Source organism: Luteimonas sp. A277, from assembly GCF_054052045.1.
In genome coordinates this window covers 399,058-456,728 of the sequence record NZ_JBSVRG010000001.1, presented here as the reverse complement: position 1 = coordinate 456,728, position 57,671 = coordinate 399,058, and the positions used below count along the sequence as shown (strand labels likewise).

Annotated in this window: 36 protein-coding genes (2 of these 36 only partly in view); 15 read left to right on the top strand and 21 right to left on the bottom strand. The window is 66.7% G+C overall.

Going from position 1 to position 57,671, the window contains the following annotated elements:
• The 4 genes from ACW7G2_RS01975 to ACW7G2_RS01960 all read right to left on the bottom strand — a co-directional run.
• Positions 1-2,225, bottom strand: partial view of a DEAD/DEAH box helicase family protein gene (locus ACW7G2_RS01975; protein ID WP_456972170.1) — the 5' portion only. It extends 1,264 nt beyond the left edge of the window; 2,225 of the gene's 3,489 nt are visible here — the first part of the coding sequence; the start codon lies at positions 2,223-2,225; the stop codon falls past the left edge of the window.
• A gap of 57 nt (positions 2,226-2,282) precedes the next feature.
• On the bottom strand, positions 2,283-3,404 hold the full coding sequence (locus ACW7G2_RS01970) for a Fic family protein (protein WP_456972168.1): 1,122 nt from the start codon (positions 3,402-3,404) through the stop codon (positions 2,283-2,285).
• Positions 3,405-3,812: 408 nt separating this feature from the next.
• Positions 3,813-4,958: a restriction endonuclease subunit S gene (locus ACW7G2_RS01965; RefSeq protein WP_456972166.1), complete on the bottom strand. Its 1,146-nt coding sequence runs from the start codon at positions 4,956-4,958 to the stop codon at positions 3,813-3,815.
• On the bottom strand, positions 4,955-6,436 hold the full coding sequence (locus ACW7G2_RS01960) for a type I restriction-modification system subunit M (RefSeq protein ID WP_456972164.1): 1,482 nt from the start codon (positions 6,434-6,436) through the stop codon (positions 4,955-4,957). The genes ACW7G2_RS01965 and ACW7G2_RS01960 overlap by 4 nt, the downstream gene beginning before the upstream one ends.
• 174 nt (positions 6,437-6,610) lie before the next feature.
• On the opposite strand from ACW7G2_RS01960, the gene ACW7G2_RS01955 reads away from it, so the two are divergent.
• Positions 6,611-6,763, top strand: a complete 153-nt coding sequence (locus ACW7G2_RS01955) for a hypothetical protein (protein WP_456972162.1) — start codon at positions 6,611-6,613, stop codon at positions 6,761-6,763.
• Between the two features lie 268 nt (positions 6,764-7,031).
• On the opposite strand, the gene ACW7G2_RS01950 is transcribed toward ACW7G2_RS01955, so the two are convergent.
• The 3 genes from ACW7G2_RS01950 to ACW7G2_RS01940 form a co-directional block, all read right to left on the bottom strand.
• Positions 7,032-7,529, bottom strand: a complete 498-nt coding sequence (locus ACW7G2_RS01950; RefSeq protein WP_456972160.1) for a hypothetical protein — start codon at positions 7,527-7,529, stop codon at positions 7,032-7,034.
• A gap of 77 nt (positions 7,530-7,606) precedes the next feature.
• Entirely contained in the window at positions 7,607-16,222 is an 8,616-nt protein-coding gene (locus tag ACW7G2_RS01945; RefSeq protein ID WP_456972158.1) for a GH36-type glycosyl hydrolase domain-containing protein, read from the bottom strand.
• Positions 16,219-20,112: a GH36-type glycosyl hydrolase domain-containing protein gene (locus ACW7G2_RS01940; RefSeq protein WP_456972156.1), complete on the bottom strand. Its 3,894-nt coding sequence runs from the start codon at positions 20,110-20,112 to the stop codon at positions 16,219-16,221. The genes ACW7G2_RS01945 and ACW7G2_RS01940 overlap by 4 nt, the downstream gene beginning before the upstream one ends.
• Positions 20,113-20,217: 105 nt before the next feature.
• Between ACW7G2_RS01940 and ACW7G2_RS01935 the strand changes: the two genes are divergently transcribed.
• Genes ACW7G2_RS01935 through gnd form a run of 3 tightly spaced genes read left to right on the top strand, consistent with a single transcriptional unit; the run spans position 20,218 to position 24,062 of the window.
• The gene (locus tag ACW7G2_RS01935; protein ID WP_456972154.1) at positions 20,218-21,621 is read left to right on the top strand and encodes a glucoamylase family protein; all 1,404 of its coding nucleotides are present in this window, start codon (positions 20,218-20,220) and stop codon (positions 21,619-21,621) included.
• Positions 21,621-23,123, top strand: a complete 1,503-nt coding sequence (locus tag ACW7G2_RS01930) for a mercuric reductase (protein ID WP_456972152.1) — start codon at positions 21,621-21,623, stop codon at positions 23,121-23,123. Before ACW7G2_RS01935 ends, ACW7G2_RS01930 begins: the two co-directional genes overlap by 1 nt.
• Positions 23,124-23,156: 33 nt before the next feature.
• The gene (gene gnd, locus ACW7G2_RS01925; RefSeq protein ID WP_456972150.1) at positions 23,157-24,062 is read left to right on the top strand and encodes a phosphogluconate dehydrogenase (NAD(+)-dependent, decarboxylating); all 906 of its coding nucleotides are present in this window, start codon (positions 23,157-23,159) and stop codon (positions 24,060-24,062) included.
• A gap of 12 nt (positions 24,063-24,074) precedes the next feature.
• Here the strand turns inward: gnd and tkt are convergent, their stop codons facing one another.
• The 6 genes from tkt to zwf all read right to left on the bottom strand — a co-directional run bounded on the left by tkt (position 24,075) and on the right by zwf (position 32,792).
• Positions 24,075-26,147, bottom strand: a complete 2,073-nt coding sequence (gene tkt, locus ACW7G2_RS01920) for a transketolase (protein WP_456972148.1) — start codon at positions 26,145-26,147, stop codon at positions 24,075-24,077.
• A gap of 103 nt (positions 26,148-26,250) precedes the next feature.
• Entirely contained in the window at positions 26,251-27,900 is a 1,650-nt protein-coding gene (pgm, locus tag ACW7G2_RS01915) for a phosphoglucomutase (alpha-D-glucose-1,6-bisphosphate-dependent) (protein WP_456972146.1), read from the bottom strand.
• Positions 27,900-29,570 carry a glucose-6-phosphate isomerase gene (pgi, locus tag ACW7G2_RS01910; RefSeq protein ID WP_456972144.1) on the bottom strand — a complete coding sequence of 557 codons (1,671 nt, stop codon included), beginning with the start codon at positions 29,568-29,570 and terminating at the stop codon, positions 27,900-27,902. The genes pgm and pgi overlap by 1 nt, the downstream gene beginning before the upstream one ends.
• Before the next feature lie 11 nt (positions 29,571-29,581).
• Positions 29,582-30,667: a transaldolase gene (tal, locus tag ACW7G2_RS01905; RefSeq protein ID WP_456972142.1), complete on the bottom strand. Its 1,086-nt coding sequence runs from the start codon at positions 30,665-30,667 to the stop codon at positions 29,582-29,584.
• Positions 30,664-31,410 carry an HAD family hydrolase gene (locus tag ACW7G2_RS01900; protein WP_456972140.1) on the bottom strand — a complete coding sequence of 249 codons (747 nt, stop codon included), beginning with the start codon at positions 31,408-31,410 and terminating at the stop codon, positions 30,664-30,666. Before ACW7G2_RS01900 ends, tal begins: the two co-directional genes overlap by 4 nt.
• Positions 31,404-32,792: a glucose-6-phosphate dehydrogenase gene (gene zwf, locus ACW7G2_RS01895; RefSeq protein WP_456972138.1), complete on the bottom strand. Its 1,389-nt coding sequence runs from the start codon at positions 32,790-32,792 to the stop codon at positions 31,404-31,406. Before zwf ends, ACW7G2_RS01900 begins: the two co-directional genes overlap by 7 nt.
• 260 nt (positions 32,793-33,052) lie before the next feature.
• Between zwf and ACW7G2_RS01890 the strand changes: the two genes are divergently transcribed.
• On the top strand, positions 33,053-34,837 hold the full coding sequence (locus tag ACW7G2_RS01890) for a copper resistance system multicopper oxidase (protein WP_456972136.1): 1,785 nt from the start codon (positions 33,053-33,055) through the stop codon (positions 34,835-34,837).
• A 5-nt stretch (positions 34,838-34,842) separates the two neighbouring features.
• Complete coding sequence (locus ACW7G2_RS01885) at positions 34,843-35,940, top strand: copper resistance protein B (RefSeq protein ID WP_456972134.1); 1,098 nt, start codon at positions 34,843-34,845, stop codon at positions 35,938-35,940.
• A gap of 343 nt (positions 35,941-36,283) precedes the next feature.
• Here ACW7G2_RS01885 and ACW7G2_RS01880 read toward each other — a convergent pair whose 3' ends face one another.
• The 5 genes from ACW7G2_RS01880 to ACW7G2_RS01860 all read right to left on the bottom strand — a co-directional run bounded on the left by ACW7G2_RS01880 (position 36,284) and on the right by ACW7G2_RS01860 (position 43,402).
• Positions 36,284-37,576 (bottom strand): replication-associated recombination protein A, encoded by a 1,293-nt coding sequence (locus ACW7G2_RS01880; RefSeq protein WP_456972225.1) that lies wholly within the window; start codon positions 37,574-37,576, stop codon positions 36,284-36,286.
• Positions 37,577-37,723: 147 nt separating this feature from the next.
• A complete protein-coding gene (locus ACW7G2_RS01875; RefSeq protein WP_456972132.1) occupies positions 37,724-39,016 on the bottom strand; it encodes a Yip1 family protein in 1,293 nt (430 codons plus the stop codon).
• 136 nt (positions 39,017-39,152) lie between these two features.
• On the bottom strand, positions 39,153-39,779 hold the full coding sequence (gene lolA / locus ACW7G2_RS01870; protein WP_456972130.1) for an outer membrane lipoprotein chaperone LolA: 627 nt from the start codon (positions 39,777-39,779) through the stop codon (positions 39,153-39,155).
• Between the two features lie 108 nt (positions 39,780-39,887).
• Positions 39,888-42,239 (bottom strand): DNA translocase FtsK, encoded by a 2,352-nt coding sequence (locus tag ACW7G2_RS01865; RefSeq protein ID WP_456972128.1) that lies wholly within the window; start codon positions 42,237-42,239, stop codon positions 39,888-39,890.
• Positions 42,240-42,337: 98 nt separating this feature from the next.
• On the bottom strand, positions 42,338-43,402 hold the full coding sequence (locus tag ACW7G2_RS01860) for an alanine dehydrogenase (RefSeq protein WP_456972126.1): 1,065 nt from the start codon (positions 43,400-43,402) through the stop codon (positions 42,338-42,340).
• A gap of 163 nt (positions 43,403-43,565) precedes the next feature.
• Between ACW7G2_RS01860 and trxB the strand changes: the two genes are divergently transcribed.
• The 4 genes from trxB to infA all read left to right on the top strand — a co-directional run bounded on the left by trxB (position 43,566) and on the right by infA (position 47,001).
• On the top strand, positions 43,566-44,519 hold the full coding sequence (gene trxB / locus ACW7G2_RS01855; RefSeq protein WP_456972124.1) for a thioredoxin-disulfide reductase: 954 nt from the start codon (positions 43,566-43,568) through the stop codon (positions 44,517-44,519).
• Between the two features lie 137 nt (positions 44,520-44,656).
• Positions 44,657-45,775 (top strand): GNAT family N-acetyltransferase, encoded by a 1,119-nt coding sequence (locus ACW7G2_RS01850; RefSeq protein ID WP_456972122.1) that lies wholly within the window; start codon positions 44,657-44,659, stop codon positions 45,773-45,775.
• 164 nt (positions 45,776-45,939) lie between these two features.
• On the top strand, positions 45,940-46,692 hold the full coding sequence (gene aat, locus ACW7G2_RS01845) for a leucyl/phenylalanyl-tRNA--protein transferase (RefSeq protein WP_456972120.1): 753 nt from the start codon (positions 45,940-45,942) through the stop codon (positions 46,690-46,692).
• 90 nt (positions 46,693-46,782) lie between these two features.
• A complete protein-coding gene (gene infA, locus ACW7G2_RS01840; RefSeq protein ID WP_095209467.1) occupies positions 46,783-47,001 on the top strand; it encodes a translation initiation factor IF-1 in 219 nt (72 codons plus the stop codon).
• A gap of 112 nt (positions 47,002-47,113) precedes the next feature.
• Here infA and clpA read toward each other — a convergent pair whose 3' ends face one another.
• Entirely contained in the window at positions 47,114-49,396 is a 2,283-nt protein-coding gene (gene clpA / locus ACW7G2_RS01835) for an ATP-dependent Clp protease ATP-binding subunit ClpA (RefSeq protein ID WP_456972118.1), read from the bottom strand.
• 78 nt (positions 49,397-49,474) lie between these two features.
• The gene (clpS, locus tag ACW7G2_RS01830) at positions 49,475-49,795 is read right to left on the bottom strand and encodes an ATP-dependent Clp protease adapter ClpS (RefSeq protein WP_456972116.1); all 321 of its coding nucleotides are present in this window, start codon (positions 49,793-49,795) and stop codon (positions 49,475-49,477) included.
• 96 nt (positions 49,796-49,891) lie between these two features.
• Here clpS and ACW7G2_RS01825 point away from each other — a divergent pair, with 96 nt between their 5' ends.
• The 5 genes from ACW7G2_RS01825 to ACW7G2_RS01805 all read left to right on the top strand — a co-directional run bounded on the left by ACW7G2_RS01825 (position 49,892) and on the right by ACW7G2_RS01805 (position 55,039).
• Positions 49,892-50,380, top strand: coding sequence for an NUDIX hydrolase (locus ACW7G2_RS01825; RefSeq protein ID WP_456972224.1), 489 nt, complete (start codon positions 49,892-49,894; stop codon positions 50,378-50,380).
• Positions 50,381-50,468: 88 nt separating this feature from the next.
• Complete coding sequence (gene mnmA / locus ACW7G2_RS01820) at positions 50,469-51,632, top strand: tRNA 2-thiouridine(34) synthase MnmA (RefSeq protein WP_456972114.1); 1,164 nt, start codon at positions 50,469-50,471, stop codon at positions 51,630-51,632.
• Complete coding sequence (gene hflD / locus ACW7G2_RS01815) at positions 51,632-52,231, top strand: high frequency lysogenization protein HflD (RefSeq protein WP_456972222.1); 600 nt, start codon at positions 51,632-51,634, stop codon at positions 52,229-52,231. The genes mnmA and hflD overlap by 1 nt, the downstream gene beginning before the upstream one ends.
• 112 nt (positions 52,232-52,343) lie before the next feature.
• Positions 52,344-53,573 (top strand): amidohydrolase, encoded by a 1,230-nt coding sequence (locus tag ACW7G2_RS01810; protein ID WP_456972112.1) that lies wholly within the window; start codon positions 52,344-52,346, stop codon positions 53,571-53,573.
• On the top strand, positions 53,573-55,039 hold the full coding sequence (locus tag ACW7G2_RS01805) for an MFS transporter (protein ID WP_456972110.1): 1,467 nt from the start codon (positions 53,573-53,575) through the stop codon (positions 55,037-55,039). Before ACW7G2_RS01810 ends, ACW7G2_RS01805 begins: the two co-directional genes overlap by 1 nt.
• A 320-nt stretch (positions 55,040-55,359) precedes the next feature.
• On the opposite strand, the gene acnB is transcribed toward ACW7G2_RS01805, so the two are convergent.
• Positions 55,360-57,671: the 3' portion of a bifunctional aconitate hydratase 2/2-methylisocitrate dehydratase gene (gene acnB, locus ACW7G2_RS01800; protein ID WP_456972108.1), read on the bottom strand. It continues 286 nt past the right edge of the window; 2,312 of the gene's 2,598 nt are visible here — the last part of the coding sequence; its start codon lies beyond the right edge, outside the window — the gene reads right to left on this strand; the stop codon is at positions 55,360-55,362.

Sequence of the window (57,671 nt, the reverse complement as noted above, 5' to 3'; positions counted from 1 at the left end):
GGGCACAGGCGCGTGCCCCGCCCAATCATCTGCAGGAACTTCACCTTCGATCGCACCGCCTTGAAAAACACCAGGTTGACGACTTCGGGCACGTCGATGCCGGTGTCCAGCATGTCCACCGAGATTGCGATCTGCGGCAGCTTGGCTGCGATGCTGAAATCGTCGATCAGGCTCTGCGCGTAGTTCACCGCATGGGTGATGACCCGCGCGAATGTTCCCCTGTAATGCGGGTAGTGATGATCGAAGCGCCGGGCGATGAACTGCGCATGCTGCTGGTTGACCGCGAAGATGATGGTCTTGCCCAGCTTGTCGCCGCCGTCCACCTTCAGCCCATGCTCCATCAGGTGCTGCAGCATCAGGTCGACGGTGTGCTCGTTGAACAGCCGCTTGTTGACCTCGGACGCGTGGATCTCGTCGGGCGGCTCACCGCCCTCGTCGTGTTCGTCCCAGTCCAGCGCCTCCCAGTGCTCCTTTTCCTCTTCGCTCAGTTCGTCGTAGCGGATGCCCTCGCGAATGAACCTGACCGGCACCGACTGCGCACGCGGCGGAACCAGGTAGCCATCCGCCACCGCCTCTTCCAGGCCGTAAGCATCGGTGGGCACGCCGGTTTCCAGCCCAAACAGGTGGTAGGTGTCACGGTCCACCTCGTCGCGCGGGGTCGCGGTCAGGCCGACCAGGTAACTGTCGAAGTAGCGGAAGATGGCACCGTACTTCTGGTAAACGCTGCGGTGGGCCTCGTCGATAATGATGAGGTCGAAGTGGCCGACGCCGTATTTGCGGCGGTCGCCCTCCATCTCTTCGATCAGGCCCATCATCGTCGGGTAGGTGCACACGTATACCCTGCCCTGCCCCTTCCTGTCGGTCACAAGATTGACCGGGCCGGCATCCGGCAGGTGCGCCTTGAAGGCATTTGTGGCCTGCCTCACCAGCGCCACGCGATCGGCGAGAAACAGCACGCGCTTGACCCGATTGGCGCGCATCAGAACGTCAACCAGTGCGATCGAAACGCGGGTCTTGCCGGTGCCGGTAGCCATGGTCAGCAGACCGGCCCGCCGGCCCTGCGCCAGCGACTCGGTCATCGCGCGGATGGCGCGCACCTGGTACGGGCGTCCGGCGATGGCCGGGTCAACCTTCAGGCTGCGCGGGTCGGTCTCCAGCTCGCGGCGCTGGATGGCGAGTTCCAGTTCTTCCCTGGTGTAGAAACCCTGCACCTCGCGCGGCGCCGCCCGACAGTCGTCCCACAGCCAGGTGTGGTGTCCGTTGCTGTAGAAGATCAGTGGCCGCTGGCCTTTCATTTGCTCCAGGCAGTCTGCATACAGCTTGGCCTGCTGCCGGCCCACGTCCGGGTCCTTCAGGCTGCGCTTGGCTTCCACTACCGCCAGCGGCTGGCCGTCCGCGCCCCACAGCACGTAATCGACTAAACCATCGCCCTTCTGGTTGGGCATGCCGGTGACCGGCAGTTCCGCCGTGGCGTTCTTGCCCAGCTCCCATCCAGCCTCGCGCAGCAGTACGTCGATCAGGAAGCGGCGGGTGTCGGCCTCGTGGTAGTCGTGGTCGTCCGGCACCGCGATGTTGGCAGCCTTGGCCCTGGCCAGTTCGGCGCGCAGCGCGGCAAGTTCAGCGTTGACCTGCGCCAGCGCGGATTCGCGCTCGGCCAGCGTCGCGGCAGCTGCGGCGATGCTGGCCGAGCGCGCCTCGATCTGCGCATGCTGGGCCTCGATCTGATGCCGGAACTGCGCTTCCTGCTTTTTCAGCTCGTCGCGGGTGAAGGTCACCGCCTCGTCGGCACGCACCAGGTGCGGCACGCGCTTATCGATCCAGTCGGCGACGATGCTCTTCGGATCGCTGGCACGGGTGTAGGTGCGCGCCAGCCAGAACAGCACATGGAACAGCTCGCGCACCAGCCGCAGGGCGTCGCCACTGCCGACGCGCTGGTTGCCATGCACCGCCTGGTTGCCGACCTTCTGGATCAGCCGCGCCTTCTGGTGAATGTGCGGCGGCAGCAGCTGCTCGAACTCCGGCTGCGTCAGCAGCACGTTGAGGCTGCGGTCGTACGGCATCCGCAGGTCGCGGTCGTTCTCGTACAGCCAGTGCACCGCCTGTTCCAACGCATGGCGGGTGCGCATGCCGCAGGCGCGCGGATCGGAACGAACCAGCTGCTCCGCGCCCCTGGCCGGCTCGTACAGCGGCTTGAACTCGGCCCGCAGAAACTCGAAGTTGCTCATTGCGATCCCCCGGCAGCTCCGACCATACCCCGACTTATAAAGAGCCGGCGGGGCGCGTCACACACGGACGAGCTCCATCAACGGCTCAAATCGGTACATGGCCGAGCGTCGTCCGGCCGGCTGGCGGACCACCTGCAGCAGTCCCTCCTGCAACAGCACACGGCTGAAGCGGGCGGCGGTTTGCGACGGAATGCCGGCGCTGCGCGTGAAACGGCTGTTGCTGAACACCGGGTGGGTGAACAGGTAGTCCAGTGCCGCCACCGCGTACTTGGATGCCAGCAACTCGGCAAAGCGGGGCTTCATTTCCTCGTACAACTGGCCAATGGCCTGCGCCGCCTCCAGATTGGCGATGGCCTGCTGCTCGACCGCCGCCAGGAAGAATGCGCACCAGCCCTCCCAGTCGTGATCTGACGACACCGCACGCAAACGGCCCAGGTACTCGTCCTTGTGATCCTCGAAATAGCGGCTGATGTAGAAATGCGGCGCGCCGATCACCCCGCCCTGCCACAGCATCAGCGTGATCAGCATGCGTCCGACGCGGCCATTGCCGTCCTCGAACGGGTGCAACGCCTCGAACTCGGCATGGACCAGCGCAGTGCGCAGCAACACCGGCACCGCTTCATCGTTGACCAACCGGAACAACGCCTCCATGCCACCGGGCAGGTGCTCCGGCGCGATCGGCACGAAGCTCACCCTGCGGCTGCCGCGCTCGCCGATGTAGTTCTGCTCGTGCTTGTAGACACCGGGCGATTTGGTGGCCCCACGGCCGAAGGACAGCAACTGGCGGTGGATGCTTTTCACCAGTGACTCCGACAGCGGCTGTCCCTGCTCCATCCGCAACTGGGCGGTATTGAGCGCACGCCGATACAGCGCCGTCTCGATGGCATCGGATCGGAACTCCTGCGCGGCACGCTCATCGTCCTCCTCGAACTCGACCTCGAGCTGGAGGATCTCGTCGAGCGTGCTGATGGTGCCCTCCATCCGCGAGGACACCACCGCTTCCTGGCCTCGCAAGGGCGCCAGGAACAGCTCACTGTTGTGCATGCCACGCAGCATCTGGTCATAGCGCGCCAACGCCGCCGTGGCCCCCAGCAGGCCCGGCATCAGGCGCCCGTAGTCCAGCGCGCCCGGCGGAAACTGCCCGGAGTGATAGGAGACGGCTTGACTAGTGTCGATCATGGTCACGGCAATTGTTGTTAACGAAAAAGGAAATTTTGATCGCAAAAGAGCTTGCTCATCACCCGTTACCGACAATCTATGTTGTCGTTAACGGCAACGCACTTTGCAATGAACAACCCGATTTGTGCACAACAGATAACCAACAACCCCACTTGACGTCAACGATAGTCTAAATATTGACGACAAGCCACCAGCCTACCTGTGACGCACACGCGCGCTTCAACCGACGTTTGTACCGGCGTTTCTACCGACATCCGAACGCTGGCAAGTGAGAGTGAGTCCAACGAATCCCGGGAACGATGTGCAGCGGTTGGCCGCCTTCCATGCGCCCAGCCGCTCGGCGATGTCCGCGACCAGCGCCGTCATGCGGTGGGTGAGCTGGAAAGGCGGCTGGTAGGCGGGCATGGGTCAGAGGGTGCCGGTGAAGGCGCGGTGCTGGAGGCTAGCGAAGAGGCTCTCCAACCGACTCGCCTGCTCCTTCAATCGTTGCGCTTGCCCTTCAATCTTTTGAATGGCTTCGGAAAATTTGGCCTGCAGCCCGCTCGGAGGCACTGGAATCTCTACCCCACTGACCAAATCAATGTTCAGGTTTTTGACCGTTGCGCCGGGCGCCCGCCGGGCGAACTCGGTGTAGATCGAGGGCGATGACAGCGCGCTATGCAGGTAATCCTGGCTGGTGCGTGAGTCCTTCGGTGATAGGACAAGCCATCCGTCATGGATACAACCCGAAGTCCGGAGGATGTAAGGGCGACCAAAGCTCATTGAATTAGTCAGCAGGAAGTCTCCGGGGTGCACCCGTCGCGAACGACTTACCCCTTCTTTTCTAATCTTCTTGCGCGTGCTGTCGATGTACTTCGAACCTTCAACGGTGTCGCCGATCATGATCCAGTTGATCCCGTCTGGAGAGTCCGTGATGTACGCATCGATGGGCCTTGGCGACCCGCCTCTTGCGATCTCGAAGAGACTTGCAAGCGATTCCTTGGGCCAATCCTTTGGATTTGAAACCGGATCGCCAAACATGTCGAGGAACACGGACTGCAACAGCTGGTCGAGTTTTGCGATGGCTTCGCGGCGCTTGGCGCGCAGCGCGTCGGCCTTGTCCAGGATCGCCGCGATGCGCTGCTGCTCTTTTAGTGGAGGTAGCGGGATCGAGATCGCTCGTAGCTCCTTGACTGACAGGTGCTTGACCGTAACGAACGGGGTTCGCGCCTCGATTGCCTTCAGCGCATTCGGTAGAAAGCGAATCAGGTACTCCAGACTCAATCGATCGTCAGACGATTCAACGCGACAGACTCGCTGGTTGAGTAATGCCTTGCCGCCTTGCCAGACCCCAAGATTGAACTCGCCATCCATGCCGATAAGGGCGTCGCCATCATTTACAACGAAGTCTTCTCGATATGGTCCCGGATAGAACGTCGAGGACCGCCCGGCTGTCACGTCCCGGATTCGAACAAGAGGAAGTCCATCGCCGGTATTGTTGAACTGCTCGGACTTGAAGGCGAAACCGCTAACGATTGAGGCGATTTCGTCAAGGGCGACGATCTCTACGCTCACTTAAACATTCCCTCCAGTTCGTCCATCCCCCGCATGATCTCCGCCTCCAGCTCTTTCAGCTCGGCGAGAATCTGCAGCGGCGGGTCGTATTCGACCGCCTCGTACACCACTTCCTTGTAGCGGTTGATAGACAGGTCGTAGCCGTTGCCGGCGATCTCGCCCTTCGGCACCAGGAAGCTCTGCTCGGTGCGCGCACGGTCGGCTTCGGCATCGCGGTTACGCCAGCGCGCCAGGATGTCCGGCAGGTTGTTTCTCTCGTGCTTGCTTGCATCCAGCGGATTGCGCTTGTCGTCCAGCGAATAGCCGTCGGCCTGCATGTCATAGAACCAGACGTTGTCGGTGCCGCCCGAGTCGGTCCTGGTGAACAGCAGGATGGCTGTGGATACGCCGGCATAGGGCCGGAACACGCCCGAGGGCATGGAGACGATGCCGTCGAGCTTCTGATCTTCCACCAGCATCCGCCGCAGGGTTTTATGTGCCCGGGATGAGCCAAACAGCACGCCGTCGGGCACGATCACCGCGGCGCGCCCGCCGGGCTTGAGCAGGCGCAGGAACAGGGCCAGGAACAGCAGCTCGGTCTTCTTGGTCTTGACGATCTGCTGCAGGTCCTTGGCGGTGCTCTCGTAGTCCAGCGAGCCGGCGAACGGCGGGTTGGCCAGTATCAGGCTGAACTGCCCGGCCACGCCGGCGTGGCCTTCGCTCAGGCTGTCGCGGTTCTCGATGGCCGGGTTCTCCACCCCGTGCAGCAGCATGTTCATCGAGCCGACCCGCAGCATGGTGCTGTCGAAGTCGAAGCCGTGGAAGGTGTCGTGGTTGAAGCGCCGCGCGGCTTCTGGCGTGGCGTAGATCTCCTGGCCGTGGTGCTCGCCGAGGTATTCGCTGGCGGCGACCAGGAAGCCGGCGGTGCCGCAGGCCGGATCGCAGATGGTGTCGGTCGGCCTGGGCGCCATCATCTCCACCATCAGCTTGATGATGTGCCGTGGGGTGCGGAACTGCCCGTTCTGTCCGGCCGAGGCGATCTTGCCGAGCATGTACTCGTACAGATCGCCCTTGGTGTCGCGGTCGTCCATGGGGATGGCGTCGAGCATGTCCACCACCCGGGCCAGCAGCGCCGGGGTGGGGATGGTGAAGCGCGCATCCTTCATGTGGGTGGCGTAGGTGGAATCCTCCGCCCCGCCCAGGTTCTTGATGAAGGGGAAGACCTCGTCGGCTACCAATGCATACATCGCCGCCGGGTCGCCCAGCGACTTGAATTTCGACCAGCGCAGCTTCTGCTGCCCGCTGTTGAAGATGGGGGCCTCGACCGGCTGCTTGATGCGGTTGGCCTTCTTCTCCTTGACCGTCTGCAGCTCGTCCAGCCGCTTGATGAAGAGCAGGTAGGTCATCTGCTCGATGACCTCCATGGGGTTGGAGATGCCGCCGCTCCAGAACGCGTTCCAGATCTGGTCGACCTGGGTCTTGATGCTGCCTGTAATCATGGTGCTCCCCTGCCCTCGTCCATTGCAGTCTTCCGGCACCAAGCGGCGCCGAGCCACTCCCGGTTCTCCGGGTGCAGGCTAGCGTTGGACTTGCGGGCAAGCTGGTTGTCGATGAATCGCTCTACATTGTCGTGGACTTCCCGCGTCGCGTCACGGTCGACCTGCCAGCGGTCGGTGTCCATCGGCTCAAGGAACCACGACACGACCGTCGACGGGCAAGTGCTGGATGAGGCGCCCGAATATTTCGAGAAGATGAGCGAGATCGAGGCGCGCCGCACTGGCTCAAACCCGGGAATTGGAATTTCCGGCGTGAAGATGATGCCTTGACTGAGCTCGGCGCGGCATACCCGTCAAACATATATCCGATCCATAAGAAGCGGAAATAGCAGTGGTCGATGACGGTCGCCTGATCACCGGCCAAAACCCTACTCAACGACGGCGGTGGCCAAGGCGATCGTGCGCGGCCCGCGCAGCGGTGAGAGTCTTACCCCCGATAACTTTCCCTGTCTTCCGCAAATTCCCAGTCCAGATTAGAGAGGCCCCGCAAGCGGGGCCTCATGGTTGCTGCTGATCGGCGGGTCTGCCGACGCCGCGATCAGCGGCCGTCGCCGTCCGCATCGCCCGGCAGCGCCCGTTCGACGCGATGCCATGCCGCGCGTGTGGCGTGCTTGGCGTCGTTCCACTCCAGGCGCGAGTTGCCCCTGGCCTGCTCATAGTCGGTACGCAGGTTGTTTTCGGCCTGCTCGAAGCTCTGGTCGGCATAGCGTGAACGGGCTTCGTAGCCGGTGCGGTAAGCAGGCTGGTAGTCCTCGTATCCGTACTGCTTGTTGGCGTACGGCTCCTTGGAATAGTTCTCACGCCAGTACGCGTCTTCGACCGTCGGATTCATCGCCTCACCCGCAGCCTTGCCACCCAGGCCGCCGGCCACCACGCCTACAGCGGCGCCTACCGCCGTGCCTACGGGCCCTGCTACGGAACCGACGGCCGCGCCAGCGACACCGCCGGCCGCCGCGCCTACGCCGGTACCGACCGGGTGCGCACCGGGGGTGCCGGTGATCGGGTCACGGTTGGCATCGTGCTTGTCATTGCTCATGTCGCTCTCCATTGATGATCGGCCGATTGCCGATTACCAACATGCACCCCGTGGCGTGAGGCGGGCGTGGCGGCCCGTTACTCCGGCTGCGGCAGCCACAGTTCCACAGCATGCTGCGCATGGTCGTCGCACAGCGGAACGGCCAGTCCGGGCTGCTCCATGCCGTCGACCAGCAATCGCGGCGGCATGCCTTTCCCGGCTTCCTGGCGCACGTGGATGAGGTAAACCGTGTCGCGGTAGCAATAGCGCACGCGGTAGCCGGGCCAGTCGGGCGGGATGCAGGGCGACAGCCGCAGGGTGTCGCCCTCGAGCCGCAGGCCCAGCAAGGATTCGACGACCAGCCGGTACATCCAGCCGGCCGAGCCGGTGTACCAGGTCCAGCCACCGCGGCCGACGTGCGGTTCGACCGCGTACACGTCGGCGGCGACCACGTAGGGTTCCACCTTGTAGGTCGCGATGCGTTCTGCGGTGTCGCCGTGGTGGATGGGGTTGATCATGCGGAACAGTTCCCACGCGCGCGCATGGTCGCCGAGCTCGGCGAAGGCCATGGTCGCCCACACCGCCGCGTGGGTGTACTGGCCGCCGTTCTCGCGCACGCCGGGCACGTAGCCGCGGATGTAGCCGGGGTCCTGCCCGGTCTTGTCGAATGGCGGGTCGAGCAGTTGCACCAGGCCTGCATCGCGCCGCACCAGGCGCTGGTCCAGCGATTCCATTGCCTGCCTTGCGCGCACCGGATCGGCAGCGCCCGACAGCACCGACCAGCTCTGCGAGATCGAGTCGATCGTGCACTCATCGCTCTGCGTCGAGCCCAGCGGCATTCCGTTGTCGAACCACGCGCGCCGGTACCACGCGCCATCCCAGGCATGGTCTTCCAGTGCCTGGCGCAGCTGCGTTGCGCGTTCGAGGCAGCGTTTGGCGAACAGCAGGTCGCCGCGGTCGCGCGCCAGTTTGTTGAAGCGGTTGAGCACCTCGTACAGGAAGAACCCCAGCCACACGCTCTCGCCACGACCGCCCTCCCCCACCCGGTTCATGCCGTCGTTCCAGTCGCCGGTGCCGATCAGCGGCAGGCCACGCTCTCCGAACAGGTCGAGCGCACGTTGCAGGCCGCGCACGCAGTGCTGGTACAGCGTTTCACGCAGACCTGAGCGCGAAGGCAGGTCGTAGTAGGACTCCTCATCCGGGTAGACAGGTCGACCTTCAACATAGGTCACGCGTTCGTTGAGTACGTCGCGGTCGCCGGTAGCTTCGACATAGCGGCAGGTGGCCAGCGGCAACCACAGATAGTCATCCGAACACCGCGTGCGCACGCCGCGATCCAGCGGCGGGTGCCACCAGTGCTGCACGTCGCCCTCCATGAATTGGTGCTCGGCGCACAGCAACAGGTGGTCGCGTGCGAGCTTCGGCTCGGCGTGCAGCATCGCCATGATGTCCTGCAGCTGGTCGCGGAAGCCGAACGCGCCGCCGGATTGGTAGTAGCCGCTGCGCGCGAAGTAACGGCAGCCGATGGTCTGGTAGAGCAACCAGCCGTTGGTGAGCAGGTCAACGGCCGGCTCGGGTGTTTCCACCTGTACCGCGCCAAGCGTGCGCAGCCAGCCGACACGCACCTCGTCGAGCGCGTCCCAGGCAGCATCGCGTCCCTGCGTCTCCTGCAGCGTCGCCAGCGCCTCGGCGCGCGTACGCCCCGCGCCGAGGCGGAATATCACGTCGCGCGACTGCCCGGGCGCCAGGTCCAGCGGCACCTGGATCGCGGCGCAGGGATCAAGTCCGGCACCAAGTCGCCCGGACAAGCGTTCGCGCGTCATCGCCGCCGGCGAGCGCAGACTGCCGTTGCGGCCAATGAACTCGTTGCGATCGCCGGTGACGCTGCGGCGCTCCTCCTCGCCGTGCCATCCCCCGGTTGCGATATCGGCGGCGAAAAAGGCGGCTCGGCGGCTGAATTCGGTGTTGTACGCATTGCGCGCCAGCACCGCATCGTGTTCCGTGACGGACTCGGTGACCACGTGCATCTGGGTGCGCGCGTGCAGATCGCCGAGGATCCATTCCACGTAGCCGGTGGCACTGAGCCGCCGCGTGCGCTCGCCGGTGTTGCGCACGCGCAGCACGCTGAACTTGACGGCCGCGTCGCTCGCCACGTAGACCCAGAGTTCGCTGGCGACGTCGTCCTGCTCGTGTTCGTAGACGCTGTAGCCGAAGCCATGCCGCACCCGGTACGCACCCTCGCCGCGTGATGGCAGCGGCGTCGGCGACCAGAACTGCCCGGTCTGCTCGTCGCGCAGGTAGAACGCTTCACCGTTGCTGTCTCCCACCGGATCGTTATGCCACGGCGTGAGGCGGAACTCGTGCGCGTTCTCGGCCCACGTGTAGCCGGTGCCGGATTCGCTCACCACGCAGCCAAACTGCGGGTTGGCGAGCACGTTCGACCACGGCGCAGGCGTGTTGCCGCCCGGCTGCAGGTCGATCACGTATTCGCGACCGTCGGCCGAGAAGGCGCCGATGCCGTTGCCTTCGCGCAGCGGCCCGGTACCCGGGTCAAAGGGCCACGGGTCGAGAGCCGTGTCCCCGCCGCGGCCGGTAATGGCGTGCTCGTCGGCCGTGGGCATAGGCATCAGGTCGTACTGGGTGAGCTGTGGCTGCAGTGGTGGCATCACCACCTCCTGCGGCGGCCGATGCGCAACCTGTTCGGCCAGCGTGCCGTGCGCGTCGCTCACGATCACCCGTGCCACCGATTGCAGCAGGATGCGATCCTCCTGCGGCAGCTGGTGTGCGGATCGGGCGAAAATACCGCCGGGGCGGTCGATCACGTTGGCTTCCACGCCGGCCGATATCAGACCCATGATCTGGTCGTGCAATTGCTGGCGATAGCCGCCCTGCTCGCCGTTCCAGATCACCAGGTCGACGGTCAGGCCCTTGAGCCGCCAGTACGCGTAGGCCTGCACCATCTGCCGCACCAGTTCGATGTTTTTCGCGTCATCGATCTGCACCAGCACGATCGGGTGGTCACCGGAGATCGCCTGCCCCCACAGCCCCGACTGGCCGCGGCGGTTCTGCAGCAGCACGGCCGGCTCTGCGCGCAGCGCCGGGTTCGCGTGCAGCACCAGCCCGGCCAGGCGTTCGTACAGCTGCGCGTCGGCCTGCGAGGCGTTGATCTGGCGCCGCACCACCTGGCTATGGGTCCAGGCCAGGTCGAACACGCGGTCGGCCAGCCTGCGGTCCCGGTATTTGTCTACCAGCACCCGACAATCATCGCGCGCGGCCGCGACGCCGGTAACCATGTCGATGGTCGCCGTCTGGTCCGGCGCCAGGGTGATCCGGGAGCGGATCGCGACAACCGGATCGAGCACCGAACCCTGGCTGTTGGACAATGGCGCCGGCTCGAGCACGGCGCGCGGTGCGCGCGCGTCGTGGCCGCGGCCGATGAAGCGTGACCGGTCGGTCTCGTAGGAAATTTCCACGATATCCGCGCCGTGCACCGCGACCAGATGGAACATCCACGGCGGCACTTCATCGTGCGCTCGCGGGCGTCGTGTGCACAGGATCGCCTGCCGTTCCGGCACCAGTTCGGTCTGCACGAACAGATTGCTGAAGGCCGGATGCAATTCGTCCGAGATCGCCGACGCCAGCACCACCTCGGCGTAGGTGGTGACTTCGATCGTGCGCGCCATGCGTGACTGGTTGGTCACGTGCAGCCGGCGTAGTTCGATGTCGTCCTCTGGCGACACGGCGATCTCCAGGTGGGTTTCAAACCCCTGTTTCCGGCCGCGGAACTCGGCCTTGGCGTCGGAGAAGATCGCCTCGTATCCGGACACCTCCACGGCCGTGGGCTGGTACGAAGCCGACCAGAACTCGCTGCTGTCCACGTCGCGCAGGTAGCACCAGCTCCCCCAGTGATCACGCGTGCCATCTTCGCGCCAGCGCGTCACCGCCATGTCGTGCAGGCGGCTGTAGCCGCCGCCGGCGCTGGTCAACATCACGTGGTAGCGGCCGTTGGACAGCATCTGGATCGCCGGCTGCGGCAAGGAGGCGTTGCGGAAGATGCGCAGGCGGGTTTCGGCGGGGTCGGACATCACCGACGCGCCGGCGACCTCGGTCGTGTGCGGATGGAAGGTACCGGTGCGCGGGATGCGCTCCTGCAGCAGCAGCAGCGTGGCCCTGAACTCGGGGTCGGCCACGAACCGGCGTTGCATCGGCTGGTCGTGGAGCAGGTAGTCAAGCGCCAGCAGCCCCATGCCCTGGTGGTGGGCCATGAACGAGCGCACCAGCGCGTGAGGCTGTCCGCGCGGCAATCGCGTCGGTGTGTAGTCGATCGCCTCGTACATGCCGTAGCGTCCTGCGAAGCCGGCGGCGGCCATCTGCTGCAGGTTCCGGCACGCCTCCCCGGGCGCGACCATCAACGCCATCATGCTGGCATAGGGCGCGATCACCAGATCCTGCGCCAACCCGCGTCGCAGGCCGAGTCCCGGCACGCCGAAGGCGTGGTACTGGTAATTCATGCGCGCGTCGACGGCGTTGTAGCCGGATTCGGAAATGCCCCAGGGCACGTCGCGCTGGCGCCCGTACTCGATCTGCCTGGCCACGCTCGCCTGAGCGGTCTGGTCAAGCAGCGAGCCCTCGTAGCTGGGCATCACCAGCTGCGGCATGAGGTACTCGAACATCGAGCCGCTCCACGACAGCAGCGCCGGGTCGCCACCGATGTCGGTCAGCAACCGGCTCAGCGCGAACCACGCGTCCTGCGGCAGCTGGCCCTGGGCAATGCCGATGAAGCTGGCCAGGCGGGCCTCGGACGCCAGCAGGTCGTAGAAGCCGGGGTCGCTGCGGTGTTCGTCGACGTTGTAACCGATGGTAAGCAGATGGCGGCTGCGGTCGTAGAGAAAATCGAGTTCGTTCTGCGCGCACTGGCCGGCGAGGTGGGCCAGGCGCTCGAACTCCGCGATGCGGGCTCTTGCGGTGGCCTGCACCTGCCCGTCCGGCGAGGTGCGCGAAAGTTCGCGCAAGGTCGGGATCGCCGACGTCGACAGCGTCGATGGCAACCATGCCAGTGCGGCGCTCGCGGCACGGCACTGCGCCAACAGTTTCCGTCCCCAGCACGACGCCTCCGTCGACACATCCGCATCGGAGCCCGCGCCGGCCGGTGGGTCGTGACCGGCCAGTGGTTCCGCCAGTGCCGTGAGTTCGGCAAGCGCAAGCACGGCTTCGCCGCAGGTGGCCGGCGGTACGGCGAGCAGCGCCTCGATCTTCCCGCGCAAGGCCTCGGGTACGCCGACGCCGGACTCTTCCAATACCCCTGCGGCATCGCCCAAGCCCTGCCAGGTAGCGGGCGCCAGTACCGCCGAATCGGGCTGTGCCAGCAGTCCCTGGCGCAGGGTGAGCAGATGTCCGGCGAGGTTGCCGCTGTCGACGGTAGACACGTACAGCGGCGGCAGCGGGCGCAGCGTTTCGGTGTCGTACCAGTTGTAGTAATGGCCGCGATGCCGCGGTAGCAGTTCCAGTGTCGCAAGGGTATTGCCGACGCGTTCGGCCATGGCACCGGCCTGCTGGTAGCCGAAGTCGTACGCGGACAGGTTGGCGAGCAGCGACAGGCCGATGTTGGTCGGGGACGTGCGCCGCGCAACCAGCAGCGTGCGATGCTCCTGGATGTTGTCGGGCGGCAGCCAATGGTCGGCGGCGGTCACGAAATCCTCGAAGTACGCCCACGTGCGCCGCGACAACCGGCCGAGGAACCTGCCCTGCTCCACCGACAGCCCGTGCGCCGCGCGCACGCGCGGCCGCCCGGTCCACCAGCTCAGCCAGGGTGACAGCAGCCACAGCCCGAGCAGCGGCGCGGCAACGGGCAGCGCCATCGGCTGCAGGCGGAAGAGCGCGGCCGCCACCCCCAGCGCGAACGCGGGCGCGAACCACATCGAACGCAATGACGCCGCCAGCCCGTCGCCGAGGGTCTTCTCGACTTCGCTGGAGGGACTCCATTGCAGCATGTGCCGGCGCGACACCAGCATCCGCCACAGTGTCCGCACGATGGCGTCGAGGCTGTAGAACGCCTCGTACGGCAGCAACGCCGCGCCCAGGATGATCCTCGCAAAATCGTGCCCCGCCGCCTGCATGCGATGCAGCAGGTGCGCGCGCAGCGGCAGTTCCTCCGGCTTGTCGAGCAGCGCGGTCAGTGCTGCCAGCAGCGGTGCGAGCAGCAGCGTCGACAGCACCCACAGCGTCCAGCGCAGCGGGTGAGGCGCAAGCATCCAGCCAAGCACGAACAGCGACACCGTCGCCACGGGCACGAGGCTGCGGCGCAGGTTGTCGAGCAGCTTGCCGCGCGAGAGCATCGACAGCGGGTTGCGTTCGCGGCGGCCTTCGCCGCCCGGCACCCACGGCAGCAGCCACGGCAACAATTGCCAGTCGCCGCGGATCCAGCGGTGCCGGCGCTTGACGTCAAGTGCGTAGCGCGACGGATAGTCCTCGTACAGCTGCACGTCGCTGATCAGTCCGGCACGGGCGTAGCAGCCTTCGAGCAGGTCGTGGCTGAGGACCCGGTTGTCGGGCAAGCGCGCGTCCAGCGCCTGCTCGAACGCCGCCACGTCATAGATGCCCTTGCCGACGAACGAACCCACGCCGAACAGGTCCTGGTACACGTCCGAAACGGTACGCGTGTACGGGTCGATTCCTGGCTCGCTGCCATAAAGGCGCACGTACCACGAACGGCGTTCACCATCCATGCGGGTGCCGACGCGCGGCTGCAGGATGCCGTAACCCCTTTCCACCACGCGCCGCTGCGGATCCAGCCGGGCCCGATTGAGCGGATGCGCAAGCGTGCCGACCAGTTCGCGCGCGGCGTCACGCGGCAGGTGGGTGTCGGTGTCGAGCGTGATCACGTAACGCACGCCGCGCAGCACGCCCGGCTCGCCGGCGATCATCGAGAACGCGCTGGCATCGCCTCCGTGCAACAGCGAATTGAGCGCGGCAAGCTTGCCGCGCTTGCGTTCGTGGCCCATCCATCTGTGTTCACGCGGGTTCCAGGTGCGCGGCCTGTGGAGGATGAAGAAGATATCGTCGCCGCCGCCGGCGTGGCGCCGGTTGAGCGCCTCAGTGTCGTTGCGCGCCGTCGCCAGCGCTTCAGCATCCTGCGGCAGTACCTGCTCGTCGGCGTCGAGGAAGTCCGTCAACAGGGCGAAGTGCAGGTTGCGGTCGCGGTTGGCGAGGAACCTCACCTCCAGGGCATCCATCAGCGGGCGCACCGTCGACGCGTCCCCGATCATGGTCGGCACCACTACCAGCGTGCGCACCTCGTTCGGGATACCCGCGGAGAAATCCAGTCGCGGCAGCGCCCGCGGCAACACCAGCAGCGTCGCGAACCAGTTGACCAGAACCACACCGAGCTCGCTGAAGGCAACTATGCACAGCACGCCCACCAGCCACAGCACATTGCGCGCGCCAAGGATCGCCTGCGCGTCCTGCACCAGCCCGAAGGTGAACAGCGCGATGATGCCGATGATCGGCAACAGATAGACCGGCAGCGGCACGTGTCGGGTTCCGCGGCGCAGCGAAGCCAACGGTCTGTCCCGCAGCGACAGCCTCCGTTCCAGCTGCGTGCGTCCGGCATCGATCAGGTAGTAACCCACGTGTGCGCTGCAGTCGCCGGTGCCCGCTTGTCCAGCGCCTGCGCGCGCCAGTTCGAGCACGGCTGATGCCACTTCGGTTTCGGGCAGTTTGCCGCGCCGGGCGATGTACTCGACCACGTGGCGGTAGCGGTCCCGGGTGGCGAAGTCCATCCGCCTGTAGGTGCCGTCGGGGTCGTCGCGCAACGTGGCCTCGACCATGCTCATTGATTCGACGAACTCGCGCCAGTCGGTCATCGCCAGCAGACGCAGGCTGCCGATGCTGTTGCTGATGGAAACCTGGTTGGCGGCCTGCTGCTGACTCTCGGCCCGCACCAGTTGCGCGATGCTCTGCTCGTGATCGGCCAGCCACTGTTCGATCCAGGTCAGCGGCAGGCCCAGCGCTGCGCCTTGCCCCTGCAGGCGGCGCACAATCTCGGCGACGAACGCACTGCTCGGCGGCGGTTGGGAACGCGCCATGTCGGCGATTACCAGCATCACGCTCTTGGGATCGGACTCTGCCACCGCCGAGAAGCGGTCGGCCCACGAGTCGGCAAGGTCGCGATCCATGCGGCCGGCGATCACCTGCACGCTGACCCGGCGCAAGTTCTCGATCAGCGCCAGCCGCAGCATGATCGGGATCGCCCATAACTCGCCGAGCGTGAGCGACGTGACTGACTGGTAGGCGACGATGAAGCGGTCCAGGCTCTCGACGTCGACGCGACCATCGCCGTGCGAAATCGCGTTGAGGGCGATGTCGTAGACCCGCGGGAGCTGATCGGACGGGCCACCTTGCAGCCGCGGCAGTTCGCGGCTGTAACCCTTGGGCAGGTGGCGTCGGGCGATGCGGACCTGTTCCTCGACCAGGTACAGGTTGTCGAGCAGCCAGTCGCCGGCAGGGGTCAGCCTGCGCTTGGCGTGCGCGGCCTCGCCGAGCAGCTTGCTGGCGCGTTCGATCACAGTCTCGTTGGCGCTCAGCCGCGCCAGCAGCAGGTCGCCGCCGCGGTGTCCGCTCAGCCGGTGCGCCTGTGCCAGCACGCGGCCGTGCTGCTCCATCTGTTCAGCACTGAACAGCTGCGCGCGCAGGGGTTGCTCGTGCGCCGCGATCAACGGCCGAACTCGATGGTCACGCGGTGCGATTGGCCGTCGTCGCGCAGCGGGATCAGGCAGGGATCAACGTCCAGGATCCCGCCGTCGAGTTCGCAGCGTGCGATGCCGCGGCATGCACCGTTCGGGTTGGCGACCTCGATCAGATAGCGGCTGCCGCCGTGGCGGTACTCGATCGAGAAGCCCGGCCACTCGCGTGGAATGCAGGGATCCAGGCGCAGATGCGCGCCCTGCAGGTGGAAGCCCAGGACCGCTTCCAGCCCCGCCCGGTACAGCCAGGCGCCGGAGCCGGTGTACCAGGTCCAGCCGCCGCGGCCGACGTGCGGCTCGACCGAGTACACGTCGGCAACCGCGACATAGGGCTCGACTTTGTAGCGGTCCACGCCTGCGGGCGTGGATGCATGGTGGACGGGATTGATCAGCGAGAACAGCTCGAATGCGCGGTCGCCGTCGCCCATCTTCGCGAAGGCGAAGATCGACCACAGCGCGCCGTGCGTGTACTGGCCGCCGTTCTCGCGCAGGCCCGGTGGATAGGCCTTGATGTAACCCGGGTCGTGGTCGGTGTGTCGGAACGGCGGGGTGAACAGCAGCGCGACCTTCTCGTCGCGCAGGATCAGCTGGCGGTCGACCTGCTCCATCGCCGACTTCGCATGCGTCGGATCGCCGCCACCGGCGATCACGCTCCACGACTGAGCAATGGTGTCGATGCGGCACTCGTCGCTTTCGTGCGAGCCGAGCGGCGTACCGTCGTCGTAGTAGCCGCGGCGATACCACTGGCCGTCCCAGCCGCCGGCATCCAGACCCTTGCGCACGGTGGCCGCGACATCTTCCCAGCGCGCTGCGCGCTCGTGCTCGCCGCGCGCCTTCGCGTATGGCGCGAACGCATCGATGGTGGCGCACAGGAACCAGCCCAGCCAGGAACTCTCGCCCCTGCCCTCCTCGCCGACACGGTTCATGCCGTCGTTCCAGTCGCCGGTGCCGAACAGCGGCAGGTCGTGCGTGCCCAGCGTGAGGCTCACGTCGATGGCGCGTGCGCAGTGTTCGTACAGACTGGCATCGCTGTCCGCGGTCGTGGGCCGGTAGTAGGCCTCGTCCTGCCCGGGCTCGAGCTGCGGGCCCTCGATGAAGGACTGGCGCGTATCGAGCACGTCGGTGTCGCCGGTGGCATCCATGTAGTGACAGGCGACGAACGGCAGCCACAGGCGGTCGTCGGTCATGCGCGTGCGAATGCCCTCGCCGCTCGGCGGCAGCCACCAGTGCTGCACGTCGCCCTGCTCGAACTGGCGGCCCGCGGCGCGCAGCAGCTGCGCGCGGGCTTCCCCGGGGCGCGCGATGCAGGTGGCCATCACGTCCTGCAGCTGGTCGCGGAAGCCGTAGGCGCCGCTGGCCTGGTAATACGCCGTGCGCGCCCAGACCCGGCAGCACAGCGCCTGGTAGAGCAGCCAGCGGTTGAGCAGCAGGTCCATCGCCCGGTCGGGCGTGTGCACCTGCACGGTGCCGAGGATGTCGTCCCACTGCGCGACGGCTGCCTGCAGGACGGCGTCGAGGTCCGCATCGCGGTAGCGGCGCACCAGCTCGCGCGCGGCGCCGGCGTCGGTCGCGTCGCCGAGCAGGAGCACGATCTCCTCTTCGCCGTCCACTGACAGTTCGAAGCGGGTTTGCAGCGCGCCGCAGGGATCCAGCCCGGCACCGGTGCGTCCGGACAGCGCTTCGCCCCCCTGGAGTGCCGCCGGCGCGGCCAGATCGCCCCGCCGGCCGAGGAATTCGAGGCGATCGCCGCTGTGCGCCTGCTGGCGGCCACGCAGGTCCATGAACGCCACGCGTTCGCCAAACTCCGCGCGCCAGGCGTTGCCGGCGAACAGCGCGCCGGTGTCCCTGTCCAGAGAGGTGGCGACGAACGGCGCCGGCTGCGAGCCGTTCGGCCCCAGCGCCCACTGCACGAAGGCGGTCACCGACAGCCTGCGCGTGCGCCCCGAGCGGTTGCGCAGCCGCAGGCGCGAGATCTTCAGGCCGTCGTCGACCGGCACGTACTGCAGCAGGTCGAGCTCGATGCCATGTTCGGCGTGCTCGAAGCGGCTGTAGCCGTGGCCGTGGCGCGCGACGTACTCGCCGTCGTCGCCGCAGCGGGGCAGCGCCGTGGCGGTGAACAGCCGGCCATCCTCGTCGTCACGCACGTAGAGCACTTCCTGCGGCGGATCGGAGACCGGATCGTTTGTCCACGGCGTGATCGGGTTGCGCTGGCTGTTGCGCGACCACGCGTAGCCACCGCCGGCCTCGGTGGCGGTGAAGCCGAAGTCCGGATTGGCGACGACGTTAAGCCATGGCATCGGCGGCAGCGCGCCGTTGCGGACGATGGTGACGTACTCGCGCCCGTCTTCGGCGAAGCCGCCGTGGCCGTTGAAGAACTCCAGGGACGCCTCGATGCCGCCGCCCGATTCGCGCGACGGCGACGCGGCGGCCGCAGTCGGCTGGCGGGCGGCATCGGGCGGCAGGTCTGTCCCTGTCGCGGCCGGCAGCGCATCGACCTGTGCCGCGAGGCCACCGTCGTGCTGGTCGAGGGCAATCGCGGCCGCCGTCGCCAGCCCGGCCTGCAGTGCGTCTGGCGCCTCGTCGGCGCGGAGTACAAACAGGTTCTGCCTGCCGCCCGGCGGCGGATTCCGCCTCGCGTGCCCCATGAAGCGATCCTGCAGCGCGTCGTACGCCGCCGCCGACCCGGCGACGGCCACAAGGTCGGCCTCGAGACCGTACGCGCGCCAATACGCCTCGGCGCGCAGGACGTCATCCGCGAGCGCCAGCCCGGTCTCGTCGGTGATGTGCAGCAGCACGATCGGGCGATCGCCGGAAATCCCGCCGGCCCAGAGCGTGGGCGCGCCGCCCTCCCCCTTCCCCAGCGCCGCGGGCGCGGTGCGCAGCGTCGGATCCGGGTACAGCAGCGCGGCCGCGAGACGCTGGAAGCGCCGCGCCTGCGCCGCATCCAGGCCCAGGCGCGACAGCAGCGCGTGCGCACGCTTCGACGCCTCCCCGGACGCCTGCGCGAAGGCATCCGCGCCGCGGAGCCGATCGACCAGCGCGAGCGCCTCGCCGCGGCCAGCGGCCGCCACCGTCCACAGCTGCAGCGTGGCGGTTTCCCCGGGCGCGATGCGCACCCGGCGCCGCAGGCTGAACACCGGATCAAGCACGGTGCCGACCGTGCCCGAAAGCGTCTCTGATTCGAGCGCCGCCGGGGCGTGCGCGTCGCGGCCGCGGCCGATGAAGCGCGCACGGTCGGTCTCCCACTGCGGTTCGCCGCCGTCGTCGCCTTCGACCTGCAGCCACTGCGCGGCGCAGATCGACGGATCGCCTGGCGTGCGCACGCGACGCGTGGCAAGCAGCACGAGACGGTCGGCCAACCACTCGGTGCGCACGAACATCTTCGAAAACGCGGGGTGCGCGGCATCGCCCTGCTGCGGCGCAAGCACCAGTTCGGCGTGGCTGGTCAGTTCGATGATGCGCTCGCGGTCGCCGCTGTTGCGCAGGCGGACGCACCGGACCTCCGCATCGGCATTGCCGGCGACGACGACCTCGGTGGTGGTTTCGATGTCGCCGTCACGGCGGCGGATGCCCGCGCGGCCATCGGTGAATTCCAGCGCGTAGGTATCGGGCACGGCCGCGGTGGGCTGCAGCCCGGCCGACCAGGACGCGCCGCTGTCGACGTCACGCAGGTAGAGCCAGCAGCCGTGGTTGTCGCCGGTCGGATCGGCGCGCCATCGGGTGATCGCGCAGTTTCCGAGATGGCTGTAGCCGGAGCCGGCGGCGGTCAGCATCACGGTGTAGCGCCCGTTCGACAGCAGCTGCAGTCGGGGCGCCTGAAGGAGGAGGCCGGGCGGCGTGCTTCCGGATGCGTGGTCTTGCATGGAACGAGGACTCCGGAAGGTGTCTGCCCCTTATTGCACGTTGGCGGTCACGGCGGGGTCAACGTCATGACCTGCTAACACCGCGGACCCTAGACTGCAGCCAACGTGCCAAAGACGATACAAAACAGCATCGCCGAGGCCGCTGTGGACGACACCGCGGCCACGGTCGGCGACCGCGTGCGCGGCCCGACGCCGCCCCCGTCCAAAGCCGGCGAACCCTTGCTGGACCGCTACCAGCGCACCGCCTTCGGCTACTTCCTGCGGCACCGCAATCCGGTCAACGGTCTGTACGCCGACACCTCCCGCGAATGGTCGCCGGTCAGCATCGCGGTCGTCGGGTTCGCGCTGTCCACCTACCCGGTCGCGGTCGAACGCGGCTGGATCGGGCGGGCCGAAGCGGTCGAACATTGCGCCGACGCGCTGCGCTTCTTCCGCGACAGCAACCAGGACGGCAGTCCCGGTTCCACGGGACACAAGGGCTTCTACTTCCACTTCCTCGACTGCGACACCGGCACCCGCGTCTGGCGCTGCGAGCTGTCGATGATCGACACTGCACTGCTGATCATCGGGGCGCTCATGGCCAGCCGTTACTTCGATGCCGACACGCCCGACGAGACGGAGCTGCGCGCCATTGCCGATGAACTGTACCGCCGCATCGATTGGCGCTGGGCGCAAAACGGCGGCGAAACGATCATGCAGGGCTGGAAGCCCGAGTGCGGCTTCCTTCACTACGGCTGGGAAGGCTACAGCGAGGCGATCGTGCTGTACGTGCTTGCCCTGGGTTCGCCCACCCACCCGATCGGCGAGGACTGCTACCGGGCCTGGACCAGCACCTACCAGTGGGAGAATCTCTACGGCCACGGCTTCCTGTACGCCGGCCCGCTGTTCATCCACCAGTTCTCGCACGCGTGGATCGACTTCCGCGGCATCCGCGACAGCTTCATGCGCCAGAAGGCCTGCGACTATTTCGAGAACAGCCGTCGCGCCATCCATGTGCAGCGCGCCTACGCCTGCATCAACCCGCGCGGCCACCGGGGCTACGGGCAGGATTGCTGGGGCCTGAGCGCCTGCGAGGGGCCGACCGACGAAGTACAGGGAGTGGAGGCGGAGCCGCGACACCTGTTCGGCTATGCCGCGCGCGGCGTGCCCTACGGGCCGGACGACGGCACCCTGTCGCCGCCGGCGGTGCTGGCGAGCGTGCCGTTCGAACCGGAACTTGCGCTCGAGGCCATCGGCACGATGTGCCGACGCCATCCGGAGATCGTCCACGAACACGGCTTCACCAGCGGCTTCAACGCCGACCTGCGCGACAAGGCCGGAAAGGCATGGGTATCGCCCGGCCTGTTCGGGCTCGACCAGGGCATCATCGTGTTGATGCTGGAAAACCATCGGACCGGCCTGCCCTGGGCGCTGATGCGCCGCTGCCGGTACGTGGTCGACGGGCTGCGCCGGGCGGGCTTCGAAGGCGGCTGGCTCGATGTCGCCGCGTGCGACGGGGAGCGAGGCTGATGCACCACCGCGACTCCGGCATCGGCATCGGCACCGTGGTCGACCCGTTCGTCCGTGACGAACTGCGCGACAATCTGCGCCCGGCCCGATGGCGCAATCCCGAGCCGGCCGATCGCTACGGGCTGGTCGTCGTCGGCGCTGGCGCCGCCGGCCTGGCGGCCGCGCAGGATGCTGCCGCCACCGGCGCGCGCGTTGCGCTGGTGGAGCGCGACCTGCTCGGCGGTGACCGGCTCAGCTTCGGCTGCCAGCCCTCCAAGGCCCTGGTACGCACCGCTCGTGTGTACGCGGAAATGCGCGATGCCCGGAAATACGGCGCCATCGTACCGCCACGGGTCGAGGTGGATTTCCACGCCGCGATGGAGCGCGTGCTGCGACTGCGCGCGCGCATGAGCCGCGCCAGCTCGCCGCGGATGCTGCGCGATGCCGGCATCGACCTGTTCTTCGGCCATGCCATGTTCAAGGCCCCGGACCGGTTGGAGCTGGACGGCGTGCAGCTGCGGTTCGACAAGGCGTTGATCGCGACCGGTGCCGAGCCCGACGTGCCCGACATCCCCGGCCTGCGCGACGTGGGCTATCTGACCAACGAAACGATCTTCGGCATCGCCGCCCTGCCCCGGCGACTGCTGGTCATCGGCGGCGGCCCCCTGGGCTGCGAACTGGCGCAGGTGTTTCGCCGCTTCGGCAGCCGCGTGATCATCGTCCAGAACATGCCGCTGTTCCTGCCCCACGAAGAGCGCGATGCGGCGCAGATCCTGTCGGTGGCGTTCGCTCGCGACGGGATCGAGGTGCGCCTGAATACCGAGGTGACCGCCGTGCGTCGCGTCGGCGACGGGATCCACGCCGACCTGCGCACCGACGACTACGTGACAAGCGTGGTTGCCGATGCCGTGCTGGTCGGCACCGGGCGGCTGCCGCGCATCCACGACATGGGCCTGGAGGCGGCGGGTGTTGGACATGATGCGGTCGAGGGCATCCGGGTGGACGATCACCTGTGCACGGCAAACCCCGCGATTTACGCGGCCGGTGATGTCTGCATGGCCCACCGTTTCACCCATGTCGCCGTGGCCACCGGGCGCATGGCGGTGGCCAATGCCCTGCGCGGTGAACGGCAGCGCCTGGGCGAGCTGGTGATTCCGTGGTGTACGTACACCGATCCGGAGATCGCACACGTGGGCCTGTACGTACGCGAGGCAATGCTCCGCGGAATCCCCATCTCCAGCAGCACGATCCCGCTGCACGCAGTGGACCGGGCGGTACTCGACGGCGACGAGATCGGCTTCATCAAGCTGCACGTCGCCGACGGCTCCGACCGCATCCTGGGAGCGACAATCGTGTCCCGCCGCGCCGGCGAACTGATCGGGCAGGTTACCCAGGCGATGGTCAACGGCACCGGCGTGCGCGGGCTGGCGCGGGTCATCCACCCTTACCCTACCGAGTCGTCCGCGATCGGCGCGGCGGCGCGGGCCTGGTGTCTCGAACATCCTGTGTCGCCAGGGGCGTGACGAACAACGCGGTTTCACAACGAGGAAGAAGACATGGAACTTGGCATGATCGGCTTGGGCAAGATGGGCGCGAACATGGCGCAGCGCCTGGTGCGCGGCGGCCATCGCGTGGTCGGTTTCGACCCGAAACCCGAGGCGCGTTTACTGGCCGAAGGCTTTGGCGCGGAGTCGGCCGCCTCGCTGGAGGCGCTCGTCGGCAAGCTGTCGTCGCCACGCGTAGTCTGGATGATGGTGCCGGCGGGGGCCATCACCGGCGGCACAGTCGATGCGCTCGCCAAGCTGCTGGCGGCAGGGGACACCATCGTCGACGGCGGCAATTCCAACTACAAGGAAACCGTGGATCGCGCCCGGGCCGTCGCCGGCAAAGGCCTGCACTACGTCGATTGCGGCACCAGCGGCGGCGTGTGGGGGCTGGCCGAGGGCTACAGCATGATGGTCGGCGGCGAAGCCGATGCGGTCGAGCGCCTGCGCCCGGTGTTCGAGACGCTGGCGCCGGGCAAGGACCAGGGCTGGGGCCACGTCGGGCCGTCCGGGTCGGGGCACTTCACCAAGATGGTCCACAACGGCATCGAGTACGGACTGATGCAGGCCTATGCGGAAGGCTTCTCGATCCTCGGGCACAAGCAGGAATTCGACCTCGACCTGCACCAGGTGGCCGAGATCTGGCGCACTGGCAGCGTCGTGCGCTCCTGGCTGCTGGACCTGACCGCCAACGCGCTGGGCAAGAATCCGACGATGGACGGCATTGCGCCGTTCGTGCCCGACTCGGGCGAAGGCCGCTGGACCGTGGCCGAGGCGATCGACCTCAACGTACCGGCGCCGGTGATCACCCAGTCCCTGATCGCCCGCCTGCGCTCGCGCGACGGCGAATCGTTCGCCGACCGGCTGCTGTCGGCGATGCGCAACGAGTTCGGTGGGCATGCGATGAAGAAGGAATAGGCGCACCCGCCATCAGCTTGCCTCCGTTCCGAGCAGCGCACGGGCGCGTGCGCAGACGTTTTCGACGGTGAAACCGTAGCGTTCCAGCATCTCGCTTCCTGGCGCCGAAGCGCCGAAGCGGTCGACGCCGAGCACGTCGCCGTGGTCGCCGACGTAGCGGTGCCAGCCCTGCGGCGACCCCGCTTCCACCGCCAGTCGCGCAGGCACGGACGACGGCAGCACGGATTCACGGAATTCCTGCGGCTGTTCGTCGAACAGCTCCCAGCACGGCATTGAGACCGCACGCGCGGCGATACCTTCGTCCTGCAGTTTCTCCACGGCCGCCAGCGCGAGGCCGGTTTCCGCGCCGGTGCCAATCACGATGACGTCGGGCTTTCCACCTTCCGCATCGAGCAGTACATAGGCGCCCTTGCGCAGGCCATCGGCCGATGCGTACTTGTCCCGGTCGAGCGTGGACACCTTTTGCCGCGACAGCGCCAGCGCGACCGGCCGGTCGCGTGCTTCGATGGCCACGCGCCAGGCGACGGCCGTTTCGTTTGCATCCGCGGGCCGGATCACCAGCAGCCCCGGCACCGAACGCAGGCCTGCAAGTTGCTCCACCGGCTGGTGCGTCGGCCCGTCTTCGCCCAGCGCGATGCTGTCGTGGGTGAACACGTGCACCACGTGCAGGCGCATCAGCGCGGCCAGGCGCATCGGCGGACGCATGTAGTCGGAGAAGATCAGGAAGGTCGCGTCGTAGGGAATGATGCCGCCGTGCGCGGCCATGCCGTTGCAGATCGCGCCCATCGCGTGCTCGCGCACGCCGAAATGCAGGTTGCGGCCGGCATAGCTCCAGCCGCCGCCGGTCGAGCCCTGTTCGTCCTCGCCCGGCGTGGCGCGCGGGTCGAAATCGCCCAGGCCTTTCACCGCGGTGTAGGTCGAGGGATCGAGGTCCGCGGAGCCGCCGGTCAGCGCCGGCAGCTTCGGCGCGATCGCCGACAGCACCTTGCCGCCGGCCTCGCGCGTGGCCATGCCCTTCGCGTCCGCGGTGAACACCGGAATGTCCGCGTCCCAGCCCTCGGGCAACTTCGCCTCGAGGCTGGTGCGGAGCTCGCGCGCTTCATCGGCAAATGCCTCGGCATAGGCATCGAAACGCTGCTGCCACGCATCCTCTTCGCGCTTGCCGCGGTCGAGCGCGGAGCGGTACTGCGCCATCGCGTCGTCGGGCAGCAGGAACGCCGGCTGCTCGGGCCAGCCGAGCTTGCACTTGGTCGCCGCCACGCCCTCCTCGCCCAGCGGCGAGCCGTGCGCCTTGTAGCTGTCCTGCTCCGGCGAGCCGAAGCCGATGTGGGTGCGCACCAGCACCAGCGACGGCCGTGTGATCTCGTCGTGCGCCCGCTGCAGGGCCCGTTCGATCGCGGCCACGTCGTTGCCGTCGTCCACGGTTTCCACGTGCCAGTCGTAGGCGGCGAAGCGCGCGGCGCAATCCTCGGTGAAGGTGATGTCGGTGCCGGCGGCCAGGGTCACGCTGTTGTCGTCGTAGAGCACGTTGAGCTTGCCCAGCTTCAGGTGCCCGGCAAGCGATGCGGCCTCGGAGCTGACGCCTTCCATCAGATCGCCGTCGCTGGCGATGACCCAGGTGCGGTGGTCGACGACGACGTGGCCCGCGCGGTTGTAGCGCGCCGCCAGCTGCGCCTCGGCCATCGCCATGCCCACGGCGTTGGCGAAGCCCTGCCCCAGCGGCCCGGTGGTGACTTCCACGCCCGGCGTGTGGCCGCGCTCGGGGTGCCCCGGCGCCTTGCTGCCCCACTGCCGGAACTGCTTGATCTCGTCGAGCGTCAGGTCGTAGCCGGTGACGTGCAGCAGGCTGTACAGCAGCGCCGAGCCGTGGCCGGCCGAGAGCACGAAGCGGTCGCGGTCGGTCCACAGTGGATTGGCCGGGTTGTGTTTCAGGAAGTGCTGCCACAGCACGTAGGCCATCGGCGCGGCGCCGAGCGGCAGGCCCGGGTGGCCGCTGTCGGCCTTCTCCACCATGTCGACGCAAAGGAAGCGCAGCGTGTCGATGCAACGCTGGTCGAGGGATGCGGATGCCTTGTCTGGTGCCATGATCCTGCTCCGGTGACTGGGTGGGAGCGGCCATGGCCGCGATGGCCTGCCTTGCGAACTGCATCGCGGCCATGGCCGCTCCCACAGGGGGATGCGGGTGTCTTCAGCTTTCGGCGAGCGCGGCGTCGACGATGCCCTGCGCCTCGGCGAGGATCGCCTGCAGGTGGTCGGGGCTCTCGAAGCTCTCGCCGTAGATCTTGTAGATGTCTTCGGTGCCCGACGGCCGCGCTGCAAACCAGCCGCTGTCGGCGACGACCTTGATGCCGCCGATCAGCGCGCCGTTGCCCGGCGCCTTGTCCAGTACCTGGCGGATGTCGGCGCCCGCGAGCTTGTCGGCCTTCAGCTGCGCGGGCGAGAGCTTGCCCAGCAGCTCCTTCTGCTGCGCGCTGGCCGGTGCCTCAACGCGGTCAAAGAAGACCTCGCCGAGGGCCTCGCACAGCCCGCGGTAGTGTTCGGCCGGGTCGTGCCCGTGGCGCGCGGTGAGTTCGGCGGCGAACAGCGCCGGCGCGATGCCGTCCTTGTCGGTGGTCCAGACCGTGCCGTCGCGGCGCAGGAAGCTGGCGCCCGCACTTTCCTCGCCGCCCAGGCCCAGCGAACCGTCGAACAGGCCGTCGGCGAACCATTTGAAGCCCACCGGCGTTTCGTACAGCCTGCGCCCGAGTCGCTTGGCGACGCGGTCGATCATGCTGCTGCTGACCACGGTCTTGCCCACAGCGGCGTTCGCGCCCCACAGCGGGCGGTGGCGAAACAGGTCGTCGACCATCGCCGCCATGTAGTGATTCGACGGCAGCAATCCGGCTTTTGTCACCACGCCGTGGCGGTCGTGGTCGGTATCGCAGGCGAAGGCGACGTCGTAGCGGTCCTTCATTCCGATCAGCCGCTGCATCGCGTACGACGAGGACGGGTCCATGCGGATCTGCCCGTCCCAGTCCAGGGTCATGAAGGCGAACGTGGGGTCGACCTGCTCGCTGACGACATCGAGATCCAGCCGATAGCGCTCGGCGATGCGCGCCCAATAGTGCACGCCGGCACCGCCCAGCGGATCGACGCCCATGCGCACGCCGGAAGCGCGGATCAGGTCGAAGTCGAGCACGTTGCCCAGGTCGGCGACGTAGTGATCGAGGAAATCGTGTTCGCGCGTGGTCGCCGCGTGGCGCGCCTGCGCCAGCGGCACGCGCGCCACGCCCTTGAGGCCGGCTTCAAGCAGCGCGTTGGCGCGGTCCTGCACCTGGCGGGTGATCGTAGTGTCGGCCGGCCCACCGTTGGCGGAGTTGTACTTGAAGCCACCATCGCCGGGTGGATTGTGCGAAGGCGTGACCACGATACCGTCGGCCAGGCCCGAGTCGCGGTCGCGGTTGTGGATCAGGATTGCGTGCGAAACCGCGGGCGTCGGCGTGAACTCGTCGCCCTGCGAGATCCGCACCTCCACGCCGTTGGCGGCCAGCACCTGCAGGGCGCTGTCGCGCGCGGGTGCGGACAACGCGTGGGTGTCGATGCCGAGGAACAGCGGCCCGTCGACGCCCTGCGTCTTGCGGTATTCGCAGATCGCCTGGGTGATGGCGAGCACATGGTGCTCGTTGAAACTGCCGTCCAGCGAACTGCCGCGGTGGCCGGAGGTACCAAACGCCACGCGCTGCGCGGCGACCGACGGATCCGGCTTCACGTCGAAATAGGCGGTAAGCAGCTTGTCGATGTCGACGAGCTGCGCGGGCTGCGCCGGCTTGCCGGCCATCGGGCTGACGTTCGTCCCCATCAGCGCACGCCCCGCTGTTCGCGGTAGCGCCGGATCAACGCGTTGGTGGAACTGTCGTGGCGGAGTTCTGGAAGAGAAGCGGCGGCGAGCTCGCCGGCAGTCTGCTTCGCCAGCACCTTGCCCAGTTCCACGCCCCACTGGTCGAACGAGTCGATGTTCCAGACCACACCCTGCACAAACACGCTGTGCTCGTACAGTGCTACCAGCGCGCCGAGCGCATGCGGCGTGAGCTTCTGCGCCAGGATCGTTGAGCTTGGCCGGTTGCCCTCGAAGGTCTTGTGCGGCACCAGCGTCTCGGCCACGCCCTCCGCGCGCACCGCGTCGGCGAGCTTGCCGAACGCCAGCGCCTCGCCCTGCGCGAACAGGTTGGCCATCAGCAGGTCGTGCTGGTCGCGCAGGGGGCTGAGTGATTCGCAGAAGCCGATGAAATCGCACGGCACCAGCCGCGTGCCCTGGTGGATCAGCTGGTAGAACGAATGCTGGCCGTTGGTGCCCGGCTCGCCCCAGTACACGGGGCCGGTCTGGTAGTCGATGCGACGTCCGCCGAGGGTCACCGACTTGCCGTTGCTCTCCATCGTCAGCTGCTGCAGGTAGGCCGGAAAGCGCTTGAGGTACTGCGCGTACGGCAGCACGGCTACGGTCTCCGCGCCGAGGAAGTTGGTGTTCCAGATCGCTACCAGCGCCATCAGCACCGGCAGGTTGCGTTCAAGCGGCGTGTCGCGGAAATGCACGTCCATGGCGTGGAAGCCCGCGAGCATGTCGCGGAAGTGGTTCGGGCCGATCGCGATCATGGTCGACAGGCCAATTGCCGAATCCATCGAGTAACGGCCGCCGACCCAGTCCCATAAACCGAACATGTTGTCGGTGTCGATGCCGAAGTCGCGCACGCCGTCGGCGTTGGTGGACACGGCCACGAAGTGCTTCGCGACGACCCCGCTCCTGTCGGCATGCGCGTCGCCGCCCAGTCCATCCAGGCACCAGCGGCGCGCGGCGTGCGCATTGGTCAGCGTCTCGAGCGTGGTGAACGTCTTGGAGCAGACGATGAACAACGTCTCTGCCGGATCAAGGCCGCGCACGGCCTCGGTGAAGTCGGTGCCGTCGACGTTGGAGACGAACGCAAAGTGAATCTCGCGCGTGCTGAAATCGCGCAGCGCCTCGTACGCCATCACCGGGCCCAGATCGGAGCCGCCGATGCCGATGCTGACCACGTTGCGGATGCGCTGGCCGGAGTGGCCGGTCCATTGCCCGTCGCGCACGCGGTCGGCGAAGGCCGCCATGCGGTCGAGCACTTCGTGCACCTGCGCGATCACGTCGACGCCGTCGACCTCCAGGCGCTCGTCCTTGGGCATGCGCAGCGCCACGTGCAGCACCGAGCGGTCCTCGGTGCGATTGATGCGCTCGCCGGCAAACATCGCCGCGGTGCGTGCCTGCACTCCGCAGGCTTCGGTCAGTTCCAGCAGCAGGCGCAGGGTGTCTTCATCGACGCGCTGCTTGGAGTAGTCCAGGTACAGGCCGGCGCCTTCGGCACTGAGCCGCTGTCCGCGCGCGGGGTCGGCGGCGAACAGTTCGCGCAGGTGCGTGCCGACAAAGGCTTTCGCGTGCTCGGCCAACGCCGTCCACTGCGGACGCTGCGTCAGGGAAACCGGGCGATCCGTGGCAGGCGTGTCCATGGACATCTTGCTCAGCGGCCGCCGGCCAGCGACCGCGCCTTGTCGGCGATGCGCTGCAGCAGCTGGTTCCAGGACGTGACGAAGGCGTCGGCGCCGTCGCGCTGCAGCTGCGCGGCCAGCGCGTCGATGTCGACTCCGGCCGCGGCGATCTTCGCCAGCGTGGGGGCGAAGTCGCCGCCATCGTCGGCCAGCGCGCCGCGCACCTTGCCGTGGTCGGCGAAGGCGCGCAGCGTCTTCTCGGGCACCGTATTGATCGTGTCGGGTGCGGCCAGCGCTTCGACGTAGAGCGTATCGGACGCCTTCGGGTCCTTGGTGCCGGTGCTCGCCCACAGCAGGCGCTGGGGCCGCGCGCCTGCCGCGGCGAGATTTTTCCAGCGATCCGAAGCCAGCAGATCGCGATAGGCGCGATAGGTCTGCTGGCCCACCGCGATGCCCAGGCGGTTGTGCAGTTCGTCCGGCAGTTGCTCCGCGCTGGCCTTGTCCCAGCGGCTGATGAACAGCGAAGCGACCGAGCCCACCACCGGATCCAGGCCGGCCTCGATGCGCCGCTCGATGCCGCGCATGTACGCGTCCGCGGACGCGACGTACTGCTGCATGGAGAACAGCAGGGTCACGTTGATCGGCACGCCGGCGAAGATCGATTCCTCGATCGCCGGTACGCCTTCCGGCGTGCCCGGGATCTTTACGTACAGGTTGTCGCGCCCGGCCTGCGCGTGGATGCGCCTGGCGGCCTCGATGCTGCCGGTGGTGTCTGCGGCCAGCAGCGGCGAGAGTTCCATCGACACCCAGCCGTCGACGCCGCCGGTGGCGTCGAACACGGGGCGGAACAGGTCTGCCGCCCGGCGCAGGTCCTCCAGCGCCAGCTCGACGAACAGCTCCGCGTCGCGCTTGCCGGCGGCGAACTTCTCGCCAATGCCGGCATCGTAGGCATCGCTGTCGCCGATCGCCTGGTCGAAGATCGTCGGATTCGAAGTCAGGCCGGTGATCGCGTACTCGCCGATGTAACGCTGCAGCGTGCCGTCGTCGAGGATCTCGCGGGTAATGTTGTCCAGCCACAGGCTCTGGCCGAGCTCGCGCAGGGATTGCAGGTGGTTCATGACGACTCCTGTGGTGTCGATACGGATTCGGGGCCCGCTGCCGATGCGGCGTGGCCGCAGGCGCGCGGGCCGAATTGTTGCAGGTCGAAGGCGGCCAGTTCGCCGATGTCGTCGATGGCCAGGTCGGGCGGCGGCTCGATGGACTGGCCATCGGCCTCGGACGCGTAATGCCCTTGGCGGACGAAGACGGTGGTCAGGCGTTCGCCCATCACGCGCTTCATGGCCGCCAGCAGCTTCGGCTTGTCGTCGACCATCACGTAGTGCCGCGCCGGGTAGCGCCGCTGCACCGCGTCGAGCATGTGCTGCTTGTGCAGGTAGATCAGCACCCTGCCCCGCATCGCTTCCCACAGGCCGGAATGCTGCACCTTGCGCGGCTGGAACACCACGTCGCCGTCGGACAGCACCACCGGCGTGCCAAGGTCATGCAGCCGCTCCACCGCTTCGAACGCGCCGGGGTAGACGCGCTCGGCGAACGGGTAGTCGAGCATGTAGCCGGACATGCGCAGCAGGTCGGGATCGTCTTCGCGGCCTTCGCGGAACGCCTGCAGCGCGGCGAGGTAGTCGGCGTAGCCGAGCCGACCGCGTTCGCGTTCGTACAGTTCCCAGTAGCGGTCGCCGGCGTCGGCACCGAAGTCGCGCCGCACGCGTGCGTCCAGGTCGGTCTTGAAGCGATCGTTGTCCAGCAGGGTGTTGTCGACATCCAGCAGGAAGACCACGTCGGTGGCGGGGTCGCGGTCTAGCACGGCGTGCTCGTTTCGGGCTTCGGGTCGTGCCAGCCTTCCTCGCCCTCGACGATGGCCGCCGCCGACGCCGGCCCCCAGGTACCGGGGTCGTAGATTTCGACCGGCGCGTGGTAGCGCAGCACCGGGTCAACGACCCGCCATGCCGCCTCCACCGCTTCGTCGCTGGTGAACAGGCCCGCGTCGCCGCGGATCGCATCGCCGAGCAGGCGTTCGTACGGCGACTTTTCGTCGACGTGCTGGTGACGGGCGGTCAGCTCGACGGCCTCGCCGCGCATCTGGTCCCCGGCGCGCTTGACCCGCACACCGGTCGAGATCACCACTTCCGGGCTCAGGCGCAGGCGGAAGTAGTTCGAATGCGCCGGCTGGCTCTCGTCGAAGATCGACAGCGGCGGGCACTTGAGGTCCACCATCACCTGGGTCGAGGTGATCGGCAGGCACTTGCCTGCGCGGATGTAGAACGGCACCCCCGCCCAGCGCCAGGTGTCGATGTACAGGCGCAGCGCGGCGAAGGTCTCCACGTCCGAATCCTTCGCCACCCCCGGCTCATCGCGATAGCCGCGGAACTGGCCGCGCACCAGCTCGCCGGGCTCCAGCGGGCGCATGGCGCGGAACAGGCGCAGCTTCTCCGCCCGGATCGACTCGGGATCACCACCGATCGGCGCGTCCATCGCCAGCAGCGCGACCACCTGCAGGAGGTGGTTCTGGACCACGTCGCGGATCGCGCCGACACCGTCGTAGAAGCTGCCGCGGCCCTGCACGCCAAAAGCCTCGGCCATGGTGATCTGCACGTTGTCGACGTAGTCCCGGTTCCACAGCGGTTCGAGAAAGGCGTTGGCGAAGCGGAAGTACAGCAGGTTCTGCACTGCTTCCTTGCCCAGGTAGTGGTCGATGCGGAAGAGCGAGGATTCCGGGAACACCTCGTGCAGGGTGGCGTTGAGCACCCGGGACGAGGCCAGGTCCCGGCCGAAGGGCTTCTCGACTACCACCCGCGCCCCCCGTGCGCAGCCGCTGGCGTCCAGTGCACGGACCACGGTCCCAAACAGGTTCGGCGGGATGGCCAGGTAGTGCAGCGGCCGCTGTGCGACCCCGAGTTCCCTGCGCAGGCGCTCGAAGGTACCGGCGTCGGCGTAGTCGCCGTCGATGTAGCGCAGCTGCGCGGAAAGCCGGGCGAAGGCGGCTTCATCCACACCGCCGTTGTGCTCCAGGCTGTCGCGGGCGCGTTCGCGCAGCTGGTCGACCGTCCAGCCGGCGCGGGCCACGCCGATCACCGGCATGTCAAAGCGGCCGCGCGCGACCAGTGCCTGCAATGCCGGAAAGATCTTCCTGTAGGCAAGGTCGCCGGTGGCGCCAAAAAGAACGAATGCATCGGAAGCGGAAGTCACGCGAACTCCTGATCCTCGTATCCATACTGCGTGTTGACGTACGGCCCTTTCCAATCAACACCATGCCATCGGTGGCGTAAGGCGCGTGTGTTCCAAATGTTCACCAGCCCCCCGTTCACCTTTATGCTTCGGACCGTCCGGGCGATACCAGGCCGACAGGTTCCGGATTGGTGCGCACATCAGGATCAGCGAGCGCACCATGGATCACTGCAGCTGAGATCCCCCCACCGCTGGTGGTCATCAACCTTTCCGGAGTTCCCATGTCATCCAGCTCTTTCGACCGTTCCGGACGGGTGTCTGCTCCGTCGCGGCGCCGCTTCGTCCAGGGCCTTGCTGCCGGAAGTGCCATCTCGGCCCTCGGGCTCTGGCCGCGTTCAAGCTGGGCCGTCAAGGCCGAAGGCGTACCCAACGTGCTCTCGGGCACCGACTTCGACCTGACCATCGGCGAAACGCCAATGAACTTCACCGGCGCCACGCGCCCCGCGATCACGGTCAACGGATCCATTCCGGCGCCGCTGCTGCGCTGGCGCGAGGGCACCACCGTCAACCTGCGGGTCCGCAATGCCCTGCCCCGCGGCTTCATCCATGGAGAGCAGGCGTCGATCCACTGGCACGGCATCCTGCTGCCGGCGGACATGGACGGCGTGCCCGGGCTGAGCTTCAACGGCATCGACCGCGGCGACACTTGGCAGTACCGTTTCAATGTCGTGCAGGGCGGCACCTACTGGTACCACAGCCACTCCGGTTTCCAGGAGCAGGCCGGCCTCTACGGCCCGCTGGTGATCGAACCGCTGGAACCCGAACCCTTCGCCTATGACCGCGACTACGTGGTCATGCTCAGCGACTGGACCGACCTGGATCCCAAGCGCCTCTTTGACCGGCTCAAGAAGCGGTCGGATTTCGACAACTACGCCAAGCAGACGGTTGGCGACTTCTTCGACGACGTGAAGCAGCATGGCCTGGCCGCAACGGTCGAGGACCGCAAGATGTGGGGCCAGATGCGGATGACGCCTACCGACCTGTCGGACGTCAACGGCAATACCTATACCTTCCTCATGAACGGCACGACGTCACTCGGCAACTGGACCGGGCTGTTCCGGTCGGGCGAGAAGGTCCGCCTCCGCTTCATCAACGGGTCCGCGATGACCTACTTCGATGTGCGCATCCCGGGCCTGAAGATGACCGTGGTCGCGGCCGACGGCCAGTATGTGCACCCGGTCGCGGTCGATGAATTCCGCATCGCCACCGCCGAAACCTTCGACGTGATCGTCGAGCCGACCGGGCAGGACGCGTTCACCATTTTCGCCCAGGACACGGGCCGCACCGGTTATATCAGGGGAACGCTTGCCGTCAGGGAGGGCTTGCGGGCGCCGGTGCCCGATGTCGATACCAAGCCACTCCTCACCATGGACGACATGGGCCACGGCGGCATGGGTGGCGGCGGTCATGACATGTCCTCGATGTCGCACGGCGCCATGACCGGCAGTGCGATGGCCGGGATGGACCACGGCGCCGGCGGGATGCAGGAACACCCCGCGACCGAAACCGGCAATCCCCTGGTCGACATGCAGACGATGACGCCATCACCCCGGCTGGACGATCCAGGCATTGGCCTGCGCGATAACGGCCGCCGCGTGCTCACCTATGCCGATCTGCGGAGCACGTTCCGCGATCCCGACGGGCGCGAACCCGGGCGCACGGTGGAATTGCACCTGACCGGCCACATGGAGCGCTTCGCCTGGTCCTTTGACGGACTGAAGTTCGCTGACGCGGAGCCCCTGCGCCTGAACTACGGCGAGCGCCTGCGGATCGTGCTGGTCAACGACACGATGATGTCGCACCCGATCCACCTCCACGGCATGTGGAGCGACCTGGAGGACGAATCCGGCAACTTCATGGTGCGCAAGCACACCGTCGATATCCCGCCGGGCACCAGGCGCAGCTACCGGGTGCGCGCCGATGCCCTTGGCCGCTGGGCCTACCACTGCCATCTGCTCTATCACATGGAAGCCGGCATGTTCCGCGAAGTGCGGGTGGAGGAATGAGCGCGATGATCCGTTCCAGCCGCCATTCCCTGGCCATCAGCCTGGCCTGCGCACTGTCTCTTGCCGCCGGGTTCGCGCCGGCTTGGGCGCAGGAGACGGACCACGCCTCGCACCATCCGGAAGCAGCTGCAACCCAGCCACCGGCCAAGCCCGTCGACCCGCCCGCCGATCATGAGCCGAATCCGTCAGACAAGAGTTCCCATGATCACGGGACCATGGACCACGGACACATGGATCACGGCGCCATCAAACATGGGGCTGCGGATGCTCCCCGCAGCGACCACTCCACAATGGATCACTCCGGGATGGATCACCCGGACATGGACCACGCGGCCATGGGTCATCAGCCTGGTGCCGACCAGGATCTCCCCCCCACGGCCGAGCCGCACGAGCCCATCCCGGTTGTCACGCCGGCAGATCGGGCCGCGGCGTTCCAGGATCTCGACGCGCACGTGATGCACGGCGAATCGATCAACTCCTACTGGGCGCTCGATCGGCTCGAGGCGTGGGACGCGGATGAGCACGGCACCGGCATGGCCTGGGAAGCGAAGGGCTGGATCGGATCCGATTTGAACAAGTTCTGGCTCCGCAGCGGGGGCGAGCGTGCGGGGGGAACCACCGAGTCGGCGGATGTGGAAGTCCTGTACGGTCGTGCGATCGCACCATGGTGGGACGCAGTTGCCGGTGTACGCCATGACCTCGGCTTTGGCGGAAGCCCCTCGCGCACGTATGCCGCGCTCGGCCTCATCGGTCTTGCCCCGTACAAGTTCGAAGTCGAAGCCACGGCCTACCTTGGCGAGTCGGGCCAGGTCGGGCTCGCCGCGGAAGCCGAGTACGAAATGCTGTTCACCAACCGGCTGATCGGCCAGTGGCTGGTTGGGGGCGAGGCCTGGAGCAAGGACGATCCGGAGGTTGGAATCGGCAGCGGGCTGAGCACGCTCGAAGCCGGCTTCCGCCTGCGTTACGAGTTCCACCGGCAGTTCGCTCCCTACCTCGGGGTGGCCTGGGAACGCGCCTACGGCGGAACCGCGGACCAGCGTCGCGCACGCTCCGCAGGCGTCGACGACACCCGCATCGTGGCTGGCGTGCGAATCTGGTTCTGATGCGCGTGCAGGCGCTCCGGTCTTCGACTCCGGTATGAACAGCGCGCCTTCAGCGCTGTGACCAGAACAATTTCACGATGGGCGCTGCCTCGCGCCATTCCACACGGTAAGGCGCCCGCTCCCACGCGCGGCGAACGTGCGGCTCGATCTCCTTCCATGGACGGCCCGGATATATATCGCGGGCCTCGCGGGCGTAAAGCGCGCACAGTCGACTGTGACCGGACTGTAATGGAGATGCCTGACTACTCATGGTGTGCCCTCCCACTGCCATGCCGCCCCCTGCCCAGCCAGCATATACCTGCCACTGACCCTAAACAAACAATTCAATATCAAAGTATTGCAACTACTTCTTGATGTTGTTCCTGACCCCGCGGGCGCGGGCCTGCGCCCTCTTGGCCCGCAGCCGGTCCAGCTTCTCACCCAGCTTGATCTCCAGCCCCCGCTCCACAGGCTCGTAGTACACACGCTCCCCCATGGCATCCGGAAAGCCGGTCTGCTCCAGCGAAACGCCGCCTTCCGCATCGTGGTCGTACTGGTAGCCACGGCCATAACCCAGCTCCTTCATCAGCCCGGTGGGCGCATTGCGGATATGCATGGGCACTTCCTGGGTGCCGTATTTGCGCACGTCGGTACGCGCGGTGCCCCAGGCCTTGTAGGCGGCGTTGGATTTGGCGGTGCTGGCCAGGTAGATCGTCACCTGGGCAAGGGCCAGCTCGCCCTCCGGGCTCCCGAGCCGATCGAAGGCGTCCCAGGCGTCGATGGACATCTGCAGCGCACGCGGATCGGCCAGGCCGATGTCTTCCACCGCCATGCGGGTCAGCCGGCGAGCCAGATAGCCCGGATCCGCACCGCCGTCGAGCATGCGCGCCAGCCAGTACAGCGCGGCATCGGGGTTTGAGCTGCGCACGCATTTGTGCAGGGCGGACATCTGGTCGTAGAACTGCTCACCGCCCTTGTCAAAGCGGCGGGTGCGGTCGGCCAGCACCTGTTCCAATACGGCATCGGTGATGGTTCCGCCCTCGCCCCCCGCCACTTCCGCGGCAATCTCCAGCAGGGTCAGGGCCCTGCGCACGTCGCCATCGGCGGCGACGGCAAGCAGTTGCAGCTGCGGGGGCTCGATGCGCACTTCCCTGCCCCCCAAGCCCCGCTCATCATCGGCCAGGGCCCGCTCGAGTGCCTGGCGGATCTCGTCCGGCGACACGGCCTCCATCACATGCACCCGGCAGCGGGAAAGCAGCGCGGAGTTCAGTTCAAACGAAGGGTTTTCGGTCGTTGCCCCGACGAAGATGATCGTGCCCTGCTCGATATGCGGCAGGAAGGCGTCCTGCTGCGCCTTGTTGAAGCGGTGCACCTCGTCCACGAACAGCACCGTGCGCCGGCCGCTGGCAAAGGTCTGCCCGGCTTCCGCCAGCACCTTGCGCACCTCCGGCAATCCGGACAGCACTGCGGAAACAGCGCGGAATTCGGCGTCGGCGTAGTGCGCGAGCAACAGCGCCAAGGTGGTCTTGCCGCAGCCGGGGGGGCCCCACAGCACCATCGAATGCACGCGGCCGGCTTCGATCGAGCGGCGCAGCACCGAATCCGGGGCCAGCAGCCGCCGCTGGCCGACCATTTCATCAATGGTCCGCGGCCGCATGCGCTCGGCCAGCGGACGCAGTCCTGCAGAGAGATCAGGACCGGGGGAAAGCAGGTCTTCCTGCACGGGGCACCTCACAGAATACGTGTGCCCAAGATACCAAGTTGGAAAACAGGCCGGTCCGCATGACCGACCCTTGCGCAGGATTTACTGGAGGGTCGCGACCTGCCGTTCGAGCTGACCAACGACGTTCCGGAGATCGTCGATGCTGTTGACCCGGCCGCTGGCTTCCACCCGGAACCGGTTGCCAACCACCACGCTGTACTTGCCGCGGTTGCTGCCGGAACTCCACTCCTCGTTGACCAGCTGGCCATCGCGGGTGAAGGTGCGCTCGTATCCGCTGTCGGTTTCATGGCTCTGGTCCATACCGAAGGCGCCGGCCATGGCCATCATCCCCGACATCGCGGCCATGTCCTGGATTTCCACGCTGATCCGGCCTGACCCGTCTTCCTCGGCATATTCGGCCGAGGCCTCGCTGATCTGCATGCCCATGGCGCCACTGCGGCTGGCGGAAATGCCCGTTCGGCGCATGTTGCCGATGGCTTCCGGCAGCAGCGCCCGCAGCTGATCGGCCGCCACCGCTTCCACCACCTGGCCATCCGCATCGGTACTTCCGGCGACCGCCCCCATCAGCGCGCCCAGCGCCTTGCCCTGCTCATCCGCGCTGCCGCTGGCCCGGGCCTGGTCCATCTGCTTGCCGGCTTCTTCCATCCGCCGGCCGAATTCCACCAGCTGGCCCATCCTGCTGTCGGGGTTCACAGTGACATTGCTGCTGTTTCCTCCCCCACCGGCGACGCTGCCCAGCATCCCCCCGGCCAGTGCACCCATGCCGGTCACCGCTGCGATCAGCAGCCCCACGATCCAGCCAAGCACGATCGCAGCGATCACCGAGACCAAGGTGTAGATGGCTGCCTTCTCTGGCGGGCATTTCATCGTATGCGGCAGGCCCAGGTACAGCAGATAGATGCTGTAGACCCCGCCGGCCAGCGCCAGCAGCCAGCCAACACCGGGAACGATCACGGCAATGCCGGCCACCCAGGCGGCGGTCCAGGCATAGCCGACCGCCTTGAGCGCCTGCACCTGGTTCTTTTGCCCCTCGAACTTCGGCGCCAACGCGTTGACGATCATCGCCACCACGTACAGCACGACCAGTCCCAGTACGTACCCGAGCACCATGCCCATCAGGCCCGCCATGAACGGCGTGGTGATCCTCATGCCGAACACGCTGTGGCCGATCAGGCTGCCCTTGATGAAGCCGGCCACCGCCGGAATTGCAGCCAGCAGCATGAAGTAGCCGGTATACAGGCTGGCGGCAGTTGCCGGCTCGGCCGCGATCGCGGGCCATTCGCTGCGCGGGGATAGCAGGATCGCCGTCGCCCGTTCAATGAGTGCGTTTGAACGACTATGGTCCTGCGCGGGAATCTGTGGTTCTGGCTGCATGTGACTGCCACTTCCTTAGCTGTTGGGTCTGTCCAATGCATACGCCGAACGCACGGCTTGCAGGACAGCCCAACGCAACCGGCCCGCGTTCGCACGCGGGCCGGAGTCATTCAAGCAGTCAGTCTGGCGGCAGAACTCAGGGCTCGCCCACCACGTCCACGCCGGGCGGCGGGGTGAAGCGGAAGGCATCCGCAGCGAAGGACGGGTTCTTCTGCCAGTCGGAAAATTCGATCGTGGTGCGCTGGCCCAGCGCATCCAGAATTTCCATCTTCACCAGGGAGCTATCGGCAAAGCCGAGCTGCGCGTTCTGGAACCCGGCGTCGGTGGCCTGGCGCGGCGCGATCTCCAGCCATTCCAAACCGTCTCGGGTGCCGCCCTTGCCGATCACGAAGTCGCGATCGAGCATGGCCGGGTCGATCAACGCTGCCAGGGGATTGCTCTGCTCTTCCTCGCCCTGCGGCCGCACGGTGACCTGCTCCAGGTCCGGATCGTAGACCCACACCCGGGTGCCGTCGGCAATGATCAGCTGCGGATACGGGTTTTCGTACTCCCAGCGGAACAGCCGCGGTGCTGAAAGGGCCACGCTGCCGCTGGAGCTTTCGCGCAACCGGCCGCTGCCGTCGTAGACCTGCTGGGAGAAGTTGCCCTGCAGTCCGCGCAGGTCGCTGGTGAAGCTGTCCAGGCTGGCGCGCGCATCGGCATGCGCATTCCCGGCAAAGGCGGCCGCAAGCAGGACAACCATGACACTGAGGATGCGGTTCATTGGTGCTCCGGGAATCAATCGGGTTGCGGAAAGTGTGCACAGGCGTGGCTGAATACGAGCCATGACGGCGCCGGGCCGTCACGCCCGAGCCGCTTGGTTGTTACCGGGCTACCTGGGAGGCGGAGGCGCCAGCACCGTGCGATCACCGTTGTTTTCAGGCGGACTCACGACCCCTGCCGCCTCCATGGCTTCGATCAGGCGCGCCGCGCGGTTGTAGCCGATCTTCAGCCGCCGCTGCACGCCGGAAATCGAGCCGCGCCGGGTTTCCGTGACGATCTTCACCGCCTCGTCGTACAGCGGGTCGCTTTCATCGCCACCGTCGGATTCAGGCAGCCCGGTGGCACCCACCACCACGCCGTCGCCCATGGTCTGGACCTCTTCCAGCACGCCGTCGATGTAGTTGGCACCGGTCCCCTGCTTGAGCTGCTCGACCACCCGGTGCACTTCTTCGTCGGACACGAAGGCACCGTGCACGCGCTCCGGCAGGGCCGTACCAGGCGGCATGTACAACATGTCACCGTGGCCCAGCAGGGTTTCGGCGCCGGACTGGTCCAGGATGGTGCGCGAATCGATCTTGGAGCTGACCTGGAACGCGATGCGGGTCGGGATGTTGGCCTTGATCAGGCCGGTGATCACGTCCACCGATGGACGCTGGGTGGCGAGGATCAGGTGGATACCGGCCGCACGCGCCTTCTGTGCCAGGCGTGCAATCAGCTCTTCCACCTTCTTGCCGACGATCATCATCATGTCGGCGAACTCGTCGATGATCACGACGATGTACGGCAGCGCCTCCAGCGGCTCGGCCACCGCCTCCGATTCGGAGTCGGGCCGGAACAGCGGGTCCAGCAGCGGCTGGCCGCTGTCCTGCGCTTCCTTGACCTTCTTGTTGAAGCCGGCCAAGTTGCGCACGCCCACCGCGCTCATCAGCTTGTAGCGCCGCTCCATTTCGGCCACGCACCAGCGCAGGCCGTTGGCGGCCTCCTTCATGTCGGTGACCACCGGCGCCAGCAGGTGCGGGATGCCCTCGTAGACGCTCAGCTCGAGCATCTTCGGATCGATCATCAGCAGCCGCAGCTGGTCGGGGGTGGCCTTGAACAGCAGGCTCAGCACCATGGCGTTGACCGCCACCGATTTGCCGGAGCCGGTGGTACCGGCGACCAGCAGGTGCGGCATGCGCGCCAGGTCGGCAACGGTTGAGCGCCCGCCGATGTCCTTGCCCAGCGCCAGGGTCAGCGGGCTGGGCGATTTGTCGTACTCCTTGGAACGCAGCAGCTCGGACAGGTAGATCATCTCGCGCCGCGTGTTCGGGATCTCCAGGCCGATCACCGATTTACCGGGGATCACATCCACCACGCGTACAGACTTGACGCTCAGCCCGCGGGCGATGTCCTTGTCCAGCGAGCTGATCTGGCTGACCTTGATACCCGGCGCCGGCTCCATCTCAAAGCGGGTGATCACCGGCCCCGGCTGGGCCTCCGTCACTTCCACATCGATGCGGAAGTCCTTGAGTTTGAATTCGATCTGGCGCGACAGGGTTTCCAGCGTGTCCTCGTCGTAGCCCTTCGGCTGCGGCTTGGGTTCGTCCAGCAGCGACAGCGGCGGCAGGCCGGAATCACCGCCGCCAGTGCCGGTGAACAGCGGAATCTGCTGCTCACGCTTGGCCCGCTCGCTCTTTTCCACCTGCGGCGCGGCCGGCGGTTCGATCCTGACCGGCTCACGACGCACGCGCTTCTCGGTATCGGCCCGGCGTACTTCCACCCGCTCTTCGCGCAGGTCGCGCGCCCGTTTCCACTCTCCCGCCTGCTTGCTGCTGCGCCTGAGCAGGTCGGGCAGCTTCATTACCCAGCCGCCCAACCTGTCCATCACCGCCAGCCAGGACAGGCCGGTGGCCAGGGTGATCGAGGTCAATAGCAGGGCCAGCAGGAACAGGTTGCCGCCCACTCCACCGAACGCCGCGTACAGCGAATTACCCACCAGCCGGCCGAGGATGCCTCCGCCGCCGGCTGAGAAGTCGGCCGCGTTTGACGCGCCCAACGCAAGCAGGCCGCAGGCGGAGATCAGGAAGCCGCACAGTCCAACCAGGCGCAGCGCCGGCCCCAGGTCGGCCTTGCCATCGCCGTCGCTGTCCATGCCGAACAGCGCGATCCAGGCGATCGCTCCCAGCACCAAGGGCAGCAGGAACGCCACATAGCCGAACAGATAGCGCAGCACATCGGCCAGCCAGGCGCCCACGGGCCCGCCCACGTTGTGGAGCGGCTCGGTCACGTTGCCCGAATGACTCGACCAGGCCGGATCACTTGGGGAATAGGTGATCAGACTGGCAAACAGGTAAAGCAACAGCGGCGCGATCAGGATCAGCGCAATATCGCGCCACAGTCGCTGCCGGCGCGGATTGTCCCCTGCAACCTTGCGGGTGGTCCCGCGTTGCCGCTTGCCACGTTCTGTAAGCGCTTTCGCCACCGTGCCCTTTACCTTAAAAGTGTTCGCTATGCGGTTGATCTTAAATCAACAGTCGGGGCCCGGCGAATCTCTTTGCCTGCGCAAGGTGGTGCCACGGCTCAGCTGAGGTCCTGCAGCGCCGGATGGACCAGACTGCCGGCTTCCACATTGATCCCACGCACCAGCGCACGGTTGCCGCGCCAGTCGCCGTTGGCCAGTGCATCCACCCACGGGGTGATCGCCGCGCAGATCGCCTGCGATGCGGTCTGCGGCACCGCGCCTGGCATGTTGCCCACGCAGAAGTGGGTCACTTCCTCATCCACATAGGTGGGGGCATCCCAGCTGGTAGGGCGCGAGGTTTCAAAGCAACCGCCCTGGTCGATCGAGATGTCCACCAGCACGCTGCCGGGCTCCATCTGCCTGAGCATCTCCCGGCTCAGCACCCGGGGGGCCCGCGCGCCGGGAATCAGCACCGCGCCGACCAGCAGATCCGCCCCCGCCACCTCTTTCGCGATTGCTTCCTGATAGGGATACAGGGCAGTCACGTTTGCGCCCAGGCGCATCATGGCGTCCATCCGCTCCAGGCGCTTTTCAAACACCACCACGTTCGCGCCCATGGCGGCGAGCGTGGCGGCGGCCGATCCACCGGCCTGGCCGGCGCCGAACACCACCGCCTTGCCGCGCGAAGCCGCGGGCACGCCGCCCAGCAGACGGCCCTTGCCCCCGTTGGTGGCGTGCATGAGGGTGGTGCCCACCTGTACGGCGAGCTTGCCGGCAATCTCCGACATGGGCGCCAGCAGCGGCAGTGCCCCGCTCTCAAGCTCCACTGTCTCGAAAGCAACCGCAGTCAGTCCGATCTCCAGCAGACGCCGGGTCAGCTTTGGCTCGGCCGCCAGATGCAGATAACAGAACAGGAGATGGTCGCTGCGCAGGTACTCGATTTCGGCGCCGACGGGCTCCTTGACCTTGACGATCAGCTGGCCCCTTTCGTAAAGCGCAGCAGCATCGGGAGCAATGTTCACCCCAAGGCTGGCATAGGCCTGGTCGGCATGGCCGGAACGCTCGCCTGCGCCCTGCTCCACCCAGACCTCATGGCCGGACCTCACCAGATCGCCGGCGGCAGCGGGCACCAGGGCAACGCGTCCCTCGGCCGTTTTGGTTTCTTTCGGTACGCCGATTCGCAAGATCGTCTCCCTGGTGGCAACAGCAGCCGGGAGCAGCCATGCACGCCTGCGGATGCGGACGCTGTGTCGCGCTGGCAGCCTGCTGCTCGCCTTGTTTTGCGCTGGTCCGGCCCTCAAGCTATATGGCCCGAAAGGTCGTCTTTCCGCTGTCGCGAGTATACATGTGAGCACCCCCAAACACTGTCATCTGCTGATCCTCGGCTCTGGTCCTGCAGGCTGGACCGCTGCCGTTTATGCCGCCCGCGCCAACCTCAAACCCGTGGTGGTAACCGGCCTGGAAATGGGCGGCCAGCTGATGACCACCACTGAAGTCGACAACTGGCCGGGCGATGCCCACGGGCTGATGGGCCCGGACCTGATGGCACGCATGCAGGCGCATGCCGAACGCTTCGAAACCGAGACGGTGTTCGACCACATCCACACCGCCGACCTGTCGCAGCGGCCGTTCCGGCTCAAGGGCGACAACGGCGAGTACACCGCCGACGCGCTGATCATCTCCACCGGCGCCACCGCCAAATACCTGGGGCTGGAGTCGGAGGAAAAGTTCAAGGGTCGCGGCGTGTCCGCCTGCGCCACCTGCGACGGGTTCTTCTACAAGGACAAGGAAGTGGCCGTGGTCGGCGGCGGCAATACTGCGGTCGAAGAAGCCCTGTATCTGTCCAACCTGGCCAGCAAGGTCTATCTGGTCCACCGCCGCGACAGCCTGCGCGCCGAGAAGATCATGCAGGACAAGCTGTTTGCCAAGATCGAAGCCGGGAAGATCGTGCCGGTCTGGAACCACGTGGTGGACGAGGTGCTTGGCAACGAGGCCGGCGTGACCGGGCTGCGGGTGAAGTCGACGCTTGACGAGTCGACCCGGGAGATCGCCGTGCACGGCTTCTTCGTGGCCATCGGCCATACGCCCAACACCGGACTGTTTGAAGGCCAGCTGGCCATGAACGACGGCTACATCGAGATCCGCTCCGGACTGTCGGGCGGCGCCACCGCCACCTCGGTTCCCGGCGTGTTCGCTGCGGGCGATGTGGCCGACCAGCACTACCGCCAGGCGATCACTTCGGCCGGCTTCGGCTGCATGGCCGCGCTGGATGCCGAAAAATTCCTCGACAAGGGCGAGTAACTGCGCCTGCTGACCGCCTCATGGGCGGCTCCCGCCATTTGCGAACGCCCGGCCGCGGATGACCGCGCCGGGCTTTCCGGAGCCGCCAGGGTCATCCCATCTATCGCATCAATCCGGAAGATCATGCCGCCCTCGCAATGCTGACCACACGCATCGTTGATTCCCTTGCAGACGTCTCCCAGGCCCAGTGGGACGCGCTGCACGACGGTGCCAATCCCTTTGTCACCCACGCCTTCCTGGCAGGACTGGAACGCCACGGCTGTCTGCGCGCCGAATGGGGCTGGACGCCGCATCACGTGACTCTGTGGCAGGGTGAAACCCTGATTTCCGCGGTGCCGGGCTACCTGAAAACCAACTCCCACGGGGAGTTCGTTTTTGACCACGCCTGGGCACATGCATACGCCCAGTACGGACGCGACTACTTTCCGAAGTGGCTGGGCGCGGTGCCCTACTCTCCCGTCACCGGCCCACGCCTTCTGGGTGACGCGCGGTACCGGCCGGCCCTGCTCAAGGCAATTGAGTCCACGGCCACCCAGCTCGGCCTGTCATCGGCACACATCAACTTCCATACCCCGGCCGAGGAGGCCGACTTCGGCCCCGCCTGGCTGCAGCGCACCGACGTGCAATATCACTGGCACAACAACGCCGGGTGGCCCGATTTCGAAGCGTTTCTTGCCGCACTGGACCGGCGCCGACGCAAGAACATCCGCCAGGAGCGGGCGAAAGTGGCCCGCGCCGGAATCAGCTTTCGCGTTGTCCACGGCGATGAGGCCAGCGAGCAGGACCTGGAGGCGATGTACGGCTTCTATCTGGCCACTTTCGCCGATTACGGCAATTCGCCGGCGCTGACCCTCGAGTTCCTTCAGCACCTGGCCCGCGCCATGCCACGTGCCCTGGTCATCGTACTGGCGGAGCTGGATGGCGAGCCCATCGCCGGCGCCCTGTGTCTGCGCGGCGGCGACACCCTCTACGGGCGCTATTGGGGTGCGGAGCGGGAGGTGCCCGGGCTGCATTTCGAGACCTGCTACTACCAAGGCATCGAGTACTGCCTGCGCGAGGGGCTGCGCGTGTTCGAGCCGGGGGCACAGGGCGAGCACAAGATCGCGCGCGGGTTCCTGCCAACGTACGTGCGCAGCCGGCACTGGATCGCCGACCCGGCGTTCGCCGATGCCCTGCGCCGCTGGTGCGCGGAAGAGACCGCCTCCGTGCACCGCTACAAAGCCCTGCTGGACACCAGATCACCATTCACCCTGTAGGAGCGCGCCATGCGCGCGAAGCCGCGGGCCCTTGAGGGTCAGAGGGGTGGCCGCCAACCGTGGATCCTGGGGTCGCTTTCAACAAGGTTTCGCGAAACGAAGCGGATTTCACGCGGCTTCGCGCGCATGGCGCGCTCCTACAGGTCAGCCTCTAGAATGTGGGGATGCATTTCCGCCCGCCGCTGCTGTCTGCCGATCCGGATGCGCCGTTTCCGCCGGTGGAATCCGCCCTGCGTGAGCCGGACGGGCTGCTGGCGATCGGCGGCTGTTTGTCCCCTGCCCGACTGCTCAACGCGTACCGTCACGGCATCTTTCCCTGGTATTCGCAGGGTCAGCCGGTCCTGTGGTGGAGTCCGGATCCGCGCATGGTGTTCCACACCGACGGTGTGCACCTGGCCTCCCGGTTCCGCCGCACCCTGCGCCGCAGCAGCTGGGAGCTGCGCGCCGATTGCGCCTTCGCCGAAGTGGTCGAAGCCTGCGCCAAGGCACCGCGTCCCGGCCAGGCAGGCACTTGGATCACCGATCCGATGCGCCAGGCCTACCAGCAGTTGCACGACCTCGGCCACGCCCACAGCGTGGAGGTGTATGACGGCACTCGCCTGGTGGGTGGAATCTATGGCGTGGCCGTAGGCCGGATGTTCTTCGGCGAAAGCATGTTCAGCGCCGAATCGGGCGGTTCCAAGGCAGCGCTGGCCGGACTGGCCCGGTGGCTGTCAATGAATGGCTGGCCGCTGCTCGATGCCCAGGTGGAAAATGCGCACCTGCTGCGGATGGGGGCGGAGCGCTGGCCAAGGACGCGCTTCCAGGCCGAAGTGCAGCGCCTGGCCGCCCTGCCGGGTCTGGTCGGGTCCTGGAACGAGCCATTCGGCCGGGTTCCCGCGGCCGACCTGGTCCCACCCACCCCCGGTCCGGGCTGAGCCGGGCTTTGCCCGCGGACTTGGCCGTGTGGCATAATGGTTGACTGTTTTCATGGGCCGACCTCAGGCCCGCCAACCGACACAGGACGCATGGCGAAAGACGACGTCATAGAATTTGAAGGCACCGTTTCCGAGACCCTCCCGAACACCATGTTCCGGGTCAAGCTCGAGAACGGACACGAGATCATTGCCCACATCTCCGGGCGGATGCGCAAGCACTACATCCGCATCCTCACCGGCGACCGGGTCAAGGTAGAGATGACTCCCTACGACCTGACCAAGGGCCGTATCACCTACCGGATGAAGTAACCGCGCAGCGCCCAGGCGCGCCGGATACAGCGAAGGCGGCCAATGGCCGCCTTCTTTGTGTGCCCGCTGTTCGTGGACGCGCCCTTCCCGGGCGCGCCGCCGCACCGGGTGTTCACTCCACTGCGGCAGGCAGCAGCTTCTCCGACTCCGGCCAGGACTCGACCACCAGCTCGTCGTCCTTCACCTGCACGCTGACCCGGCCGCCGTTGACCAGCTTGCCGAACAGCAGCTCGTCGGCCAGCGGACGCTTGATCCGGTCCTGGATGATCCGCGCCATCGGGCGCGCGCCCATCTGCGGGTCGAACCCGTGCCTGGCCAGCCACTCCCGCGCCTCGGCGCTTGCGGTGACGGTGACATTCTTCTCCTGCAGCTGGCTCTCCAGCTCGATCAGGAACTTGTCCACCACCCGCAGGATGTGGTCGAAACCCAGCGACTGGAACTGGACGACCGCGTCCAGACGGTTGCGGAACTCCGGGGTGAAACTCTTGCGGATCACCTCCATCGCATCCGTGCTGTGATCCTGCTGCGTGAAACCGATGCTGCGCCGCGCGGCGTGGGCGGCCCCGGCGTTGGTGGTCATCACCAGGATCACGTTGCGGAAGTTGGCCTCGCGTCCATTGGTATCGGTGAGCACGCCGCGGTCCATCACCTGCAGCAGGATATTGAAGATGTCCGGGTGGGCCTTTTCCACCTCGTCCAGCAGCAGCACACAGTGCGGCGTCTTGACGATCTTTTCGGTCAGCAGGCCGCCCTGGTCAAAGCCCACGTAACCCGGGGGAGCACCGATCAGGCGGCTCACCGAATGCGACTCCATGTACTCGGACATATCGAAGCGCACCAGTTCAATGCCCAGCTGCAGCGCAAGCTGGCGGGTGACCTCGGTCTTGCCCACGCCGGTGGGGCCGGCGAAGAGGAAGTTGCCGATCGGCTTGTCCGGGTTCGCCAAGCCCGAGCGGGCCAGCTTGATCGCCGAGGCCAGCGTCTCGATCGCCGGATCCTGGCCGAAGATCACCATCTTGAGATTGCGCTCCAGGTGGCCCAGCACATCCTTGTCCGAAGCGCTGACCTGCTTGGCCGGAATCCGCGCCATCTTGGCGACGATTGTCTCCATTTCTTCCACATCGATCAGCTGCTTGCGCACGTCCTCTGGCAGCAGGCGCTGGCGCGCGCCGGCCTCGTCCATCACATCGATGGCCTTGTCCGGCAGCAGACGGTCGGCAATATGCTTGACCGACAGGTCCACGGCCGCCTGAAGGGCATCATCGGCGTAGGTGACGTCGTGGTGGGCCTCGTACCTGGGCTTGAGCCCGCGCAGGATCTCGAAGGCCTCGCTGGTGGTCGGCTCCACGATGTCGATCTTCTGGAAACGCCGGGCAAGCGCGCGGTCCTTTTCGAAGATGCCGCGGTATTCCTGGAACGTGGTCGAGCCGATGCAGCGCAGCTCCCCGGAAGCCAACGCCGGCTTGATCAGGTTGGACGCATCCATGGTGCCGCCGGAGGCCGAGCCGGCACCGATGATGGTGTGGATCTCATCGATGAACAGCACCGCGCCGTCGTGCTTGCGGATCGCCGTCAGCACCGCTTTCAGGCGCTTCTCGAAGTCACCCCGGTACTTGGTGCCGGCCACCAGCGCGCCCAGGTCGAGCGAATAGATGGTGGCATCGGCAAGCACCTCGGGCACCTCGCCATCGACGATGCGCTTGGCCAGCCCTTCGGCAATCGCGGTTTTGCCTACGCCGGCCTCGCCTACGTAGAGCGGGTTGTTCTTGCGCCGACGACACAGGATCTGGATCGTGCGCTCGATTTCCTCGGCCCGGCCCACCAGCGGGTCGATCCTGCCCTCGCGGGCCATCTGGTTCAGATCGGTCGCGTACTCGCTCAGGGCGTCACCCTTGGTCTCGCCGCCTCCGCTGCCGCTGCCTTCCTCGGCCTCCTCGCCGCTGGGTGTCGGCTCATCGTCGCCAGCCTTGGCAATGCCGTGCGACAGGTAGTTCACCACGTCCAGCCGGGTGACATCCTGCTGGTTGAGGTAGTAGACCGCGTGCGAGTCCTTCTCGCCGAAGATGGCCACCAGCACGTTGGCACCGGTGACTTCCTTCTTGCCCGATGACTGCACGTGATAGACAGCCCGCTGCAACACGCGCTGGAAGCCGAGCGTGGGCTGGGTGTCCCGCCCGTCATCGTCGGGAAGCTTGGAAACGGTGGTCAGGATCGCCTGCTCCAGCTCGGATCGCAGGCGCTGGAAATCGGCTCCGCTGGCCTTGAGCACTGCTTCCGCCGACGGGTTGTCGAGCAATGACAGGAGCAGGTGCTCGACCGTCATGTACTCGTCGCGTGCCTGTCGGGCGTGCTTGTAGCACTGGCCGATGGTGTATTCGAGATCCTTGCTGAACATGGGGCTGGGTGCCTCCGAAAGTAGCTACTGCTGCCTTGGATGGGGGCGATGACGCCGGATTTCCACCGCCCTCCCCGTTTACGCTTTTTCCATGGTGCAGAGCAAGGGGTGCTGGTTCATCCTTGAGTATTCATTCACCTGCGCAACCTTGGACTCGGCCACCTCGCGGCTGAAAACGCCGCAGACCCCCCGGCCGCGGGTGTGGACGTGCAGCATGACCTGGGTGGCGCGTTCAACGTCCAGAGCGAAGAAGCGGACCAGGATCTCAACCACGAAATCCATGGGCGTGTAGTCGTCATTGAGCAGGATCACCGAATAAAGCGGCGGTCGCGCGACCTCCGGCCGGTCAGCCTGTACCGCAACGCCGTGGTCGCGTTCGTGTTCGTTCTTGCGTGTCATGGAGCTGATTATACGGGCCCGGTGCATCCGCCACGTAGACGCCGCCGGGCCGCGCAAGGACAATGTGGGATGTTTGAAGACCCGAACGCCCCTGATATGAGCTACCGCGAAGGCCGATTCTGGCAGCCAGACGTCACCGTGGCCACGCTGGTCGTGGAGGGTGGTCGACTGCTGTGCGTGGAAGAACGCGTCAGCGGCCAGCTGGTGATCAATCAGCCGGCGGGACACCTGGAGCCGGACGAAAGCCTGGTGGACGCCGCCGTACGCGAGACCCTGGAAGAAACCGGCTGGCAAGTGCGGTTGACCGCTTTCGTCGGCGCCTACCAGTGGAAGGCCCCCGTGGCCGAAGACGGCAGCGGCGGCCGCCACTACCTGCGGTTCGCGTTCGTGGGCGAGCCGGTCGCCCACGATCCAGAGCGGCCGCTGGATGATGGCATCCTGCGGGCCCTGTGGCTGACCCCTGCGGAGCTGCAGGAATCCGCCGCGCGCCACCGCAGCCCGCTGGTGTGGCGAACTGCCGCGGACTTCCTGGCCGGTCGCAGGTTCCCGCTCTCGCTGCTCAACCAGCTGCCTGACACCGCCTGACCACGCTGGTCAGGCACGACCGCCCTTGCCGGCAGGCGATCAGGCCCACATACAAGCCCTACCCTCCCCGCACTCATCGCCCACCCTTATGACCTCCCCGCGCACCATCATCGGCATGTCCGGCGGCGTCGACTCATCCGTCGCCGCCCTGCTGCTGCGCGATGCCGCCGAGCCGCTGGCCGCGCTGTTCATGCAGAACTGGGCCGATGACGGCAGCGGTGATTGTCGGGCCGAGGATGACCGCCGCGATGCGGTAGCGGTCAGCGGCCGGCTGGATATCCCGATCCACTTCCGCGATTTTTCCGGCGAATACTGGCAGGGGGTGTTCGAGCATTTCCTGGCCGAATACGCCACCGGCCGCACGCCCAATCCCGACGTGCTGTGCAACCGCGAGATCAAGTTCAAGCACTTCCTGGACGCCGCCCGCGAGTTGGGTGCCGAGCGGATCGCCACCGGCCACTACGCCCGGATCGACCGCCAGGGCGGTCGCTGGCGGCTGCTTCGCGCCCGCGATGCGGCCAAGGACCAGAGCTATTTCCTGCATCAGCTGGGACAGGAGCAGCTCGCTGCCACCGTGTTCCCGCTGGGCGAGCTGGTGAAGGCCAACGTGCGCACCATGGCCCGCGAGGCCGGGCTGCCGACGGCGGAGAAGAAGGATTCCACCGGCATCTGCTTTATCGGCGAGCGCGACTTCCGCGAGTTCCTGGGACGCTATCTGCCCGCGCAGGCCGGCGAAATCCGTACCCCCGCGGGCCAGGTGCTGGGCGAACATCCGGGCGTGTTCTATTACACCCTGGGCCAGCGCGGCGGGCTCAACCTGGGTGGCGTGCGCGGCTTTGCGCCGGCGCCCTGGTACGTGGTGGGCAAGGATGTAGCCAGCAACGTGCTGTACGTCGACCAGGGCGGTGACAGTCACTGGCTGATGTCCACAACGACCTGGACCGAGCTGGCCCACTGGATTGCCGGCGCTCCGCCTGCGGCCACATTCGAATGCCTGGCCCAGACCCGGTACCGCCAGCCGCCCGAGCCGTGCCGGGTGCAGGTGAGCGATGACGGGCGCCTTGAAGTGACCTTCCAGCGACCCCAGCGCGCCGTCACCCCCGGTCAGTCACTGGTGCTCTACGACGGTGATGTGTGCCTGGGCGGAGCCGTGATCGAGACCACCGACGCCCCGCTGGAGCGCAGCCACAACCCGTCAGCAGGTACCATTGCCGACCTTGGATCCGCACTACGGAGTGCAGCAGCAGAATGATGCAGGAACGGGTACTGGCCCTCGCTGGCCTTGCGCAGGCGCTCAAACAGGTGCGCCGGATCGCCGAGACCGGCCAGGCCGACGCCGCGGTGCTTGGCACCGCGCTGCAGAGTGTGCTCCGCATGGATGCCGCCTCGGCTGAGGACGTCTACGGCGGCGCCGAGTTCGTACGCCCCGGCCTGCGCCTGCTGCACGGCTACTTCAACAACCTGCCCGACGATGAGCAGCTGCCCAAGCTGGCCCTGGCGGTGATGCAGCTGGAACGCCGCTTCATCAACGACGGCGAAATGGTCCAGCGCGTGCAGCGCGGCATTGCCGCCGCCAATATCGAAGCGGCCCGCACCAGCCCTACCCATCCTGAGGTCCTCAGCAGTCTGGGCACCCTGTATGCCGACACCGTCAGCCACCTGCGCCCCCGGGTCATGGTGCAGGGCAATCCGCACTACCTGGGCCAGGCCGACATCGTTTCTGAAATCCGCGCGGTGCTGCTCGCTGCGGTGCGCTCGGCGGTGCTGTGGCGCCAGATGGGCGGCAGCTACCTGGATTTCCTGCTGCGTCGCAAACAGCTGCTGGCGGCGGTGGAGCAGATGCTCGCCTGAGCCAACGGGAGTGGCCGATTTTGTCACTCCGTTGACCCCGGAATGTGGATAGGATGGCGACGATGGCCGCGTCTGGCGCGGCTCACCGTCCAGTCACTGCCCGGGAGGCGCCATGTCGATCCAGACCATCCTGTCCGACCTCGATTCCAGCAGGGAAATCCTCGAGGAGCTCTACCGGCATTTCCACCGCCATCCCGAACTGTCGCTGCAGGAATACAAGACAGCTGACCGGATTGAGCAGGAGCTGCGCTCGCGCGGCATCGAGGAGGTGCAGCGGATCGCCAAGACCGGCCTGGTAGTGGTCCTGCGCAACGGCGACGGCCCCATCGTCGCGATGCGCGGCGACATTGATGCCCTGCCGATGGCCGAGCGCTCCGGCGTGGCATACGCCGCCGAGGGCGTGACCCAGGTGGACGAGACCACCGGCCAGGAAACTCCGGTCGCCCACACCTGCGGCCATGACATGCACATCGTCTGCCTGCTGGGCGCGACATGGGCGCTGCACGCCAATCGCAACGCGTGGTCCGGCACCTTCATCGCGGTGTTCCAGCCCGGCGAGGAGAACGCCGCCGGCGCCAAGGCCATGGTCGCTGACGGGATCGTGGACAAGGTACCCAGGCCGGACGTGTACCTGGGGCAGCACGTGCTCGGCTCGCTGCCCGGTGGCGCGGTCGGCATCCGCAGCGGCCCGCTGTTTTCGGCCGCGGCCTCGATCGAGATCATCTTGCACGGCAAGGGTTCGCACGGCTCGATGCCGAACCTGGGCGTGGACCCGATCGTGCTGGGCGCGGCGATCGTCAGCCGCCTGCAGACCATCGTCTCGCGCGAAGTGGCGCCCAGGGAAACCGCGGTGGTCACGGTGGGAAGCTTCCATGCCGGCAGCAAGTCCAACATCATTCCCGACTCCGCCGTGCTGCAGCTCAACACCCGCGCCTTCGACAAGGACGTGGAAAAGCACCTGCACGAGGCGATCGAGCGCATTGTCCGCGCCGAATGCGAGGCCGCCCGTTCGCCGAAGCCGCCAGAGTTCCGCTACTACGACCAGTACCCGCTGACCTCCAACCACGAGGAGCCCACGGTCCGCGTGCGCGCCGCCTTCGACGCGTTCTTCGGCGACGATTCGGTTGACATGTCGCCGGTGCCGGCCTCGGAGGACTTCTCCGTCATTCCCGATGCATTCGGCTGCCCCTACACTTACTGGGGCCTGGGTGGATTCGAAGACTGGAAGAACGCGCCCGGCAACCATTCGCCGTTCTTCGCGCCCGACATCCAGCCCACCCTGGACCGTGGCATCGAAGCGATCGTGGTCGCCGTCTCCCCCTGGCTGATGGGAGACAAATGATGGCCACCGCAACTACTTCCGCAACCGACGCCAGCGGCTTCAAAGGCAACGACTCGGCCCTGCTGGGCATCGTGCTCGCCGTCATCACCTTCTGGCTGTTTGCCCAGACCACCATGAACATCGGCCCGCTGATGGCCGACGACGTCGGCATGCCGATGCCGGTGATGAACATCGCCATTTCACTGTCGGCGCTGTTCTCGGGGATGTTCATCGTGGTCCTCGGCGGTCTCGGCGACCGGTTTGGCCGGGTGAAGATCGTCTTCTTCGGAAACATCCTCAATATCGTTGGTTCGCTGCTGATCGCGTTCGCGATCGAGGGCGCCCTGGCCACGCCAATGATCCTGCTGGGCCGCATCCTCCAGGGCCTTGCTGCAGGCGCGATCATGCCCTGCACGATGGCGCTGCTGAAGGTCTACTGGGATGGCAAGCAGCGCCAGCGCGCCGTGTCGATGTGGTCGATCGGCTCCTGGGGCGGCTCGGGCCTGACCGCCATCTTCGGCGGCTTCATGGCCTCCACCGTTTTCGGCTGGCGCTCGATCTTCATCATCTGCGCGCTGGTTTCGGTGGCCTCGATCGCGCTGATGCGGCAGATCCCGGAATCCGCGCCGCTGGCCGGGCGTCCCGGCAAGACCGACTGGACCGGCATCATCTCCATGGCCGTCGGTCTGGCGGCGCTGCTGATCGTGGTCACGCAGGGCTCCACGATCGGCTGGGCGAACCTGGCCACCTGGGCGCTGTTCGCGGTGTTCCTGGCGGCCTTCGGGATCTTCGTCAACGCCGAGCTGAAGGCGGCCTACCCTTTGGTGGATTTCAAGCTGTTCCGGAACTCGGTCTTCACCGGCGCGACCATCTCGAACTTCCTGATCAATGGCACCGCCGGCGCGCTGACGGTTTCGCTGTGGGTGCTGCAGGGCGCTGCGGGCATGTCCGCAGCCACGGCCGGCTACCTCACCCTCGGCTACGCGATCTTCATCATCGCCTTCATCCGGGTGGGCGAAAAGCTGCTGCAGCGCTTCGGGCCGCGCAAGCCGATGCTCTGGGGCTGCCTGATCGTGCTGGTCTCGATCCTGCTGCTGATGGCCACCCACACCCTGCAGTGGCAGTACTCGATCCTGGCGATCGTTGCCTACTCCCTGTTCGGCCTGGGCCTGGCCTTCTACGCCACGCCCTCCACCGACGCGGCGCTGACCAACCTGCCAGGCGATCAGGCGGGCGCAGGCTCTGGCATCTACAAGATGGCCTCGTCCCTCGGCGCAGCATTCGGCGTCGCGGCGTCCGCCGCCCTCTTCACCGCACTGTCGACAACGGGGCTGGAAGTGGTCGGCACCGTGATCGAGTTCTCTGGCCGGCAGGACAACCTGGCTGTGCGCGAAGCCGGCATGGTGGGCCTGGCATTCAACGCGCTGATGGCGATCGCGGCGCTGATCTCGGTGACGATCTTCATTCCGAAGCAGAAGAAGGGCTGACCAGGCCGATTTTCACGCGGCTTCGCGCGCATGGCGCGCTCCTACAGAGGGCCTGGCTTCGCTCGCGTGGCCCGTTTGGCGGAGGCGGCCGATTTTGCGCACGCGGCCCGTTCGACGGAAGGCGGCCCGTTTTTCGCAAGCTGCCGTTCGACCGGAAGCGGCCGGTTCTTCGCACTCGGCCCGTCCGACCGGAGGCGACCCGTTCTTCGCACGCGGCCCGTCCAACCGGCAACGTTGTAGGAGCGCGCCATGCGCGCGAAGCCGCGTGACAAAAAAACGCCCCGGATGTCCGGGGCGTTCCGTGTCACTTCCCGCCTTGATCAGGCCGTCGCTGGTTCCTCAGCCTCAACCTCCCGATACTCCTCGATCTGGTCGAAGTTCATGTAGCGGTAGATCTCGTCGGCATGCCCGTCGATCACACCCACGTCGACCAGGTACTCCTCGCGCGTCGGGATGCGGCCCAGGCGTGAGCAGATTGCCGCCAGCTCCGCCGAGCCCAGGTACACGTTGGCACCACGCCCCAGGCGGTTGGGGAAGTTGCGGGTCGAGGTGGACATGACCGTGGCGCCCTCGCGCACCTGGGCCTGGTTGCCCATGCACAGCGAGCAGCCCGGCATCTCCAGCCGCGCGCCGGCGGCACCAAAGGTGCCGTAATGGCCTTCCTTGGTCAGCTCGGCCGCATCCATCTTGGTCGGCGGGGCGACCCACAGACGGGTCGGGATATCGCGCTTGCCTTCCAACAGCTTGGCCGCCGCGCGGAAGTGACCGATGTTGGTCATGCACGAACCGATGAACACCTCGTCGATCTTGTTGCCGGCCACGTCGGACAGGGTCTTGGCATCGTCCGGGTCATTGGGACAGCACACGATCGGCTCGATGATCTCGTCCAGGTCGATCTCGATCACCGCGGAGTACTCGGCGTCGGCGTCCGCCTCCATCAGCTGCGGGTCGGCCAGCCACTGTTCCATCTTGTCGATCCGGCGCTGGATGGTGCGCGCGTCGGAATAGCCTTCTGAGATCATCCACTTCAACAGCGTGATGTTGCTGGTGAGATATTCAATGATCGGCGCCTTGTCCAGGCGCACGGTGCAGGCGGCGGCGGAGCGCTCGGCCGAGGCGTCGGCCAGTTCGAAGGCCTGTTCGATCTTCAGGTCGGGCAGGCCCTCAATCTCGAGGATCCGGCCGGAGAAGATGTTCTTCTTGCCCTGCTTGGCCACGGTCAGCAGGCCCTGCTTGATCGCGTACAGCGGGATCGCGTGCACCAGGTCGCGCAGGGTCACGCCGGGCTGCATCTTGCCCTTGAAGCGCACCAGCACCGATTCAGGCATGTCCAATGGCATCACGCCGGTCGCGGCGGCGAAGGCCACCAGGCCCGAGCCCGCCGGAAACGAAATGCCGATCGGGAAGCGGGTGTGCGAGTCGCCACCGGTGCCCACCGTGTCGGGCAGCAGCATGCGGTTGAGCCAGGAGTGGATGATGCCGTCGCCCACGCGCAGGCTGACGCCGCCGCGGGTGGAGATGAACTCCGGCAGGGTGTGGTGGGTCTTCACGTCCACCGGCTTCGGGTAGGCGGCGGTGTGGCAGAACGACTGCATGACCAGGTCCGAGCTGAAGCCCAGGCAGGCCAGATCCTTCAGCTCATCGCGGGTCATCGGACCGGTGGTGTCCTGGGAACCCACGGTGGTCATCTTCGGCTCACAGTAGGTGCCCGGGCGCACGCCCTGCCCCTCCGCCAGGCCGCAGGCACGGCCGACCATCTTCTGCGCCAGGGTGAAGCCCTTGCCGGTATCGGCCGGCACCACGGACTGGCGGAACAACCCGGCAGCAGGCAGGCCCAGCGACTCACGCGCACGGGCAGTCAGGCCGCGGCCGATGATCAGCGGGATCCGGCCGCCCGCACGCACTTCGTCAAACAGCACGTCACTCTTGAGCTCGAACTCGGCGATCACTTCGCCGTTCTTCAGCGCCTTGCCCTCGTAGGGGCGCAGCTCGATGACGTCGCCGTGCTCCATCTTCGACACGTCCAGCTCGATCGGCAGTGCGCCCGCGTCCTCCATGGTGTTGTAGAAGATCGGTGCAATGTTGCCGCCCAGGCAGACACCACCGGCGCGCTTGTTGGGCACGTACGGAATGTCATCGCCGGTCCACCACAGCACGCTGTTGGTGGCCGACTTGCGGCTTGAGCCGGTGCCGACCACGTCGCCCACGTAGGCAACCAGGTGGCCCTTCTCCTTGAGCTTGAGAATCTCGCCGATCGGACCGCGCTTGCCGTCTTCCTCGGGCACGAACGGCGCGTCGGGGCGCTTGTTCTTGAGCATCGCCAGCGCGTGCATCGGGATGTCGGGACGGGTGGTGGCGTCGGGCGCCGGCGACAGGTCGTCGGTGTTGGTCTCGCCGGGCACCTTGAACACGGTGATGGTCATCGACTCCGGCACTTCCGGATTCGAAGTGAACCACTCGGCATCGGCCCAGCTCTGCATCACGGCCTGGGCATTGGCATTGCCGCCCTTGGCCTTTTCTTCCACGTCATGGAAGGCATCGAAGACCAGCAGGGTCTTCTTCAGGCCGTCGGCGGCGATCGGTCCCAGCAGGTCATCGTCCAGCAGGTCGATCAGCGGCGACACGTTGTAGC

Bases quoted from the DNA above. Each gene is read 5' to 3' on its own strand.
- ACW7G2_RS01825 (WP_456972224.1), top strand. From the start codon at position 49,892: ATGAGCTACCGCGAAGGCCGATTCTGGCAGCCAGACGTCACCGTGGCC.
- gnd (WP_456972150.1), top strand. From the start codon at position 23,157: ATGGAACTTGGCATGATCGGCTTGGGCAAGATGGGCGCGAACATGGCG.
- ACW7G2_RS01885 (WP_456972134.1), top strand. From the start codon at position 34,843: ATGATCCGTTCCAGCCGCCATTCCCTGGCCATCAGCCTGGCCTGCGCA.
- pgi (WP_456972144.1), bottom strand. From the start codon at position 29,570: ATGGACACGCCTGCCACGGATCGCCCGGTTTCCCTGACGCAGCGTCCG.
- aat (WP_456972120.1), top strand. From the start codon at position 45,940: ATGCATTTCCGCCCGCCGCTGCTGTCTGCCGATCCGGATGCGCCGTTT.
- hflD (WP_456972222.1), top strand. From the start codon at position 51,632: ATGCAGGAACGGGTACTGGCCCTCGCTGGCCTTGCGCAGGCGCTCAAA.
- tal (WP_456972142.1), bottom strand. From the start codon at position 30,667: ATGAACCACCTGCAATCCCTGCGCGAGCTCGGCCAGAGCCTGTGGCTG.
- ACW7G2_RS01850 (WP_456972122.1), top strand. From the start codon at position 44,657: ATGCTGACCACACGCATCGTTGATTCCCTTGCAGACGTCTCCCAGGCC.
- ACW7G2_RS01940 (WP_456972156.1), bottom strand. From the start codon at position 20,112: ATGCAAGACCACGCATCCGGAAGCACGCCGCCCGGCCTCCTCCTTCAG.
- ACW7G2_RS01805 (WP_456972110.1), top strand. From the start codon at position 53,573: ATGGCCACCGCAACTACTTCCGCAACCGACGCCAGCGGCTTCAAAGGC.
- ACW7G2_RS01960 (WP_456972164.1), bottom strand. From the start codon at position 6,436: ATGATTACAGGCAGCATCAAGACCCAGGTCGACCAGATCTGGAACGCG.
- mnmA (WP_456972114.1), top strand. From the start codon at position 50,469: ATGACCTCCCCGCGCACCATCATCGGCATGTCCGGCGGCGTCGACTCA.
- ACW7G2_RS01810 (WP_456972112.1), top strand. From the start codon at position 52,344: ATGTCGATCCAGACCATCCTGTCCGACCTCGATTCCAGCAGGGAAATC.
- ACW7G2_RS01875 (WP_456972132.1), bottom strand. From the start codon at position 39,016: ATGCAGCCAGAACCACAGATTCCCGCGCAGGACCATAGTCGTTCAAAC.
- ACW7G2_RS01930 (WP_456972152.1), top strand. From the start codon at position 21,621: ATGCACCACCGCGACTCCGGCATCGGCATCGGCACCGTGGTCGACCCG.
- ACW7G2_RS01950 (WP_456972160.1), bottom strand. From the start codon at position 7,529: ATGAGCAATGACAAGCACGATGCCAACCGTGACCCGATCACCGGCACC.
- infA (WP_095209467.1), top strand. From the start codon at position 46,783: ATGGCGAAAGACGACGTCATAGAATTTGAAGGCACCGTTTCCGAGACC.
- ACW7G2_RS01890 (WP_456972136.1), top strand. From the start codon at position 33,053: ATGTCATCCAGCTCTTTCGACCGTTCCGGACGGGTGTCTGCTCCGTCG.
- ACW7G2_RS01970 (WP_456972168.1), bottom strand. From the start codon at position 3,404: ATGATCGACACTAGTCAAGCCGTCTCCTATCACTCCGGGCAGTTTCCG.
- clpS (WP_456972116.1), bottom strand. From the start codon at position 49,795: ATGACACGCAAGAACGAACACGAACGCGACCACGGCGTTGCGGTACAG.
- clpA (WP_456972118.1), bottom strand. From the start codon at position 49,396: ATGTTCAGCAAGGATCTCGAATACACCATCGGCCAGTGCTACAAGCAC.
- tkt (WP_456972148.1), bottom strand. From the start codon at position 26,147: ATGGCACCAGACAAGGCATCCGCATCCCTCGACCAGCGTTGCATCGAC.
- lolA (WP_456972130.1), bottom strand. From the start codon at position 39,779: ATGAACCGCATCCTCAGTGTCATGGTTGTCCTGCTTGCGGCCGCCTTT.
- pgm (WP_456972146.1), bottom strand. From the start codon at position 27,900: ATGGGGACGAACGTCAGCCCGATGGCCGGCAAGCCGGCGCAGCCCGCG.
- ACW7G2_RS01880 (WP_456972225.1), bottom strand. From the start codon at position 37,576: ATGCGGCCGCGGACCATTGATGAAATGGTCGGCCAGCGGCGGCTGCTG.